Raw genomic sequence first — 56,357 nt, forward strand, 5'->3', positions numbered from 1 at the left:
GGGCGCTCCATCGCTTTGTTGCCGCGACGATGGTGCCATGGCCTCGCCGCTCGGCCCATAGCATCTAAACCGCTCGCCCTTGGAGGCTTTCGGACGCCGGCCGCCGAATACGCCGCGCCGTCCCTCAAGCGGCCGGCATCCGAAATCCTTCACATGTGCAGACTCATGCAATGCAGCAAACAGCACCTTCTCACTCCATCAACTTGTCAGCGCGCGCCAACAAGACCTCGGGAACCGTCACACCCATCGCCTTAGCGGTCTTGAGGTTGATCACCAGTTCGAATTTCGTCGGCTGTTCGACCGGCAGATCGGCAGGCATCGTGCCGCGCAAAAGGCTCGCCGCAAATCGGGCAGTAAGGTCTGCTAAGTGATCCTCGGATGGGCCGTAGCCGATAAAGCCACCGTTCTCGGCCCAGCTGGCCCACATATAGATGGTTGGAAGGCGCAGTGCTGCAACTCGTTCTATAATCAGCGGAGTATTGCCGTCGAGCATCCCGGAATTAAGAATATTCAGCGCCGAAGCCCCCGATGTGCGTGCCTTGTCGATAGTCGCTGCGATCTCCTCAGCTCTGGTGATGCGATAGATTGAAAGCTCGACGTTTTTTGCGCGCGCCGCATCTTGCAGAGTGCGAGCCATCGCCTCAGTTGGGTTGCTGGGATCGGCGAGAGCCGCCATGCGGCGAATTCCAGGCATGGCTTCGATCAGGATGTCTTGCCGCACGCCGTCAAGCTCAGGGGCAAAAATGCTGATCCCCGTGATATTGCCATTGGGCCGGGCGAACGATTTCACCAATCCCTCCCCGACCATATCGCCTGTGATCCCAACGATGGGAATGCTCTTGGTTGCCTGCTGTACGGCGTTAACTGCCTCGGGTCCAGCAGCATAGATGACATCCGGTTGGGCTATGACCAGCTTCGCCACATGTTGCGAAATCAGATCGATATGAGGTGCAAAGGCGAGGTAATCAATCGTGAGGTTTTGGCCTTCAATGAAACCGGCGCGCCGTAGTTTGTCGAAAAAACGTACGTTAAAGGGTATGTCGCGAGGATGCGGAGACAAGCAACCCAGGCGATAGGTCCGTCCCGCTTTCTGGGCCTGCGCTGAGAGCGGCAACGCCGCCACCGCACCGCCGACAAGCGTCATGAAATCGCGCCGTCGCATTTCGTCGCCCTCAAGGCCGAGCGACAGCCTAACATAGGCTTCAAAATCCTACGGGTATTGTGCATTGGAGCAATATGCGCGCTGATGTCGCAGATGGGTCATTTTCGACGGGATTCATCAGGGATTGTCGGCAGGTTGATGTCCGCTTCTGCTCGTAAGCGCCGAACCGGGGCCGAGCCGGAAGCGTTGCAACAGGATCAAACATGTCGTCGGGTGGCGACGCGCTATGACAGGCTTGCTGCCAACTACCTTGCCTTCGTTCAACTCGCGTCAATCAGGCTATGGCTGCGCCTTAATGAGTCCAGGGCGGCGATGTTTCATGGCGCTGGCTTTCGCCACGAAGCGGCAAGGAGCGTCCACTCGGTCTAGGTGCGATGATACAACAATACCCCTGATTTGCCCGATGCGTCAATCAATTTCGTAAAATCAGCAATGCGTCGCGCCATCAGCCGTTCTACTTTGCATGGGGTTGTTTTCGACATTTTAGTTTTGCCCCGGTCTCGCCCCACCCGGCGCCGGCGCTCCGCGCAGGCTGGCGAGCAGCTCCTGCGACGGCCAGCAATCGACGGTCAGGCCCGCGCGCTGCTGGTACTGTCCGATTGCCCGCCTTGTGACAGTACCAAGCCGGCCATCGATCGCATCGGAATAATAGCCGCCCTTGGCGAGCTGGGTCTGGATCGCCGCGACCTCGCTGTTGCGCAGCGGCTTGAGCTTGGCCCAGGGCTTTTCGAACGGGGCGCCGCCGGCGATGAGGTCGGCGAGATGCCCGACGAACAGCGCATAGACGTCGGATTGGTTGTAGCTGCGGATCGCCTGGAAGTTGGCGAAGACGAGGAAGGCCGGGCCGTAAACGCCAGCAGGCATGACCAGTTGCGCCTGGTCCTGCAGCATGCCGGTGGCGGTGCCGGCATCGCTCACCGGCGTGACGCCGAGCTTCAGCCAGGCTTCGAGCGGCCGCTTGATGTCGGGCGAGCTCTCCACACAGCTCACGGTCGGCGGCAGACGAACCTCGAACCCCCATCGCTTGCCGCGCTGCCAGCCATAGTCGCGAAGCTGCTTGGCGCCCGAGGCGAGCGCGTCGGGGATGGAGCGCTCGAGATCGATCTTGCCGTCGCCGTCGCCATCGGCCGCGAATTTTGGGAAGTCCGAGGGCTCGAACTGTGTCTGGCCCATCGCCCCCGTATAGGAGCCCTTCGCGTCCAGGCTGATGGTGCCCTGCTGGACCAGGTCGAGCGCGATCAGGAGCTCGGTCCGGAACAGGTCCTTGCGGCGGCCGAGATAGGCCTGCGTCACCAGCGCCTGGAACACGGGATGGCGCTGTACTTCAGTTCCGTAATCGGTCTCGCGGCCCCAGATCGCGATGACGACGTTGCCGGGGACGCCGTAGGCGGCCTCGATGCGCGCGAGCAGGTCGCGGTAGGTTTGGAAATGCCGCGCGCCGGTCCTGGCCAGCCCTGTGAGCTGTTGCCGGGGCAAATAGTCCGCCGGCAGCTTTACGAATTCGGCCTGCTCCTTCACGGGGCGGCCGGGGATGACGAGATCCGGCAGGCCAAGATCGAGCTGGACATCGGTCGCGCGGTCGAACACCGCCTGCTTCACGCCGCGTGCCTTGGCGTCCTGCCATAGCTGCGCGCGCCACGCGTCGAAGGCGGGGTCGGCGCGAGCCTCCAGCACCTGCATCAGCACGACGAGCGCGATTGTTCCAGAGATCGCCGTGCGTCGTAAAAGGTCCATGAGGCGAGGGTGTCTCACGCGACCACCAGTCCGACCGCCAGCGCCAGCCCGCAGAGATAGGTGAACAATGCGCCGGCAAAGCGCGCCGGATTGGGCCGGTTGAGCGACTTGCCCCACAGCAGCCCGGCGGCAAGGGAAAAGCGCGCGATCGTCGCCACCACGATCGTCACGATGATCCAGCCTGGGGCCGGGCGCGTTGCGAACCAGAGAAACATCGCCGCGAAGAACGGCGCGTATTCGGCCGTGTTGGCATGCGCCCGCACCGCGCGGTGAATGGGGTCGGTGGGGCCGAGGTCATGGCCGATGCTCCGCCTGAACCTGCCGCGCAGGATCGAAACGTAAAGCCCGAGGCCGAACAGCAGCAGGCCGAGCAAGGCGGTGCAGATGATGGCGACGTTCATCGCAGTCTCCCCCCAAGAATCGAGGCGGAAGCAGATCAGATTGCGCCGTTCTGGGAAAGTCCGGCCGGCGGATCCCGACGCCCGTCGGCGCGACAAAGCTTCTTTTCCGCGGAGCCGATGTCCGCTACCCTTGCCGCTAGCCACCGGGTTAGGTGGCGTAGCCGCGTCAATTTCAGCATTGATTGATTGGGGCGGCTCATCTGCCGCGAGACTGTCCTTGGAAAAACGGGGCGGAGCCATGATCAACCGAGATTCGGCAGCTCTCTTGTCGCCGATCGAGCGCGATCTGCGACTCGATCTCTTCCGCGGCATCGGCTTGTGGATGATCTTCCTCGATCACATCCCGCACGACGTCGTGTCGTGGCTGACCTTGCGCAACTACGGATTCAGCGACGCCGCCGAGTTCTTCGTCTTCATCTCCGGCTATCTCGTCGGCTGGATCTACGCGCCGATCGTGCGGGGCGGCTTCTTCCTCGCCGCACTCAAGCGTCTGTGGAAGCGCACGGCCGAACTGTATGTCGCCCACATCATGCTGTTCCTGCTGTTCACGGCCCAGATCGCGCGCACCGCGCGGCGGTTCGACAACCCGATGTATGAGCACGAGTTCAACGTGTTCAATTTCCTGGCGCATCCGGACGAGCTGATCGGCCAGGCGATCCTGCTGAAATACAAGCCGGTCAATCTCGACGTCCTGCCGCTCTACATCACGCTGGTGTTCGCCTCGCCCTTCATCGTGTGGTGCCTGGTGCGGCGCCCGAACCTCACGCTGGCTGCATCCGCAGTGCTCTACGTGCTGTCGCGCTGGTTCGACTGGAATGTCGCGTCCTATCCGCCCGGCACGACCTGGTACTTCAATCCGTTCTGCTGGCAGCTGATGTTCGTGTTCGCGGCCTGGTGCGGCTCCGGCGCGGTGGACCAGATCGCGAAATGGGTATGGTCGAAGCCTGTGATGGGACTAGCGGCCGCCTGGATCGCCTTTGCGTTCCTGATCGTGATGACCTGGCACGTTCATACCCTCGAGGCGTTGATCCCCAAGTGGATGATCAAGGCGATCTACCCGATCGACAAGACCGACCTCGACATGCTGCGCTTCACGCACTTCCTGGCGCTGGCGGTCTGGGTGACGCAGCTCGTGCCGCGCCACTGGAAGGCGCTTCACACCAAATGGCTGCGCCCGGTCATCCTGTGCGGGCAGCACTCGCTGCCGATCTTCTGTCTCGGCGTGTTCCTGTCGTTCTCCGCACACTGGATCCTGACCCAATATACCAAGGGCACGTGGGAGCAACTCGCTGTCTCCTTCGCCGGCATTGCGGTCATGATCGTCGTTGCGTGGCTGTTCGACCGGGCGAAACAAATTCCGGACCTGTTCGTGGACGTGCTCGAGGAGGAAGAGGAGCCCGAGCCGGTGCCCGATCGCGACAAGACAGCCCCTGTCGTCGCGGCCGGTGCCGGCAGCTGAGAGGCGATTGCGGCGCTCGAATTTTGGCGAATTCTCATGGAGAGGTTCATGTCGAGAGGCTGGTTGACGATCGCGGGCACCTTGCTGTTCCTCACCTGCACCGCAGCCGCGCAGGCGCCGTCGCCCGAGGCGATGAGCGCGGCGCGCAAGCTCGTGATCACCATGAAGACGGCGGAGCAATATCGCGCGCTGCTGCCGCAGCTCCTGCTCAAGCTGCGCCCCGTCCTGGCCCAGGACAGGCCCGAGATCGAGCGCGACTTCGACGCCATGACGGCGACGAGCTCGGATATCTACGCGCCGTTCGTCGACCAGATGATCGAGCAGATCGCAGCGGTCTATGCCGCCACCTTCACGGTGGACGAGCTGCGCCAGATCGAGGCCTTCTACGCCCAGCCGGCGGGGCGGAAGCTGCTGGAGAAATCGGACGCGCTGACGCAGGCGAGCGCGCAGATCGCCCAGGATGTCAGCCGCAAGGCCGCCGACGAATTGAAGCAGCGCCTGACCGAGGCGCTGCGGCAAAAGGGGCACAAGCTCTGAGCCTGCCGTGGAGGCGCGACAAAAGCCCACGAGCAAGCACACGAGAATGACTTGCGTTAAGGCGTCAGGATGGCCCCGCAATGCTCGTTGCGCGCAGGTCCACTCAAATTGACCGGCAACGCCGTTGAAATTATAGCTTCCCTCAACGCCAAACGAAAAACACGACGGGGGAAGCCAGCATGACCGATATCTCGGCCACCATCTCGAAGGCCCGCGAGCATTCGATCGGCGATCTCCTGCGCCGCTCGGCAGCCCGCGAACCGAACAAGCCCGCTGTTTCCTGCGGCAGCGTGAAGTGGACCTTTGCCGAGCTCGACAGGATCTGCAATCGCCTGGCGCGCGGCCTCGATGACCTCGGCGTCCGCAAGGGCGATCGTCTGGCGGTGCTTTCGCGCAATTCCCACGCGTTCGCAGCGCTGCGCTTTGCCGTGGCGCGGGTCGGCGCGGTGCTGGTCCCGATCAACTTCATGCTCAATCCGGACGAGATCAATTTCATCCTGAAGAATTCCGGTGCGAAGGTGCTGGCGACCGGTCCCGATTTCGTCGAGCCCGCGCGCGCCGCAAGCGCCAAGGACTGCGCGGTGGAGAAGCTGATCTGGCTGCCTGGCGAGGATCCGGCGTCGCCGCCCGTAGGGCTCACCAATTTCGGCGATCTCCTGCATTCCGACGGTTCGTTCTTCGAGGCATCCGTCGATGCCCGCGACCTCGCCCAGATCATCTACACCAGCGGCACGGAATCGCTGCCCAAGGGCGCGATGCTGACCCATGAAGCGGTGATGTGGCAGTATGTGAGCTGCATCATCGACGGCGGCATGAGTGCGCATGACAACGTGCTGCACGCGCTGCCGCTCTACCATTGCGCCCAGCTCGACGTGTTCCTGGGGCCGCAAATCTATCTCGGTGCGTCCGGCGTGATCACGGGCAAGCCCACCGCCGACAACATCCTGGCGCTGATCGCGTCTCACCGGATCACCGCCTTCTTCGCGCCGCCGACGATCTGGATCGCGATGCTGCGCTCGCCCCATTTCGACAAGACCGATCTGTCCAGCCTGCAAAAGGGGTATTACGGCGCCTCGATCATGCCGGTGGAGGTGCTGCTCGAATTGCAGCGTCGCCTGCCGAACGTCAAATTCTGGAATTTCTACGGGCAGACCGAGATCGCGCCGCTCGCCACCGTGCTCCAGCCCGAGGACCAGCTCCGCAAGGCCGGCTCGGCCGGCAAGCCGACGATCAACGTCGAGACGCGCGTGGTCAACACGGCGATGGAGGACGTCGGGGTCGGTGAGGTCGGCGAGATCGTGCACCGTTCGCCGCATCTTCTGTCCGGCTATTACAACGACCCGGCGAAGACCGCAGCGGCATTTTCCGGCGGTTGGTTTCATTCCGGCGATCTCGCCACCGTCGATGCCGAGGGCTACATCACTGTTGTCGACCGCGTGAAGGACATGATCAAGACCGGCGGCGAGAACGTCGCGAGCCGCGAGGTCGAGGAGATGGTCTACCGCATTCCCGCGGTGTCGGAGGTCGCGGTGGTCGGGCTGCCCGATCCGCGCTGGATCGAGGCGGTCACCGCGATCATCGTGGTCAAGTCCGGCGAGACGCTGGACGAGGAGAGCGTCATCAAGCATTGTGCGGGGCAGATGGCGCATTTCAAGGTGCCCAAGCGCGTGGTGTTCGTCGACAGCCTGCCGAAGAATCCGAGCGGCAAGCTGCTCAAGCGCGAACTGCGCCAGCGCTTCGTCGGCAGCGACACGCTCGACAAGGCGATCCAGAAGAATTTCGGGACGTGAGAGCTCAATACTTCTTCATCGCCGCGCCGAAGGCGAGCCACAGCACCGTCGAGGCCAGCCCGAAGCCACCGAGCAGCAGGAAGGTCGGGCCGTAGCCGATCCATTCTGCGATCCAGCCGCCGAGCGCGGGGCTGAGGCTTGCCCCGACGCCCTGCACGGTGATGACGGCGCCCTGGCCGAGATTGATGCGGCCGGTACCGTTGAGCGAGCGCGCGACCACGCCGGGCACGGCGACCGTCTGCAATCCCGTGCCGATGCCGTCGAGCACCTGCACCGGTACCACGCCCCACCATCCCGTGAGGAAGTAGGCGAGCACGCCGCGGATCGGCAGGAACATGAAGGAGACCAGGATCACCGGCCAGTAATTGCGCTTGCTCGCGACCTTCATGGCGATCAGAGACGTCGCGACCATCACGCCTTGCGCAACTACTACCGTCGTGGCGACGAAGCTCGGCCCGTTGGCCTGGCCCTCGGCGACCGCCGCGAGCCCGTAAAGTGGCACGATCGCGGCGTTGCCGAGATGGAAGATGGCGAGCGCCAGTGCCAGCACCAGCAGCGGCTTGTGCCTCAGCAGCATCTTCATCGCATCCGGCGGAGCTTTGGAGTCGTCCTCCTTGCTGCCGCGTGCGACGCGGTCGTCGATCGATTTCGCCGGGATCATCAGCACGCAGGCGATCGCGATGGCGCCGAATGCCGCGGCCAGCATGAACACCGAGACATAGCCGTATCTGTAGCCGAGGTAGCCCGACAGCGCCGCGCCGACCATGTTGCCGGCGTGGTTGAATGCCTGGTTGCGGCCGTTCAGCGCATTGAAGCCCTTCTGCTTGGCGATGCCGAGCGTGATGCCGGTCACCGCCGGCACGATCGCGGCGCTCGCCAGCGACTGCGCCACTTGCGAGAACGTCACCGCCCAGAAGTTCTGCGAGATCAGGATGATTACGGAGGCGAGAACGACGCAGACGCCGGGGATCACCACCCACAAGCGCTTGTTGCGGCTGGCGTCGATGAAGCCGCCGATCGGCGTCGTGATCAGCATGCCCGCGACGTTGCCGATGGTCATGGCGGTGCCGATCAACCCGCTCGCCCAGCCGCGCTCCTGGAGGAACACGCCGACGAACGGCCCGATGCCCGACTGCATGTCGGCCATGAAGAAATTGAGCGCGAAGAGGGGCCAGAGACGAGGCGAGGAGGGGGACCGCGATGTCATCGATACGTCAAGCGTGGCCTCAACCGAAACCGGTGCTGGCGGGTTGCCTTGATCTTGCGTGGACCAAAACGTAACGGATGGTGATCCCATTGGTTCCAGCCGCTCTTGCGGAGGAGCGGTCCGGCCGTCACATCTTGATCATTGTTGATCGATGTCCTTCCTGGAGTACGCCATGCCACTCTGGACCTGCGAGACCTGCGGCGCGCAATTCCCGTCGAACGAGAAGCTGCCGGAATCTTGTCCAATCTGCGAGGACGAACGGCAATTCGTGAACTGGAAGGGGCAGACGTTTCTGTCCCGCGAGACCCTCACCGAGCGCTGCCGCGTGGCGTGGCGGGATGATCGCGGCCTCACCGGTCTTGCGCTCGAGCCGAGCTTTGCCATCGGCCAGCGGGCGCTGCTCATTCCGGACGGCGGTGCTTTCGTGATGTGGGACTGCGTTCCGCTGGCGACCCGCGAGGCGATCGAGCATGTCAGATCGCTCGGCGGGTTGAAGGCGATCGCGATCTCGCATCCGCATTTCTATGGCGCGCTTGCCGACTGGAGCGAAGCCTTCAGCGCGCCCGTTTATCTCCATGCCGACGATCGCCAATGGGTGACGCGGCCACATCGCGCAATCGAACACTGGACCGGCGACAGTCGCCGGCTCTCGGACGGCATCACCCTGTTGCGCAGCGGTGGCCATTTTGCCGGCGCCACCTACTGGACGCGCGGCGTGGACGGCAAGGGTGCGCTGCTCACCGGCGACATCGCGCAGGTGACGATGGACCGCCGCTTCGTCAGCTTCATGTATTCATATCCGAACTACACGCCGCTGAACGCGGCTGCGGTACGGCGGATTGCGGAAACCGTCGCGCCGCTCGCCTTCGATCGCATCTACGGCGCCTGGTGGGGCCGTAACATCGCAGACGGTGCCAAGGCGGCGTTCGACGCGTCCGTTGCGCGCTATCTCGCCGCGATCGCCTGACCGTTGTTGTTTGAGCAGATCTTTCCGAGAAGCGCTCCACACTTTTCCGGATCATGCTCTAGGCCCGCTGCCGCAAGGCGGCGGGCAGGTCCTGCCGCCTGGACCAGGAGATGTAGTAGGCCACGGCCGCGATGGCCGCGAGGCCCGAAAGGCTGACCAGGATCTGCATCGCCACGAGATTGGGTCCCGTGATCAGGATCAAGTGCGCGGCGAAGGACAGGAACACGCTGACGCAGAACACCGCGAGCCATTCCTCACCGCTCCGGATCACCGGTTGCAGTGATTTCCACAGCAAGGCCGGATGATCGGCCGGCACCAGATACGTGGCGAGGAAGGCAAGCGCGAGGAAATGCAGCACGCGATGCGGCGCGAGGTTTTCCTTGTCGGGGGTGAAGATGCCGAGCACGGCATCCGGCAGATAGGCGGAAAGCGCCGGTGAATGCCGCGCCAGGGTGACCGCCATCGCGAACACGAGATAGGCGCCCGCGAGCGCGCGCAGCCAGGACATGCCGTGCAGCGCCCGGGCAGGCGCGCCGGTCACCGCGAACCAACCGCCCAGCACCATCAGCATCTGCCAGCAGAACGGATTGAAGGTCCATTCGCTGTCCGGAGAGATCCGGAACGTCCAGCCGAAATACCTCGCCGCGAAGTACACCGCGATCGATGCGAGTAGCGTCAGGTTTGGATGCCGGAACAGGCCCCACAGCGCCAGCGGAAAGAACGCCATCAGCGGGATCATCAATTGCAGCAGGTCGAGGTTGAGCGGCTCTTCCTGGAGCACCAGCCCGCGCACCAGGATGCGAAGGGGATGTTCGAGAATCCCGGAGATGTTGTACTCGTGGATGATCTCCGGCGCGGTCGATTGCGAGGCGACGTACGCGATGGCGTCGATATAGATCACGAACAGCACGACGTAGGCCGCATAGAGCCGCCAGACGCGACCGAAGATACGGGTTGCCGCGACCACGAAGCCACGCTCCAGCGCCATCTTGCCGTGGATGATGGTGACGCCATAGCCCACCACGAACACGAACAGGTCGGCGGCCCCGCTGAAGCCGAAATTGCGCAAGGTCAGCAGATTGACGACGTTGTTCGGCACGTGGTCGAGGAAGATCGACCAGTTGGCAATCCCGAGCGTGAGATAAAGCCTGGCATCGTGGCTATGTGCGGCGAGAGTCGCCTTAATGGACGGTTTCATTGCAAAAGAAATGGGAATCAGGGGCGACGCTTTTAACGATAACCATCGCACGATCCGAGTAGCGATTCCGTGAACGGGGACTGTCTTTCCCCTCTCTCGGAAGAAGGCAGGGCTGTCGCATTTGCGAAACGCGTGGGTTCGGCATGCCGGCGCCACAAGCTCGTCATGCCCGGGCTTGTCCCGGGCATCCACGTACTTCGTGCTGCGGGAAAGGCCGTGGATGGCCGGGACAAGCCCGGCCATGACGACGTGGAGGGGCCGTTCGCAACGTCATTGCGATGGCCCTGCACAAGAGCGGGAGAAGAATGCTCATCACAACCTCTTGATCTGCCGCGCCCGTGCGCTATATCCCGGGTTTCCTCATCCAGTTTCGATCGGATAAACGCATGACGACGTCAGATACGGCTGTGCATTCGCAGCCTTTCCAGGCCGAGGTGTCCGAGCTCCTGCACCTGATGGTGCACTCCGTCTACTCCGAGACCGACATCTTCCTGCGCGAGCTGATTTCGAACGCGTCGGATGCCTGCGACAAGCTCCGCTACGAGGCGATCGCGACCCCGGCGTTGCTCGGCGATGGCGACGCGCCCAAGATCCGCATCGTCCCCAACAAGCAGGCCGGCACGCTGACCATCGCCGACAACGGCATCGGCATGGAGCGGCAGGAGCTGATCGACCATCTCGGCACCATCGCCCGCTCGGGCACCAAGGCTTTCGTGGCGAAGCTGAAGGAGGCCAAGGACGGCCTCGGGCTGATCGGCCAGTTCGGCGTCGGTTTCTATTCCGCCTTCATGGTTGCGGACAGGATCCTCGTCATCAGCCGTAGGGCCGGCGAGAGCGACGTCTGGACCTGGACCTCGTCGGGCGGCTCCGGTTTCGAGATCGCGCGCGCGAGCGACGAAGACGCCGCGCGCGTGAGCCGTGGCACCGAGATCGTGCTGCACTTGAAGGAGGATGCGAAGAAATATCTGGAAGACTACGAGATCCAGCGCGTCGTCTCCGCCTATTCCGACAACATCCTCTTTCCCATCGAGCTGGTGCCGGCAGAAGGCGAGCCGCGGCAGATCAATTCGGCGAGCGCGCTGTGGCAGCGCTCGAAATCGGAACTTTCGGCCGACGACTACAAGAAGGCCTATCAGCAGATCGCTACCGCCTTCGATGATCCCGCGATGACGCTGCATTATCGCGCCGAGGGCCGTTATTCCTATGCCGTGCTCCTGTTCGCCCCGTCGACGAAGCCGTTCGACCTGTTCGAGCCGTCGCGCAAGGGAAGGGTCAAGCTTTATGTCCGGCGCGTCTTCATCACCGACGATGCCGATCTGTTGCCGGGGTACTTGCGCTTCATCCGCGGCGTCGTCGACAGCGAGGACCTGCCGCTCAACATTTCCCGCGAGATGCTGCAGAACAACCCGCAGCTCACACAGATCCGCAAAGCGGTCGCCACCCGCGTCGTCTCTGAGCTCGAAAGCCTCGCCGAAAAAGACGCGGAGAATTTTGCGAAGATCTGGGACGCTTTTGGCGCGGTGTTGAAGGAGGGTATCTACGAGGACTTCGAGCGCCGCGAGAAGCTCTTGGCGCTGTCGCGTTTCACGACGACCTCGGACGAGAAGCGCTCGCTGAAGGACGTCGTCGCCAACTTCAAGCCGAACCAGACCGAAATCTATTACCTCGTCGGCGACAGCATCGAGCGGCTGAAGTCCAGTCCACGTCTGGAGGCGGCGGCTGCGCGCGGCATCGAGGTGCTGCTGCTCACCGATCCCGTCGATGCCTTCTGGACCTCGATGCCGATGTCGTTCGACGGCAAGCCGCTGAAGTCGCTGGGCCAGGGCGATCTCAACCTCGACCTGATCCCCCGCGTCGACGACGAGTCGAAGGACGAGCCAGCGGCTGATGAAGCCGCCACCATCGCGCTGATCAAGGGCTCCCTCAACGAGCGCGTCAGCGACGTGAAGGCCTCGACGCGTCTCACGAGCTCCGCATCCTGCCTCGTCGCCGATAGCCATGGTCCAAGCCGCGAGCTAGAGCGCCTTCTCGCGCAGCAGAACCGCGGCGAGCGCTCCAGGCCAATCCTCGAGGTCAATCTGCGCCATCCCCTGGTCACCGCAATCACCAGGGCGCCGGCCGGCTCTACGGTAGTCGATGATCTCTGCCTGCTGCTGCTGGAGCAGGCTCAGATCCTCGATGGCGAATTGCCGGAAGACCCGTCCGCCTTCGCCGCCAGGCTGAACCGCCTGGTACTAAAAGGGTTGGGTGGATAGGCGGAACGCGCTGTTCCCCAAGGCTCGTCATTGCGAGGAGCCACCCGGTCCTGCCTTCGGCGGGCCGGATGACAGGCTCCGCGACGAAGCAATCCAGATTTGCTCCGCGGAGACGGTCCTGGATTGCTTCGCTGCGCTCGCAATGACGGAGACTGTGGCGTCGTCGCTCACTCCGCCGCGTCCTTCCGCTCGTCGCGCGCGGCCTCTGCCTGCGGTTTCGGCTTCTTTGCCATCCAGCGCGAGAGCAGATTGGAGAAGCGGTCGAGATAGAGATAGACGACCGGTGTCGTGAACAGCGTGAGGGCCTGGCTGACCAGGAGGCCGCCGACCATGGCATAGCCAAGCGGCTGGCGGATCTCCGCGCCGGTGCCGGTTCCGAGCATCAAGGGCACGCCGCCGAGCAGCGCCGCCATCGTCGTCATCATGATGGGACGAAAGCGCAGCAGCGCGGCCTGGCGGATCGACTGCTCCGGCGACAGATGCTGCTCGCGTTCGGCGACGATCGCGAAATCCACCATCATGATGCCGTTCTTCTTGACGATGCCGATCAGGAGAATGATGCCGATCAAGGCGATCAGGCTGAAGTCGAAGCCGAAGATCATCAGGATGGCGATCGCGCCGACGCCGGCGGAAGGCAGCGTTGAGAGAATGGTGAGGGGGTGGATGTAGCTCTCGTAGAGCACGCCCAGGATCAGGTAGACCACGACGAGCGCGGCGAGGATCAGCAGCGGCACGGTGCCGAGCGATTGCTGGAATGCCTGGGCAGTGCCCTGGAAGCTCGTTGCCAGCGTCGGCGGCGCGCGCATCTCGCTGACGGTTTGCGAGACCGCGTCGGTCGCCTGCCCGAGTGCCACGTCCTCGGCGAGGTTGAAGCTGATCGTCACCGCCGGAAATTGGCCCTGATGCGCGATCGCGAGCGGCCGCACCGGCACATTGGTCCAGCTGCAGAAGACCGAAAGCGGCACCTGCTCGCCCGTCAGCGGCGACCGGATGTAGAGCTTGTCGAGCGTATTTAGCTTGCCCTGGAGCTCCGGGGTGATCTCGAGGATCACGTGATAGCTGTTGGTCTGGGTGAAATACTGCGTGACCTGGCGCTGGCCGAAGGCATCATAGAGCGTATCGTCGATCAGCTGCGGCTGGATGCCGTAGCGTGCGGCGGCGTCGCGGTTGATGGTGAGTTGAAGCGTCGTGCCTTCGGTTTGCTGGTCGGTCGCGACATCGCGAAGCTGCGGCAGCGTCTTCATCGCCTCCAGGATCTTTGGCGCCCATGCGTTCAGCTCGGCGAGATTGGCGTCCTGGAGCGTGAACTCGAACTGGGTGCGCGTGGCGCGGCCGCCGAGGCGGACGTCCTGCGAGGCCTGCATATAGAGGCGGGCGCCCTCGACCTCCGCGAGCTTCGGCCGCAATCGCGCGATGATCTGCTGCGCGCTGACGTCACGCTCTTCCCGTGGCTTCAAGGTGATGTACATGCGCCCGGAATTCAGCGCGGTGCCGCCGCCGCCGATGAACATCGCGATCGAATCGACGGCGGGATCGGCCTGCACGATCGCGTTGAGCTCCTCCTGGCGCCGCTTCATCTCCGTAAACGAGATGTCCTGCGGCATCTCGGAGACTGCAGTCAGGAAGCCGTTGTCCTGCTGCGGGAAGAATCCCTTCGGGATCAGGATGAAGAGGTAGACCGACAACGCGATGGTTGCAAAGAAGATGCAGAGCGTGATGAAGCTGTGTTTGAGCGCGATGTCGAGCCCGCGCTCATAGGTGCCGAGCAGGCGCTCGAACATCCGCTCGCTCCACTGATAGGCGCGGCCATGCCGCGCCTCGTGACCGGCGCGCAGGAAGCGCGAGGCCATCATTGGCGTCAGCGTCAGCGAGACCACCAGCGAGACGAAGATCGCCATGGCCAGCGTCACGGCGAACTCGCGGAACAGCCGGCCGATGATCCCGCCCATGAGCAGCAGGGGAATCAGCACGGCGATCAGCGAGATGCTGATCGAGACGATGGTGAAGCCGATCTCCGCCGCCCCCTTGTAAGCCGCGGCAAGCGGTCGCTCGCCATGCTCGACGTAGCGGGTGATGTTCTCGAGCATCACGATCGCATCATCGACCACGAACCCGACCGCGATCGTCAGCGCCATCAGGGAGAGGTTGTCCAGCGAATAGCCGAACACCCACATCAGCGAGCAGGCGCCTAGCAGTGCCAGCGGAACGGTCACGGTCGGGATGATCGTGGCCCAGAAGCTGCGCAGGAAGAGAAAGATCACCATCACCACCAGCGCAATGGTGATCAGGAGCGTGATCTGCACGTCCTCGACCGCGTCGCGGATCGTGATGGTGCGATCGCTGATGATCTTGATGGCGATCGCCGGCGGGATCGCCGCCACCAGCCGCGGCAGTTGCGCCTTGATGCGGTCGATGGTGTCGATGACATTGGCGCCGGGCTGCTTGAAGATGACGAGGAATACGCCCCGCTTGCCGTCGGCCCACGCCGCGGTCTTCATGTCCTCGGGGCCGGCCATCGCCTCGCCGATGTCGCGGACGCGCAAGGGAGCGCCATTGCGATAGGCGATGATGACGTCCTGCCATGCCGCGGCTTCGAGCAGCTGGTCGTTGGCGTAGATGGTGTAGGCGCGCCGCGTGCCGTCGATGTTTCCCTTCGGACTGTCGGTGGTGGTGATCGCGATCTGGCTGCGCACGTCCTCCAGCGACAGGCCCTTGGCGACGAGCTTTGCCGGATCGACCTGGATGCGCACCGACGGTTTCTGCTGTCCGCCGACGAAGACCTGCGCAACCCCGGAGATCTGGCTGATCTGCTGGGCAAGCTGGGCGTCGGTGCGGTCGCTGACTGTGGTCAGCGGCAGCGTGTCCGACGTTGCCGACAGGATCATGATCGGCGAATCCGCCGGGTTGACCTTGCGATAGGTAGGGGGTGAGGGCAGGTTTTTCGGCAATTGGCCGCTCGCCGCGTTGATCGCGGCCTGAACGTCGTTGGCGGCGGCGTCGATCTGGCGGTTGAGATCGAACTGGATGGTGATCGAGGCCGAACCGAGCGAGCTCGTCGATGTCATCTGCGCGATGCCGGGGATCTGCGCGAGCTGCCGCTCGAGCGGCTGCGCCACCGAGGAGGCCATCGTTTCCGGGCTGCCGCCGGGGAGTGATGCGGAAAGCTGGATGGTCGGAAAGTCGACCTGCGGCAGCGGTGCAACCGGCAGCAGCGGATAGGCCACGAGGCCGACGAACAGGATACCCGCCATCAGCAGCGAGGTGCCGATCGGGTAACGGATGAACAGAGACGAGAAGCTCTCTTGCATGCCCTGAAACCATCGACTGGCCAGCGCATCTTCTCCTCGCAAAAAGCGGAGTCGCGCCCGAGAGCCCGAGCGCGAATGTGCGTTTCCTTCAGCCTAAAGCTTGTTGATTGCCCTGAGCCATCGGCGGTTCGGGGCCGGCGTTGTGACAGCAAGATTAGTCCCTTCGCGCCGGCTTGCGAACGGAATCCTGCGGGGGATGATTGCGACCTTTGTCGAACGGGGGTGGCCCGCAGATATGCGCTTTCTGCAGGTCAAAAGACGTCAGCTCGCCTCCTCTTTCGAACGTGCGTCGCAAGCGGGAGAGGTATGTTGCGGAGCGGTCGCCTCCGCCGCCGCGTTATGCCATATCGGAACCGTGCGACGCCCGCCGTCGCTGCCGATTCGAGGAATTTCCGATGCGCATACCGCTCCTGACCATCATCGCCATCGCCGCGCTCCAGGCTGCGACGCCTGCCAGCGCCCAGCGCTACGACCCGCGCTATCCGGTGTGCATGCACGTCTACACGGGAGGGATGCGCAGTGGTGGCAGCGACTGGTTCGACTGCTCGTTCACGTCGCTGGAGCAGTGCCGCGCCACGGCCTCAGGCCTGTCCGCGTCATGCGATGTCAATCCCTACTACAACTACGATCAGCCACAGCCGCGGCGTCGTCCCAAGCGGGTCGACTAGCGCGCCAGCGCTTGCCCGTCAGCGCTCGCCAGGCCACCATTCCGAGCGCGGATCGCGCACGGAGATCCTCGTGGTGCGCAGCGCCACGAGATGGCTGCGCTTGTAGGGAAACCCTGACAGCTCCGAGCATTGCCGGCAGCGCATGTAACGTTCCAGCTCGTGGATCGGCGTCGACTTCTTGCGCCTGATGATATCGAGCGCGACGGTCTGGTGCGTCTCGCAGCCGAGGCACTTCACCTCGAGATAGCGGTAGCCGGCGTTCAGCGCGTCGCCCAGCGTCGGCGACGGCTGCGCCGGCCCCTGAAAGGACAGCATCCGCTTGTTCCAGGCCTCGCAGGCCAGGCGGTCGGCCTCTTTCCGTGCCGCTGCCGCCCGTTCCGCCGCCGCGCGAACGGATGCGCCGTAGATTCGCTCGCGAGATTTGTTGCCCATGGCGCAAGACAATGCGCGCGCAGGAGAGGCGAGGGCAAGCCGCTAGGGATTGCGGGTGTGGATGCTGCGGACGCAAGCCGCGTTGCGCGTGGGTGTACGCCACGGCAGTACATCGTTCCCGTCGGCTTGGTAAAGGAATGACTAGAGTTAATCGCGGACTAACCGCGTTTTACCTTGTCTCTTAACGCCTGGTCAGGGGCTCGCGGTCTATAGCTACCGTGACAGACGAGTGGCCAGCCGAAAGACATCAACAACATGAACACCGGCGTCATCGAGCAGGCGACATCGACGCGCACGCCCTCGGCCTCGAAAATCTGGCTGAAGGCGATCGAGCTCACCGCGCGCATCGAGACGCTGCCGGGCCGGCTGTTCGCCGATGTCGTCGAGGATTGGGCGAGGCGTCAGCCGGATCGCGCGGCGCTCGTCACGGACGACGAAACGATCAGTTACGATCAGCTCGCAAAACGCATCAACCGCTACGCGCGCTGGGCGCGCTCGGTCGGTCTTGTGAAGGGCGACACTGTCGGTATGATCATGCCGAATGGCGTCGACTATGTCGCCGCCTGGCTCGGTATCAGTCGCATCGGCGCCGTCGTCGCGCTGATCAACACCAAGCTGGTCGGGCAGTCGCTCGCGCATTGCATCGATGTCGCAAAACCGTCCCACCTCATCGTCGCGCATGATCTCATCGAGGCGCTTGCCGATGCCACGCCGCACCTGACTTCGGCTGCGAAGATCTGGACCCATGGCGATGCGCGCAGCGAGCGCTCCATCGATGTGGCGCTGGCCGCGCTCGATGACGGCCCGCTCGCGCCGGACGAGCACGGCGACGTGACCATCAATGACCGCGCGCTACTGATCTACACTTCCGGCACGACGGGCCTGCCGAAGGCCGCCAGCATCAGCCATCGCCGCATCCTCAACTGGGGCTTTTGGTTCGCTGGTCTCACCGGTGCCACGCCACAGGACCGGCTCTACGACTGCCTGCCGCTGTTTCATTCCGTCGGCGGAATCGTCGCGCCCTGCAGCATGCTTGCCGCCGGCGGCTCGGTGGTGATCGTGGACAAATTCTCGGCGACGAATTTCTGGCCCGACATCGTCCGGCATGACTGCACGCTGTTCCAGTATATCGGCGAACTCTGCCGCTATCTCCTGAAGGCGCCGCCGTCGGAATACGAAAATCGTCATCGCCTGCGGCTCGTCTGCGGCAACGGCCTGCGCGGCGACATCTGGGAGGATTTCCAGGCGCGCTTTGCGCTTCCCCGCATCCTCGAATTCTATGCGGCGACCGAGGGCAATTTCTCGCTGTTCAACGTCGAGGGCAGGCCGGGCGCGATCGGTCGTATCCCGCCGCTGCTCGCGCATCGTTTTCCGGCGACGATCGTCAAGCTCGATCCTGATGCCGGCATGCCCTTGCGCAATGCCGACGGCCTTTGCATTGCCTGCGCACGCGGCGAGGCCGGCGAAGCCATCGGCCGCATCGGCACTGCCGATGAAGGCGGAGGCCGTTTCGAGGGCTATACCGACGCCGGCGAGACAGAGAAGAAGATTTTGCGCGACGTCTTCGTTCACGGCGATGCCTGGTTCCGCACCGGCGACCTGATGCAGCTCGACGACAAGGGCTTTTTCCACTTCGTCGACCGCATCGGCGACACCTTCCGCTGGAAAGGCGAGAACGTCGCGACGTCGGAGGTCAACGACGCCGTGCGTGATTGCACCGGCGTGGTCGACGCAACGACCTACGGCGTCGGCATTCCCGGCACCGACGGCCGCGCCGGCATGAGCACGATCGTGGTCAACGAGGGCTTTGATCTCACCGCGCTCGCGGGTCATCTCGCCGCGCGCCTGCCTCATTACGCCCGTCCGGTCTTCATCCGTATCTCGACCGAGCTCGATGCGACCGAGACTTTCAAGCAGAAGAAGAGCCAGCTTGCGCGCGAGGGATTTGATCCCCGTGCGATCGCCGATCCGCTGTACGTGATGGAGCCGAAGTCCGGCGCCTATGTCGCAGTTGACCAGGAGACATATGCGCAAATTGTTGACGGTTCTATCAGGCTCTAATGGACTACAAAAACAGAGATAGGTCCAATTTTATCCGAATTGTCCAAGAAGCCATTTACCTCTGTCCGGTAAACCACGGAGCAATGGGAAGCAGGCACTCCGGAAGACGACCAAGCAACAGCAAACACGAAGCGAGCGCAGCAATGTCGATAAGGTTAAAGGTCACTGAAGCGATCAGGCAGATTGCCAAGGAGCAGCACGTCACGCTGCCGGAGCTGACGGACGACCTGTCGCTGCATGAGACGGGCTTCGATTCGCTCGCCTTCGCGATCCTGGTCGCGCGCCTCGAGGACGAGATCGGCGTCGATCCCTTCACGATTTCCGAGGACGCTGCCTTCCCCGCGACCGTCGGCGATTTCGTGCGGGCCTACGAAAATGTCCCCGCGTGAGATCTTTGCACTCCGCGACTATCTCGGCGCGGAGCTGAAGGGACGCACGCTGTCGGACGCGCACGATCTGGTGTCGCTGACTGATGTCCTGTCGCAGACGGTCCTGGGCGGCCGTCTCGGCGAGTTGGCCGGCCGATCGGTGCTGCTGAAACTGTCGGACCAGCTCAAGTCCGGCCTTGCCATGATCGAGCTCGACGGCATCGCCCGGCGCATGCTGTTGTGCCCGCCGGATCTCAATCCGGCGCACCTCGGCGCGCTGATTGCCGACGCGGAGATCGATGCCGTCGTTACCGACGAGCCGGAATTCTGGAGAGACAGCGCGCTTCCGCTCGTCGTGATCGCGCAACTGCCGCTCACCGCGACTACGCCCGGCAAATCCGAGCGCGCCACCGAATGGCTGATGCTGACCTCGGGCACCTCAGGCGTGCCGAAGATCGCAGCGCATACGCTGGAAGCGCTGACCGGCGCGATCCGGGCCGAGGCGCCCGCGCGCGGCCCCGCGCCGGTCTGGGCAACTTTCTACGACATCCGCCGCTATGGTGGCCTTCAGATATTCTTGCGCGCGATCCTTTCCGGCGGCTCGATGGTGCTGTCGGACGCGCATGAGGTTCTCGCGGACCATGTCGCGCGGCTGAACGCGCGCGGTGTCTCGCACATTTCCGGTACGCCCTCGCATTGGCGCAAGCTCCTGATGAGCGGCTCAGCCGCGCAATTTGCGCCACGCTATGTCCGCCTCTCCGGCGAGATCGCAGACCAGGCCGTGCTCGAGGGCCTGAAGGCGGCATTCCCCAACGCCTCGATCGGCCATGCCTATGCCTCGACGGAAGCCGGCGTCGGCTTTGCCGTCAACGATGGGCTCGAAGGTTTCCCCGCCGACTATATCGGCGTGAACGCCAGTGGCGTCGAGATGAAGATCGTCGACGGCTCGCTGCGCATCAGGTCGAAGCGCACCGCGCATGCCTATATCGGCCGCAATGCCGGCAAGCTCGCCGAGGACGACGGCTTCGTCGACACCGGTGACATGATAGAGCTGCGCGGCGACCGCTACCATTTCGTCGGCCGCCGCGGCGGCATCATCAATATCGGCGGGCTGAAGGTTCATCCCGAGGAGATCGAGGCGGTCATCAACCGTCATCCGGGCGTGCGGATGTCGCGCGCGAAATCGCGCAAGAGCCCGATCACCGGCGGCATCGTCGTGGCCGACGTGATCCTTGCCGACGGCACCGATCCGGCGCAGGCGAAGGATATCCGCGAGCAGATCCTGGACCGGTGCCGGGTGCAGCTCGCCTCGCACAAGGTGCCGGCGGTGATCCGCTTCGTCCAGACGCTCGACGTCACCCCGGCCGGAAAGCTGGCGCGCACCGATGCATAACGTCCTCATCACCGGCGGCAGCCGCGGCATTGGCCTTGCGATCGCGACGCGCCTGGTGGGCGCCGGCTATAACGTGATCGCGGTGGCGCGGCGCGAGACCGAGGAGCTCGCGGCAGCGGTGCGCGCATCGGAGAAGCGCCTGCATTTCCGCGCTTGCGACCTCGCTGTGATCGACGCGATCCCGGCCTTCGCAAAGCTGGTGCGCGACGAGTTCGGTCCGATCTATGGCCTCGTCAACAATGCCGGCCTCGGCACCGAGGGTCTGCTTGCGACCATGCACAATTCCGAGATCGAGGCGCTGGTGCAGCTCAACGTGTTGTCGCCGATCATCCTCACCAAATATATCGCGCGGCAAATGATGGCCGACGGCGCAGGCCGCATCATCAACATCTCCTCGATCATCGCCACGACCGGCTACAACGGTCTGTCGGTCTATGGCGCGACCAAGGCTGCCGCGACCGGCTTCACGAAATCGCTGGCGCGCGAGGTCGGTAAGCTCGGCATCACCGTGAATGCGATCGCGCCCGGCTTCATCGATACCGAGCTGACGCAGAATCTCTCCGATGAAGGCCGCAAGCGGATCGCTGGCCGCAGTGCGCTGCGCCGGTTGCCCGAGACCGACGACGTCGCGCGGATGGTCGAGTATCTGCTCGGTGAAGGCGGACGCAACGTCACGGGTACGGTGTTCACAATCGATGCGGGAAATACCGCTTAGATCACGATCCGGACCCGAAGGGCCGCGTTAGCGCAAAGTGTGCAGCGGTTTTCGCTGGCGACAAACGCGGAACGCGTTTGCATTGCTCAAACAGTAACGGGGAACCGCAGCGCTACAAATTGAATTGACCGGGCTCAATTTCATTTCAGCGCGTTTGGTTCTAAGATGCTCCGCAATCGGTTGGCTTACGTCAATCGATCTGCCCTAATCGACAGGGAGCAGTGCATGACCGCTTCGAACCTTCCCCGGGTGTCAGCGCAGTCATCTCAAGCGAGAGAGAGCATCAGCAACTGCAAGCCGATGTCGCATCAGAATTCCGGCGATCATGGCTACGAGATGTATCCACAGCAATTCGTGCGGCTGATCGGCTGCCATGACGTGCACGCGCCCTCGGTGGCGGAGAACGAGAAGCTGCACTAGCGCTGCTTCCACGACATCGCGCAAAAGACCCAATCCGTTTTGCTTGCCGATCGCGTCCGCTGGCGCGACGCGAACGATGCTCTTGTTGTCCGGACCTGTTTCCGCCAATTATTACCAATCCCTCCAGGGTGAGCCGACCGGCGAACCCAATCGATTCCTGCCCCGTATCTTGATTGTGCGATACACATCGGTCCCAGGCGATGACACCAGGCGTCTCCTTCTACAGCAGCATCGCTGTCTTCCGCGGCTTCACCAGCCTGATGGATCCCTCCCTCTATTCGCCGTTGCCGGATGATTGGACCATCGGGGTGGCCGACATCGTCGATTCGACCAAGGCGATTGCCGCGCAGCGCTACAAGGCGGTCAACATGGCCGGTGCTGCGGTGATCGCAGCCGTCACCAACGCGCTGGAGGGACGGGAATTCCCCTTCGTGTTCGGCGGCGACGGCGCGAGCTTTGCGGTCGGGCCCGGCGATCTCGATCGTGCCCGTGAGGCGCTGGCCGCGACGGCGACCTGGGTCAGGCAGGATCTCGATCTGAAGATGCGCGTCGCGCTGGTGCCGGTCAGCGCGATCCGCGCGCAAGGGCTGGACGTGCGCGTCGCACGCTTCGGGCCGTCGGCCAACCTGTCCTATGCGATGTTCTCCGGCGGGGGATTGGGGTGGGCTGAAGCCGCGATGAAGCGCGGCGAGTTCGCGGTTCTGGACGCGCCCGACGACACGCAGCCTGATCTGTCCGGCCTGTCCTGCCGGTTCGAGGAGATCCCGGCCTCGCGCGGGCTCATCCTGTCGGTGCTGGTGGTGCCGGCGCGCGGTGCCGATCCGCCTGCCTTCCGCAAAGTGATCGAGGATGTGATCCATCTCGTCGAGCGCAGTCCGGATGCGGGCCGGCCGGTGCCGCCGCAGGGCCCGCCGCTGAAATGGCCGCCGCAGGGGCTCGACTTCGAGGCGCGCGCCAGGCGCGGCGGCTCGCTCCTCAAGCGCCGCGTCAGCGTGCTGGCCTATACACTGTTCGCCTACATGATCGTGCGCTTTGACATCAAGGTCGGCGGCTTCGTGCCGAAGACCTATACGCGGCAGGTCGTCGAGAACTCGGACTTCCGCAAATATGACGACGGGCTGCGCATGATCCTCGACTGCACGCCTGAGCTCGAGCGCAACTTGAGCGATCGACTCGCAGCCGCGGCGAAGAGCGGTGTCGTGCGCTACGGCCTGCACCGGCAGGATGCGGCAATGATGACCTGCTTCACGCCCTCAGCGCTGCGCAGCGACCACGTCCACTTCATCGACGGAGCCCGGGGCGGCTACGCATCGGCGGCGACGGCGCTGAAGGCGATGGTGGCGTGACGCCATTCCAGAAGCGGATTGTGGCTTCACCTCTCCCCGCTGGGGAGATGTGAGCAGTCAGCGTCCGACGCGCGTCCAGGTTTCGCCGCCGCAGAGCGCGCCGACGCAGCCTTCGACGCGGAGCGTATCAGTGCCGGTGACGGAGATGTTGCTCGCATAGGCATTGCCGTCATCGGCGTTGTAGATCTGCCCCGACCATTTGTTCGCTCCTGAAGGCTGCATGCCGCTGAACAACGGCAATCCGATCAGCGGGCGCCTGGCGAGCGCGGGATTTGCATTCTTGCTGTCGCTGGCGGGCTGACCGGTCGCGGTGTCGTAGGGCTCCTTCAGCCAGACGATGACGCCGCAGATGCCGCCGCCGCATTTGCTGACCTTCACCCGTGCATCGCCCGCCTGGGTCAGCCAGGTCCCGCTCGCATCGGCGCTCTGCGCACGTGCGGCAGGCGCGCCGAACAGCGCAGCGAGACAGGCGACGAGAACAGCGAATCTGCGGATCATGGAGAGCCCCGGAAAATGGAGGCGTCTCCATAGCAGCAAATCAGGATCATGCAACGCGCGGCTGCAATCACATTCCTGCGTTCATTTGCCCCAGCGCGCGAGGGCAACGGACGTTGCCGTGGACAGCCCGAACACCGCCATGGCGCCGCCGATCAGAGCGAACAGTGTCCAGGCCGGCGCCTGAGCAGTCGTGAGCGCGGCACCGCCGACGGCAACGATCAGGAGCCGCGCAGTGGACGCAAGCACCGGACCTCCGACGCGCGCGGCACCTTGCGATGAGAAATAAAGCGACACGCCGACGCCGAAGAAGACGAAGGCCGGCCCCGCCCAGTGGAAATAGCTGTGTGCAGCGGCGGTGACGCCGGCGTCGCGCGTGAACAGCGAGACCCACAGCGCCGGATCGAGCGCGACGACGAGGCCGATCAGGCCGACGATGAGGCCTGCCGCTGCCGCCGCCGTCCAGGCGACACGCCGCGCGCGCTGCAACTGGCCGGCGCCAATCGCCATGCCGACCATCGGCACCGAGGCGATGCCGAAGGCGAAGGTGATCGGGATCAGCAGGAATTCCAGCCGCGAGCCGATGCCGTAGCCGGCGAGCATCTCGGTACCGAAGCTTGCGAGAATTTTCGTGAAGATCAGGATGGTGAGCACGGTCTGCAGCGGTGACAGGCAGGCCACCGCGCCGACCTTGAGGATGTCGAGGAACATGCCGCGCTCGAACCGGAACGCCTTGAAATTCAGCGCCAGGCTGCTGCGGCCGGCGAGCAGATACCAGACGAAGAAGACTGCCGCGAGCGTGAAGGCGATGAGTTGGCCGGAGGCGACGCCGCGCATGCCGAGTTGCGGCACGCCGAACAGGCCGAGCCCGAGCGTACCGCCGACCGCGACCTGCACCAGGCTGGCGCCGATCAGTGTCATCGAGGGCAGGCGCATGTCGCCGGTGCCGCGGATCACCGAGGCAAGCGTGTTGACCAGCCAGATCGCGATCGCGCCGGAGAACAGCACCTGCGAATAGTTGCAGGCTTCTTCCAGGACATTGCCGCGGCCGCCGAGCAGCGTGAAGAAGCTGCGGCCGAACAGCAGCATCATCACGGTGAAGAACAGCCCGCCGCAAATGCCGATGATGGCGGCGTGCAGCGCCAGCGTCGCGGCGCGATTTCGATCGCCCGCGCCGAGCGCCCGGCTGATCGCGGACGACACGCCGCCGCCCATCGCGCCCGCGCTCATCATTTGCGTCAGCATGGCGAAGGGAAACACCAGCGCGATCGCGGCCAGCGCAATAGTGCCGAGCCGGCCGATATAGGAGGTCTCGGCGATCGCGACCAGCGTGCTGCCGACCATCGCGATCATGTTGGGGATCGCCAACCTGAGCAGCGTCGGCAGGATCGGCGCGATCAAAAGGCTGGCGATGGGCGACGTCACCGGGGCACGCGAGGCGGCCGGGGCACGCGAGGCGGCCGGGGCACGTGACGGTGCGGCGTCTATGGGGGCGTCTATCGTCATGTGTCACCGGGCGAAATTAGATGATGGACGACATATTATAATGCAGACATCGTCAGCGCCAGCCCTCCATTCAAGCAGGGCTCACCACGGCAGGCCGCATAGGTCGATGGTGCCCAGGCGCGGCGCGCGGACGACATCGAAGACGAACGGTGCGCTACAATCGAAGCGGATCCGCCCCTCCGGCTGCTCGCAATAGACATCGCCGGTGAAAGGATGCCAGTTACGGGCCTGGTAGAATGCGAAATTATGCGGCTCGCAGAACAGGAGCGCGAAGCGGACGGCCTCGTTGGCGCGAATTGTGTGAACAGCGGCATCGATAGCAAGCGTCGCGTAGCCGCGCCCACGGCAATCCTCGCGCGTGCAGACACCGCCGATGCCGCCAACATGAACCTTGCGGCCGTTCCAGGTGATGGTGCGGAAGTAGATGCCTACATGACAGGCAAGCCCGCCCTCAGGCGCCTCGATCAACACGCGAAGCTCGGTATCGGCCCACTTGATGTGGCTCCAGGGCCGCTTCTCGACGGCATCACGCGGCCAGACTGCCTTGAACAGCGGCTCGGCGATTTGCCATGAGGCGTCGCCGTTCAAGATGTCGATCTCGATGCTCATGGGGCCGCTCTTCCTGTTTTCCCGCGCAACGGCGCATTCGTTCTCTCTTAAACGCTTCAAAGGCAATGATATTTTGCATCAGCCCCCGCGAAGCTTTTGTTCTGAGCTGAATTTGAGCATTCAGGCCATGCCGACCGCGCCATGCGGTTTCGCAAATTCTAAGGTATTTAACGGCGCAGGAACCTTCTATAAGGGGTGACCGTTAGAACACGTTCCCCACCCAGTTGCGGACAACAAGCCATGACCTTTACGCTCCCCCCACTCCCTTACGCCTATGACGCCCTCGGCCAGTATATGTCGAAGGAAACGCTGGAATATCACCACGACAAGCATCATCAGGCCTACGTCACCAACGGCAATAACGCGCTGAAGGGGACCGAATGGGAAGGCAAGTCCCTCGAGGAGATCGTGAAGGGCTCCTTCGGGAAGAACCCCGCGGTCTTCAACAATGCGGGCCAGCACTACAATCACATCCACTTCTGGAGCTGGATGAAGCCCAATGGCGGCGGCACCAAGCTGCCGGGCAAGCTCGAGAAGAAGATCAATGAAGACCTCGGCGGCTTCGAGAAGTTCAAGACGGACTTCCAGGCGGCGGGCGTCGGCCAGTTCGGCTCCGGTTGGGCTTGGCTGTCCGTGAAGAACGGCAAGCTCGAGATCTCCAAGACGGCGAACGGCGAGAATCCGCTGGTGCACGGCGCCACCCCGATCCTCGGCGTGGACGTCTGGGAGCACTCCTACTACATCGACTATCGCAACCGCCGTCCGGATTATCTGAAGGCGTTCGTCGAGAACCTCGTGAACTGGGAATACGTGGAGTCGCTGTTCGACAAGGCATGAGGCTTCACGTCACCTGACAAGCGAGAAGGCGGTCGCTGTGTGACCGCCTTTTTTGCTGTGCGGAATTCGCGCGCACAGACATTTCCACATCGTCATGGTCGGGCATAGCCGTCCGAAGGACGGCGTCGTTTCCGCTCCGCCTATGTCCCGCGGCCATCCGCGACCTTTCCCGCGGGACGAAGAACGTGGATGCCCGGGACAAGCCCGGGCATGACGAGATTGTGGAGCGAGCGTGCCGAAGGAAGGCGATCCGCCATGCGATTGCTGTTGCTCGGCATAGCCCTGCGCGAGGCGCGCATCGCTCCCGCCATCACTGTGTTTGCATCGCGTCAGTGGCACCCTTAAGCAGAACGGATATCCCCTCGATCCGACCCGAGCCGTTGTCAGAACCTTCCCCGAACAATCCGACGCCTGCCGAGGACGCGGAGTCCGAGCCGCGGCCGGGGCGCATCCGCAAGCCGATCGGCTGGTCGACGATCATCATCGCAGGTCTGGTGGCGGTAAGCGCGGCGCTGGTCTGGCGGCGAGACGGCGCCGACGGCGTCCTCGACATTCTCACCCACGATCTCTCGCTATTCGGCGGCATCCTGCCGCGCGTGCTCGCCGGCTGCCTGCTCGGGGCCTTCATCTCGGAGATCCTGCCGCACGAGAAGGTGTCGCGCTCGCTCGGGCCGAACTCCGGCCTGATGGGCCTTCTGATCGGTACCGCCTTTGGCGCGATCCTGCCGGGCGGGCCCTTCACCGCCTATCCGGTGGCAAGCGCGCTGCTCGCGGTCGGCGCCGATTTCGGCGCCACCATTGCCATGGTCGTGAGCTGGACCCTGATCGGCTATGGCCGGGCGGTCGCCTGGGAAATCCCGATCATGGGCACCGATTTCACGCTGTGGCGGATCGTGATCTCGCTGCCGCTGCCGGTGCTCGCGGGGGCGCTCGGCCGTTTCGTCTATGTCCGGCTCTATCCGAAGCGTGACGCAGGGGACGACGAGACGTGAGCGCAGCACTCCTCATCGATATCCTGTTGTGGGGCTCGGTGCTCGGCGTCGGCCTGATCGCCTTTCGCCGCGGCAAGCCGGTGTTCAAGGCCTCGCTGCGCGAGGGGGCGATGGATTTCGTCAACATCGTGCCGCGGATCGCGCTGGGGGTGATCGGCTCCGGCTACATCGCCGCGATCATCCCGCAGGAGGTGATCACCGGCTGGCTCGGCCCCGATAGCGGCTGGCTTGGGGTGGTCACCGCCGTGGTCGCTGGGGCTGCCACGCCAGGCGGTCCCGTGATCGGATTCTCCATCGGCGCGGTGGCGTTGAAGTCCGGCGGCGGCGTCCCCCAGGTGGTCGCCTATGTCGTCGCCTGGGCGCTGTTCGCCTTCCAGCGGGTGATCCTGTGGGGAAATCCCGTTCATGCCGGCCCGTTTCGTCTGGTTCCGCTGCGCCGTCTCGGTGCCGTTTCCGTTCGTGGCGGCGGCCATCGCCATGGTGATCGGCAAGCCCTGAGAGGCTGCAAATGTTGGCGTCATTCCGGGTTCGATACTTCGCATCGCCCGGAATGACGGGTAAGGTCGGCGTGGACAGGGGTAATGTTATAATATAACATTCCCAAATGGTTCCCGCCGCGTCCCACGTCCACCATCACGACCATTCCCAGGGCCACTCTCATGACCACGCCCATGCCCATGGGCACGACCACACGCACGCCCATGTCCACGACCCCTCGGCGCCGCATCCCGCCCAGGCCGCGCCCTGGTCGATCCTGCGCATGACCATGGTGGGCCGCTTAGCCGCGGCACTGGCCGTCTGCGTGGTGCTCTGGGGCGTGGTCTTTCTGGCGATGAGGTGACCATGGCGGCGCTCGGTTTCCACAATGTCACCCTGGGTTATGACCGCCACCCGGCGGTGCACCACCTCAAGGGCGAGATCGCGCGTGGGGCGCTGGTCGCGGTGATCGGGCCGAACGGCGCGGGCAAGTCGACGCTGCTCCGCGGCATCGTCGGCATCCTCAAGCCGCTGGCAGGCAGCATCCAACTCGGGGGACTCGATCCGCGCGATATCGCCTATCTGCCACAGACCGCCGACATCGACCGCAGCTTCCCGATCTCGGTGTTCGATTTCGTCGGCACGGGGCTGTGGCGTGGGATCGGCCTGTTCGGCGGCATCGGCAAGGCCGCACGCGAGAAGATCCTGGGCGCGATCGCCGCCGTGGGGCTGAACGGCTTCGAGAATCGCCCGATCGGCACGCTGTCCGGCGGGCAGATGCAGCGTGTGCTGTTCGCGCGCGTGCTGCTCCAGGATGCGCGCCTGATCGTGCTGGACGAGCCCTTCAACGCCATCGACAGCAAGACCACGGCCGATCTGCTCGCGCTGGTGACGCGCTGGCATGGCGAGGGCCGCACCGTGCTCGCCGCTCTGCACGATATGGAGATGGTGCGGGCGCACTTCCCGCAAACGCTGTTGCTTGCGCGCGGCCCGGTGGCCTGGGGCGCGACCGCCGAGGTGCTGACGGCGGAGAACCTGATGGTCGCGATGCGGATGTGCGAAGCCTTCGACGACAGCGCGGCGGCCTGCGCCGACGATGACGAGCGCTCGCAGGCGGCATGACGCACGATGTATGACGCGCTGATCGGCCCCTTCACCGAATTCGAGTTCATGCGGCGCGCGCTCGCTGCCGTGGTCGCGCTGTCGCTCGCGGGCGCGCCGATCGGCGTGTTCCTGATGCTGCGGCGGATGAGCCTCGTCGGTGACGCCATGGCACATGCGATCCTCCCTGGTGCCGCGATCGGCTTCCTGCTCTCCGGCCTCAATCTGTTCGCGATGACCGCAGGCGGCCTGATTGCGGGATTTGCGGTCGCTATCCTCGCCGGCGTGGTCGCGCGCTCGACCGGTTTGAAGGAGGACGCCTCGCTTGCGACCTTTTATCTGGCCTCGCTGGCGCTAGGCGTCACCATCGTCTCGATCAAGGGCACCAATATCGATCTGTTGCATGTGCTGTTCGGCAACATCCTCGCCATGGACGACCAGACACTGCTGGTGGTCGCCTTCAACGCCACGATCACGCTGCTCGTGCTCGCGGTGATCTACCGTCCGCTGGTGATCGAGAGCGTCGACCCGCTGTTCCTGCGCACCGTCAGTCGCGCCGGGGGACCGGCGCACCTTGCCTTTCTCGCGCTCGTCGTCATCAATCTCGTCAACGGTTTTCAGGCGCTCGGCACGCTGCTTGCGGTCGGATTGATGATCATGCCTGCCGGCATCGCCCGGTTCTGGTCGCGCGACCTCACCGCGATGATCTCTATCGCGGTCATCGCCGCAGGGGTCTCGGGCTATGCCGGGCTCGTGCTGTCGTTCCAGACGCGGATTCCCTCAGGGCCGGCGATCATCCTGGTGGCGACCGTGTTCTACGTCCTCTCCGTGCTGTTCGGCAGCGTCGGCGGGCTGGTCCGGCAGATGTTTCCGGGCCGGCATCTGGAGGCTTGATTTCAGCGATGCGCCGCCTCCTGCTCCTCGCCGTTGCGCTCCTGCTGTTCGCCTCGCCGCTTCAAGCGGCGGAGCGGCTCAACGTGGTCGCGAGCTTCTCCATCCTCGCCGATTTCGTTCGCAACGTCGGCGGCGATCGCATCAACCTCACCACGCTGGTCGGTGCCGACAGCGACGTCCATGTCTACACGCCGGCGCCGGGTGATGCGAAGCGCATCGCGGATGCAAGGCTCGTCATCGTCAACGGGCTTGGCCTGGAGGGCTGGCTGCCGCGGCTCGTACAATCCTCAGGCAGCAAGGCGACCGTGGTGACGGCGAGCGCCGGCATCGCTCCGCTCAAGCTCGGTTCGGAGTCCGATCCGCATGCCTGGCAATCGATCCCCAACGCGAAAGCCTACGTGACCAACATCGCCGCCGCGCTGGCCGCGGCCGCGCCTGAGGATGCGGACGTTTTCCGTAGGCAAGCCAAAGCCTATCTGGAAAAGCTCGAAGCGCTCGACCGCGAGGTGCGCGAGGCAATCGCAAAAATCCCGCCGGAGCGGCGCAAGGTGATCTCCACCCACGATGCCTTCGGCTATTTCGCCGCCGAATACGGCATCCAGTTCATCGCTCCGCTCGGCGTCTCCACCGAAACCGAGCCCAGCGCCCGCGATATCGCAGGGATCATCAGCCAGATCCGAGCCCAAAAAATCCCGGCTGTGTTCCTCGAAAATATCAGCGACGACCGGCTGATCCGGCGGATCGCGGCGGAGACCGGCTCAAAGGTCGGCGGGACCCTGATTTCGGACGGTTTGACGGGCGAAAAGGGGCCTGCCCCCACTTACATTGACATGGTCAGGCACAATATAAAGGCCCTGACCAGCGCGCTTGACCATTAGGGCACGATCCGGAAAAGTGTGCAGCGGTTTTCCGAAAAGATCGTGCTCAAGCAAGGGCTAAAGCGCGATGACGATTCAACTTAGATTCATCGCGCTTTAGGGCAGGGGCCACCCCGCCTCGCGTCGCGCGACAAGCCCGACCCCGGAGTTGTTATGTCTGAAGCGACCGCCCCCAAGATTCTTGAAAAGATTCCCGTGACCGTGCTGACCGGCTATCTCGGGGCCGGCAAGACCACGCTTTTGAATCGCATCCTGTCGGAAAATCACGGCAAGAAGTACGCCGTCATCGTCAACGAATTCGGCGAGATCGGCATCGACAACGACCTCATCATCGGCGCCGATGAGGAAGTGTTCGAGATGAACAATGGCTGCATCTGCTGCACCGTGCGCGGCGATCTCGTGCGCATCATGGACGGGCTGATGAAGCGCAAGGGCAAGTTCGACGCCATCATCGTCGAGACGACGGGTCTTGCCGATCCGGCGCCCGTCGCCCAGACCTTCTTCGTCGACGAGGACGTGCAGAAGAACGCGCGGCTCGATGCGGTCGTGACGGTTGCGGATGCCAAATGGCTCTCCGACCGTCTGAAGGACGCGCCCGAGGCCAAGAACCAGATCGCGTTTGCCGACGTGATCGTGCTGAACAAGACCGACCTCGTCTCCAAGGGAGAGCTCGCCGAGGTCGAGGCCCGCATCCGCGGCATCAACCCCTATGCGAAGCTGCACCGCACCGAGCGCTGCTCGGTGGCGTTGGCTGACGTGCTCGACCGCGGCGCCTTCGACCTCGACCGCATCCTCGACATCGAGCCGGACTTTCTGGAGGCCGATGATCATGACCACGACCATGATCATCACCACCATCACGGACATGACCATCACCACCACCATGATCACGGCCACGGCCTGAAGCACTATCACGACGAGGAGATGCAGTCGCTCTCGCTCAAGACCGACAAGCCGCTCGATCCCAACGTGTTCATGCCCTGGCTCCAGAACCTCGTGCAGGTGGAGGGCCAGAAGATCCTGCGCTCCAAGGGCATCCTCGCCTTCCACAATGATGACGACCGCTATGTCTTCCAGGGCGTGCACATGATGCTCGAGGGCAATCACCAGCGGAAGTGGAAGGAGGGCGAGCCGCGCGAGAGCCGTCTCGTCTTCATCGGTCGCGAATTGCCGGAACAGGCCATTCGCGAAGGCTTCGAGAGCTGCATCGTCTCGTGATGAAAGAGTTTACGCCGGCTCCCGATTCACCCTCGATCGTCTCCGTCACCGACCGCGTCAAGCCGGTCGCGCTGGGGATGGCCGTGACGTCTGTGCATTTCCTGGCCGACTGCGCCGCCTTCGTCGGCGGCGAGGAGAATGTTGCGCTGGTGGATAGCCAGGGCGAGATCAGCACCGTCGCCGTCCATAGTGGCGGCATTCTTTCGACCGCGAGCGACGGCAAGCGCCTCGTGATGGGCGGCGACGACGGCAAGGTCACAGCGCTCGACGCCAAGGGCGACGTGACGTTGCTCGCGACCGATCCCAAGCGGCGCTGGATCGATGCGGTGGCGCTGCATGCCGACGGCGCCTTCGCCTGGTCGGCCGGCAAGTTTGCCTTCGTCAAGAGCGGCAAGAACGAAGAGAAGTCGATCGAGGTGCCCTCGACCGTCGGCGGGCTCGCCTTTGCGCCGAAGGGTCTGCGGCTTGCGATCGCGCATTACAACGGCGCGACGCTGTGGTTTCCCAACATGGCGGGGAGTGCCGAATTCCTGCCCTGGGCCGGCTCGCATCTCGCCGTCACCTTCAGCCCGGACAACAAATTCCTGGTCACCGCGATGCACGAGCCGGCGCTGCATGGCTGGCGGCTCGCCGATAACAGGCACATGCGCATGACCGGCTATCCCGGCCGCGTCCGCTCGATGTCCTGGAGCGCGGGCGGCAAGGCGCTGGCGACCTCGGGCGCCGACACCGTGATCCTGTGGCCGTTCGCAAGCAAGGACGGTCCGATGGGCAAGGAGCCCGCGATGCTCGCGCCCTTGCAGGCGCGCGCGTCGGTGGTCGCCTGCCATCCGAAGAACGACATCTTCGCTGCCGGCTATAGCGATGGCACCGTGTTGATGGTGCGTCTGGAGGACGGCGCGGAGATCCTGGTCCGCCGCAACGGCACACCGGCCGTGGCCGCGCTCGCCTGGAACGCCAAGGGGACGCTCTTGGCATTCGCCGACGAAAATGGGGACGGCGGCGTTCTGGAGCTTTAATTCTTCATCGTTCCGGCCGTAGTGTGGGCAAAGGTGCCCTTGCGCCGTGCCCACCATCGCTCCGCGAGACAAAAGTGGTGGGCACGTCGCGCGAACAGCGCGCCTTTGCCCACCCTACCGCATCTCTCAAACGGCGGCGCGAACCCATGCGGTTTCTGACGACCTTCCAGCTTGCAGACTTCCTCGATACGCTGGTCAGCCTTTTCACGGCCTTCGTGCTGGGAACGCTGATCGGCGCCGAGCGGCAATATCGCCAGCGCACCGCGGGCCTGCGCACCAATGTGCTGGTCGCTGTCGGCGCCGCCGCCTTCGTCGATCTCGCCATGCATCTGACAGGGGCCGACGGCGCGGTCCGCGTGATCTCCTACGTCGTCTCCGGCATCGGCTTCCTTGGCGCCGGCGTCATCATGAAGCAGGGCATGGACGTGCGCGGGTTGAACACTGCGGCGACGCTCTGGGCCTCGGCCGCCGTCGGCTCCTGCGCCGGCGCCGACCTGGTCGCGCAGGCTGTCGCACTCACGGTGTTCATCATCGCGGGCAACACGCTGCTGCGTCCCCTGGTGAACGCAATCAACCGCATCCCGCTGAACGAGAAGGCGCTGGAGGCGACCTACTACTTCAAGGTCGCGGTCACGACGGAAGCCTTGCCCGACATGCGCGACCGCCTCGTCGACAAGCTCGAGAGCGCGAAATATCCCGTGGCGGATGTCGAGGTTGTCGAGATCGGCGACGACATCCTGGAGATCGTTGCGAAGCTGGTCGCGACCGCGGTCGATCCGAACGAACTGAACGCCGTGGCCGTCGACATGCAGCGCCACTCCGGCGTGCGCCACGCCACCTGGGAAGTCAGCACGACGGACTGAACGCAGCGTTTCGGCGGGGTTCCCTGCGGCGACATCCCCGCGGAACTGCGGTCCGGCCATTTCGTTGATACTGCGGACGAATTCGCGGGGTAGCTGAGATGGCCGGTAAGCAAGACAAGCTCAGATTTCACCGGGATCTGCTGATCGCCTGTGTCCTGTTCGGGGCGGGCGTCCTGATCTCCGGCCTGTCGCTGGCGCAGATCCGGGCCGAGAGCCGGCAACACATGGCTCAAGCCACGCAGCCGCTGCAAGGCACGCCGACGCCGGATGATCAGAGCAAGACGCCCGCGGAGTCAAAGCCAGGCGGCGACCGCCCCACCACCCCAGCACCCGAGCCCGCGCGGCCCGATCCGCAGACTCAAGGTGCGGCGAAGCCGGTGCTGCCACAAGCGCCCGCCGAGAAGATCGCCCCGCCGATCAAGGAGCCGTCGATCAAGGAGAAGTAGCCCCCAACCGTCATTCCGGGGCGCGACGAAGTCGCGAGCCCGGAATCCATCTATCCGCTAACTCTGCGGCAGGATGGATTCCGGGCTCGACGCTGTCGCGTCGCCCCGGAATGAGGGTGGAGATCGTGGCGTCATCCCGGCTGATTTGCCCGACGCGCCAGTGGTTTCGCAGAACCCGCAACGCCCCACGCCAGCCGTCGCCGGCTACTGTGCATGGGGTTGTTTTCGACATTTTGATGCCCCGCCTTGGCAGGGCATAACGCAGGCGTGTCGTCAGCGCACCAAAATATTCCGGAACTGCCAGGGATCGCTGGTATCGATATCCTCCGGAAACAGTCCCGGACGATCCGTCAGCGGCGTCCAGTCGGTGTAGAAACCCTTCACCGGGCCGAGATACGGCATCTGGATTTCCAGCAGACGATCGAAATCCATCTCGTCGGCCTCGACGATGCCTTCGTTCGGGTTTTCCAGCGCCCACACCATGCCGCCGAGCACGGCGGAGGTCACCTGCAGGCCGGTGGCGTTCTGATAGGGCGCGAGTTTGCGGGTCTCCTCGATGGAGAGCTGCGAGCCATACCAGTAGGCATTGTTGTCGTGGCCGAACAGCAGCACGCCGAGCTCGTCGATACCATCGACGATTTCGTTCTCATCGAGAATGTGGTGCTTTTCCTGCATCTTCGCGGCGCGGCCGAACATTTCATGCAGCGACAGCACGGCATCGTCAGCCGGATGATAGGCATAGTGGCAGGTCGGTCGATAGATCGCCGTGCCCGATGCGTCGCGCACCGTGAAGTAATCGGAGATCGAGATCGACTCGTTGTGCGTGACGAGGAAGCCATACTGCGCGCCGCGGGTCGGGCACCAGGTGCGCACGCGCGTGTTGGCGCCGGGCTGCATCAGATAGATGGCAGCGCCGCAGCCAGCTTCGTGGGTCCGCGCATTCTCGGGCATCCATTTCTCATGGGTGCCCCAACCGAGCTCGGACGGCTGCACGCCTTCCGACAGGAAACCTTCCACCGACCAGGTGTTGACGAAGACATCAGGCTCTTTCGGCTTCTTGGAGCGCTGGGTGTCGCGTTCGGCGATGTGGATGCCCTTGACACCGGCCTGCCGCATCAAGTCCGCCCATTCGGCCTTGGTCTTCGGCTTGGGGGCATTGAGCTTCAGGTCGGCGGCGACATTGAGAAGTGCCTGCTTGACGAAAAAGGAGACCATGCCGGGATTGGCGCCGCAGCAGGAGACGGCCGTCGTCGAGCCCTTGGGCCGCGCCTTCTTGGCGGCCAGCGTCACCTCGCGAAGGGCGTAGTTGGAGCGCGCTTCCGGGCCCTTCGACGCATCGAAATAGAAGCCGAGCCAGGGCTCGTTGACGGTGTCGATGTAGAGAGCGCCGAGCTCGTTGCAGAGCTCCATGATGTCGGTCGAGCCGGTGTCGACCGAGAGATTGACGCAAAAACCCTGGCCACCGCCTTCGGTGAGCAGCGGGGTCAGCAACTCGCGATAATTGTCCCTGGTTACGGCCTTCTGGATGAAGCGCACATTCTGCTTCTCGCAATGTGCCTTGCGGCCCTCGTCCTTGGGATCGATCACGGTGACGCGCGACTTGTCGTAGTCGAGATGCCGCTCGATCATCGGCAACGTGCCTTTGCCGATGGAGCCGAAGCCGACCATGACGATGGGACCGGTGATCTTCGCGTAGATCTGCGAGGGAGGGCTCATGGGATGGTTTCTCCGGAACGTGCTGGCAGACAAAGGGTGAGGGGTGGATCAGGCGCTGCGGCGCTTGGCGGTGACTTCGATCTCGACCTTCATCTCGGGCTTATAGAGCGCTGAGACGACGAGAAGCGTTGCGGCCGGGCGGATGTCGCCGAGGACTTCGCCGCAGACGGCGAAATGCGCGTCGGCCTCGCTGCCGTCGGTGAGGTAGTAGGTCACGCGGACGATGTCGGCCATGTCGAATCCGCCCTCCTTCAGGGCGGCCTCGATGGTCTTGAAGCAGTTACGTGACTGGCTCGTGACATCGGCCGGCATCGTCATCGTCGCATAGTCGTAGCCGGTGGTTCCGGAGACGAAGGCGAAGTCGCCGTCGATCACGGCGCGGCTGTAGCCGGCGGTCTTCTCGAAGGGAGAGCCGGTGGAAATCAGGCGACGGGACATCTGTTCGACCTCGACTGAAGGGGTGTTTCGCGGGGTTAAAGGGCCTTTCGGGGCCCTGCGCAACCCCCGAAACGGCAGTGAAAGGAGCTCAGCGGGAGTGCTGTGTCGTACCTTGCGACGGCGGCGGCGAGCCGCTCCACCGTCGCACCAGGATGTCCCTGACGATCATGACCGCGATCAGGACGAACAGCACCGATGTGATCAGGCTGCGCAGGCGCGGACGGGCATCACCGCTGGATGCGGCCGGGGTCTTCGCCATGATGGACGTCGCCCTTTAGGCCGCGTGCGCGTGCGGGCGCGCCGCCCGCCGTTTGGGCAGCGCAGCGCCGGTCGGGATGATCATGCCGCAGGCGTCATCCAGGCTACCGGCCTCGAATTCGAGGCCGAGCAGCCGTTCGCGCTCGAACGGCCCCGGCAGTGAAAGCGCGCCGGTCTTCTCCGCCGAGAAGCCGAAGCGGGCGTAGTAGGGGGCGTCGCCGAGCAGGATCACGGCGGCATGCCCGCGCGCCCGGGCGGCGGCCAGCGCTTGATGCATCAGCGCGGCGCCGATCCCGAACTCGCGGCAGGCAGGATCGACCGCGAGCGGTCCGAGGACCAGAGCAGCCCTGCCTCCGGCGCTGACGTGCCACAGCCGCACGGTTCCCACGAGCTTCCCCTCGCGCAACGCCGACAGGGCAAGGCCTGCGGCGGGTGCACGTCCGTCGCGCAGGCGCTGGCAGGTGCGGCCATGGCGGTTCTCGCCAAAGCAGGCATCGAGCAGCGCTTCACGCATCGCAACGTCGGCAGCACGCTCCGCACGGATCGCGAACGGAGCGGCTTTCGAGGTGAGGGCGACCTGTGGCTTCCGAAGAGCAGTCATGACACGTCAGTCCTCGCTTGAACTTGCGGACAAGCGTCCGCGCGCACAAGCGTCGTCAGAAATCGAAAATGTCAGGGAGGAGCCGGCATCGCCGGCTCCCGGTTCATCAAGCCTCGACGTCGAGGCGGATCAGATGTGATACGTCTTCAGCGGCGGGATGCCGTTGAACGCCACCGACGAGTAGGTCGACGTATAGGCCCCGGTCCCTTCGATCAGCACCTTGTCGCCGATCTCGAGCGTCACCGGGAGCGGATACGGGCTCTTCTCGTACAGGACGTCGGCGGAATCGCAGGTGGGCCCAGCGAGCACGCACGGCGTCATGTCCGCGCCGTCATGCGGGGTGCGGATCGCGTAGCGAATCGACTCGTCCATGGTCTCGGCGAGACCGCCGAACTTGCCGATGTCGAGATACACCCAGCGCACCTCGTCCTCGTCGCTCTTCTTCGAGATGAGCACGACCTCGGACTCGATCACCCCGGCGTTGCCCACCATGCCGCGGCCCGGCTCGATGATGGTCTCGGGGATCTGGTTGCCGAAGTGCTTGCGCAGCGCACGGAAGATCGACCGGCCGTAGGTGACCACCGGCGGCACGTCCTTCAGGTACTTGGTCGGGAAGCCCCCGCCCATGTTGACCATCGAGAGGTTGATGCCGCGTTCGGCGCAGTCGCGGAACACCTGCGAGGCCATCGCCAGCGCACGATCCCACGCTTTCACCTTGCGCTGCTGCGAGCCGACATGGAAGGAGATGCCGCACGGCTCCAGGCCCAGACGCTTGGCGAGGTCGAGCACCTCGACCGCCATCTCCGGGTCGCAGCCGAACTTGCGCGACAGCGGCCACTCGGCGCCGGCGCAGTCGTAGAGGATGCGGCAGAACACCTTCGCAGCCGGCGCGGCACGGGCGACCTTCTCCACCTCGGCGGCGCAATCCACCGCGAACAGCCGAATGCCGAGCGCGAAGGCGCGCGCGATGTCGCGCTCCTTCTTGATCGTGTTGCCGAAGGAGATGCGGTCAGGTGTCGCACCGGCGGCCAGCGCCATCTCGATCTCGGCGACGGTTGCGGTGTCGAAGCAGGAGCCCATGGAGGCGAGCAGCGCCAGCACTTCCGGCGCCGGGTTCGCCTTGACGGCATAGAACACGCGGCTGTCGGGCAGCGCCTTGGCAAAGCTCTGGTAATTGTCGCGCACGACCTCGAGGTCGACGACGAGGCACGGCTCGGTATCGAGACCTTCAGTGCGGCGGTTGCGCAGAAATTCCCTGATGCGATCGGTCATAGCACCCTCCAAACGGCCCCAGCGACGGAGCCCGTTCAAAATGTTCTCGGACAGGGGTGCTTTGGCGCTGCCGCACGATGGAGACGCGACAGGGCCGAGAACCCGAGACCGAATTGTGCTGCCGTGGATTGGTTGGGAATTTTCCCGCCCGCTCACCTGGCAATGAAGGACAAGCCTTTTCAGTAGCCCGCGCCGGCGTTGGAATGCCGGTAGAGACCAAAAAAGCCCGATCCGTCGTTGCTTTAAGTCGCGTCCCCCGTTGAGAACGAGGTGCGCCGGTTCGCCTCCGGCTGCCAGTCACGGTTGCAAAGAGCAAAGTCACCTTCGACTAGGCATCTCTTTGAGAGAGATGCTGGACACTCCGGGCTTGCTTCAGTCTTCCGACTTCGGCACTTCCGAAGAGCCCCTCGGCTTCTTCACCCCTTGGCGGCTGTCCGGCCTCTTGTCCGGATACCTACCGACTGACACACGACCACAGGCACGTGCGAAATTGGGCAAGACCGCACATAAGCGTTTTGACTCTGCTTCGCAAGAATTTTTTTATGCTGAGAGCAGAATTGCCTAACGGCTGCTTGCGCTGTGGTGCGCGAGCGACGCTGAAGATGAACGGCTGTTAAGTTTGCGCGAGCTTGCGCGCGCCTCTTGCTCGCGCGCGGCGCCTCACGCGCGCTTCGTGAACGGCTCGACGCGCTGAGCAGCGCGGATGAACGCGGTCATGACGAAGACGCCGAGCGCGAACAGCACGGCCTGCACGATGTGCGCGCCGGTGTCGTCGAGCCCGAACAGAATCGCGAGCGCCCAGCCGCCGGCAAACGCCGCGCCGAACACCTCGGCGCCGATCAGGATGGCGGCGCTGATGACGGTGATGACGCTCGGCCAGACGATCTGGCGGGAGGAGGAGGCGGGTGCGTTCATGAGCTCTCGGTCCGTGGTCTTAGGGGCCGCAATCTCCCCGAAAAGGGGCCCGGGAGCAAGGCCAAATGGCGCAAAAAAGCCCCATCGCGTGCTATAGCTGGCTGCAACAAACCAGCGCAAAAAACGGGACAGGTCATGTCAGAACTCCGCGAAAATACCGGCGACGCGCCGGCCGAGACGAACCCGCTCCTGAAGGCCTGGGTGACGCCGTTCGCAACCCCGCCGTTCGACGAGATCAGCCCGGAGCACTTCCTGCCCGCCTTCGAGCAGGCCTTCGCCGACCACTCCGCGGAGATTGCGGCGATCGTCCATGATCCGGCGACGCCGGACTTCGCCAACACCATCACGGCGCTGGAGCGCTCCGGCAAGCTGCTCACCAAGGTCTCGGCCGTGTTCTACGACCTCGTCTCCGCGCACTCCAATCCGGCGATCCTGGAGATCGACAAGGACGTTTCTTTGCGGATGGCGCGGCACTGGAATCCGATCATGATGAACGCGGTGCTGTTTGGCCGCATCGCCCAGCTCCACGAGAACCGTGCCACGCTGAAGCTCAATCCGGAGCAGCTCCGCCTGCTCGAGCGCACCTACACCCGCTTCCACCGCGCCGGCGCCGGGCTCACCGAGGAGGCCAAGGCGCGGATGGCCGAGATCAACGAGAAGCTCGCCCAGCTCGGCACCACCTTCAGCCATCATCTGCTCGGTGACGAGCAGGAGTGGTTCATGGAGCTCGGCGAGGACGACCTCGAGGGACTGCCGGGGAGCTTCGTCGCGGCCGCCAAGGCTGCGGCAGAAGATCGCGGGCTGGCCGGCAAGGCCATCATCACGCTGTCGCGCTCTTCGGTCGAGCCGTTCCTGAAGGGCTCGGCGCGGCGCGACCTGCGCGAGAAGGTCTACAAGGCCTTCACCGCGCGGGGCGACAATGGCAACGCCAACGACAACAACGAGACCATCGTCGAGATCCTGAAGCTGCGCGAGGAGAGCGCCAATCTCCTGGGCTATCCGACCTTCGCCGCCTACCGGCTCGAGGATTCGATGGCCAAGACGCCGGATGCGGTGCGGGGCCTCCTGGAGCGGGTCTGGAAGCCTGCGCGGGCGCGCGCGCTCGCCGATCGCGACGAAATGCAGGAGCTGATCACGACCGAAGGCGGCAATTTCCAGCTCGCGCCCTGGGACTGGCGCTACTACGCCGAAAAGCTGCGCCTCCAGCGCGCCAATTTCGACGATGCCGCGATCAAGCCGTATCTGACGCTCGACCACATGATCGCGGCGGCCTTCGACTGCGCCACGCGGCTGTTCGGCATCACCTTCGAGGAGCGCAAGGATGTCCCGGCCTGGCACGCGGATGTCCGCGTCTGGGAGGTGAAGGACCGGGACGGCAAGCACAAGGCGCTGTTCTATGGCGACTACTATGCCCGGCCGTCAAAGCGCTCGGGTGCCTGGATGACCTCGCTGCGCGAGCAGCAGAAGCTCGACGGCGAGACCGCGCCGCTCGTCATCAATGTCTGCAACTTCGCCAAGGGCGCCGGCGGCGAGCCCTCGCTGCTGTCGCCCGACGACGCCCGCACGCTGTTCCATGAGTTCGGCCACGGCCTGCACGGCATGCTTTCCAACGTGACCTATCCGTCGCTATCGGGCACCTCGGTGTTCACCGACTTCGTCGAGCTGCCCTCCCAGCTCTATGAGCACTGGCAGGAGCGGCCCGAGGTGCTGCAGCAGTTCGCCCGCCACTATCAGACCGGCGAGCCGCTGCCCGACGACCTGCTCCAGCGCTTCCTCGCGGCACGCAAGTTCAACCAGGGCTTTGCCACCGTCGAGTTCGTCTCCTCGGCGCTGGTCGATCTCGAATTCCACACCCAGCCGGCCGATACCGCGACGGACGTGCGCGCGTTCGAGAAGGCGGAGCTCGAGAAGATTGGCATGCCCGAGGAGATCGCGATGCGGCACCGGCCCACGCAATTCGGCCACATCTTCTCCGGCGACCACTACGCTGCCGGCTATTACAGCTATATGTGGTCGGAGGTGATGGATGCCGACGCCTTCGGCGCCTTCGAGGAAGCCGGCAACATCTTCGATCCCGATGTCGCCAAACGCCTGCACGATGACATCTACTCCACCGGCGGATCGGTCGATCCGGAAGCCGCCTACGAGGCCTTCCGAGGCCGGCCGCCGGAGCCGGATGCGCTCTTGCGCCGCCGCGGCCTGCTCGACGAAGCGAAGGCGGCCTGATGGGCATGCGCGGCCTGTTCGGATGGTTGCTCGCCGCCGGCCTGTCGCTTGCGGCGGGGATGGCGCAGGCCCATCCGCATGTCTGGATCACCGCGACCAGCGAGCTGATCTACGCGCCCGACGGTTCGATCACCGGCGTCCGCCACGCCTGGACCTTCGACGACATGTTCTCGGCCTATGCGACCCAGGGGCTCGAGGGCAAGACCAAGGGCAGCTACACGCGCGAGGAGCTGGCCCCGCTCGCCCAGACCAATGTCGAGTCGCTGAAGGAATATGCCTACTTCACCTTCGCCAAGGCCGACGGAAAGAGGGAGCGCTTCAACGAGCCGGTCGACTATTTCCTCGACTACAAGGACACCGTGCTGACCCTGCACTTCACGCTGCCGCTGAAGACGCCGCTGAAGCCGAAGCAACTCGTGCTTGAGGTGTTCGACCGCTCCTTCTTCATCGACTTCCAGATGGCCAAGGACAACCCGGTCAAGCTGGTCGGCGCACCAGCCGGCTGCCAGATCAAGCTGGAGCGGCCGAATGACGGCACCGCGAGCGCCCAGAAGCTCAACGAGCAGACCTTTGTGGACGGCGAGAACTCGAACTTCGGCATGATGTTCGCCAACAAGATCACCGTGGATTGCCCGTGACTTCTCTCCTTCGCTCTCCGCTTGCCCATTCGCTTGCAACCGGCGCGGCCGTTCTTGTCGCCGTCTTGGCCGTCGATGCGGCGCTTCACGATCTCTTCGCGCAAAACCCCTTCGGCGGCCCGCGCCCCGCGCCCGAGCCGGAGGCCGGCGGCATCATCGGTTGGCTGCTGGCGAAGCAATCGGAATTTTACCGCGAGATGTCGGCGACCATCCGCGCCGCGAAATCCGACGGCTCGGCGGTGTGGACGCTGCTCGCCATCTCGTTTGCCTACGGCATCTTCCATGCCGCCGGCCCCGGCCATGGCAAGGCTGTGATCTCGTCCTACCTCGTCGCCAACCAGGAAACGGCACGGCGTGGCATCGTGTTGTCCTTTGCCTCGGCGCTGATGCAGTCGCTGGTCGCAGTCCTCATCGTCGGCGTCGCGGCCTGGGCGCTGAATGCGACGGCCAGGACCATGTGCAGCGCCGAGAAGGTGATCGAGATCGCCAGCTACGCTCTGATCGCAGCGTTCGGGCTGCGCCTCGTCTGGGTCAAGGGCGGCGCCTTCATCCGCGCGCTCCAGGCCTCCCAGCCGGTGCCTGCGATCGCCGGCGTGCCGCATCATCACGATCACGGCCACCATCACCATCATCATGACGCGCATGATCATGGTCACAGTAATCACCACCATGGCCAAGCCCACACCCACGCCCATGCCCACGACCATGTCCATGACGAGCATTGCGGCCATTCCCACGGCCCGACGCCAGGCGAGCTTGCCGGCCCCGGTGGCTGGCGGCGCGGGCTCGCGGCAATCCTCACCGTCGGCATCCGCCCCTGCTCAGGCGCGATCCTGGTCCTGGTGTTCGCACTCGCCCAGGGCCTGTTCTGGGCCGGCATCGCCGCGACCTTCCTGATGGGGCTCGGCACCGCCATCACGGTTGCTACCATCGCGGTCATCGCCGTCTCCGCCAAGGACATCGCCCGGCGCCTGAGCGCCGGCCGCGACGGCGGCGGCGCACTCTTTATGCGCGGCATCGAATTTGCGGCTGCCGGCCTCGTGCTCCTGTTCGGCACTGGCCTCTTGTTCGGCTACCTCGCCGCCGAACGAACGACGTGTTTTTGATGAGAATTCTCGTGCCCCGGACGCAGCTCAGCGTCTCTTCGACGATGCGCCGCAGAGGGCCCATCTCTCCGCGCAGTGGGCGTGGCTTTCTGGGTCCCGGCTCTGCGGTGCAGCGCCAAGGCGCTGCACCGCGTCCGGGACACGTCAGAGAGAACTTCACACCGGCAGAAATCGCTTCAAGGCGGGCATGAAGAAGATCGCGACGTTGATCGCAAAACCGATGCTCCAGAGGATCGAGCGCAGCGTCGGGCGGTTGCCAAGATAGGTGAAGACGTATGCGATCCGCACGATCAGGAAGAGCGCGGCGAGCTCGTCGACCAGGCGCTGCGGCGAATCGCGGAATTCAGCGAGCAGCACGGCAATCGCGAAGAACGGGAAGGTCTCGATGCCGTTCTGGTGCGCGCCCAGCGCGCGCTGGGAGATGGCATCCTCATAGAAGGCCGGGTCGCGCGGCTTCGAATTGTCGAAGCGACCGAACCTGATCCATTTGATCGAGGCGATCGTCGCAAGATAGAGCAGCAACGCCCCAAACACGCACCATTCCGCGAGCGTCATGGTTCCTTCCCCCTGCGCATGGTCCGGAAAAGTGGGCACCGGTTTTCCGAGGAGACCATGCTCCGCCAAAAGGTCGAGCGCGATGGAAACCCACCGCGCTCGGGTCGAAACCCTAGCGAACTCGGCCCAATCTTGACAAGTTCGGCCCAACGCGCGAACCCGTTGGGCCATGACGCGCGTTCTCCCGATCGACACATCGAAGGCCACCGCGGCTGCGGCCGCCTCGCGTGTCGGCGTGCTGCTCGTCAATCTCGGGACCCCCGACACCGCGGATGCTCCGGGCGTGCGCGTCTACCTCAAGGAATTCCTGAGCGATCCCCGCGTCATCGAGGACCAGGGCCTGGTCTGGCAGTTCGTGCTGAACGGCATCATCCTGCGCAAGCGCCCCCGCACCAAGGCGATCGACTATCAGAAGATCTGGAACACCGAGAAGAACGAGTCGCCGCTCAAGACCATCACGCGCTCGCAGGCCGACAAGCTCGCGGCCGCACTCGCCGACCGCGCGCATGTCGTGGTCGACTGGGCGATGCGCTACGGCAACCCGTCGATCAAGTCCGGCATCGACGCGCTGATCGCGCAGGGTTGCGACCGGATCCTCACCGTGCCGCTCTATCCGCAATATTCGGCTTCGACCTCGGCGACCGTCTGCGACGAGGTGTTTCGCGTGCTCGCCCGCCTGCGCGCACAACCGACGCTGCGGGTGAGCCCGCCTTACTACGAGGACGAATCCTATATCGAGGCGCTCGCGACCTCGATCGAGGCGAGCCTGGCGAGCCTGCCGTTCAAGCCGGAGCTGATCGTCGCCTCCTTCCACGGCATGCCGATATCCTATGTCGAGAAGGGCGATCCCTATCAGGGCCACTGCGTGGCAACCACCGAGGCGCTGCGCCGCCGGCTGAAGCTCGACGCGTCAAAGCTGCTACTCACCTTCCAATCGCGGTTCGGCAATGAGGAATGGCTCCAGCCCTATACGGATGCGACCATGAAGCGCCTGGCGCAGGAAGGCGTGCGCCGCATCGCGGTGGTGACGCCGGGCTTTGCTGCCGACTGCCTGGAGACGCTGGAGGAGATCGCACAGGAGAATGCCGAGATATTCAGGCACAATGGCGGCGAGGCGTTTGCCGCGATCCCCTGCCTCAACGACAGCGAGCCCGGCATGGACGTGATCCGCACCCTGGTGCTGCGCGAGCTGCAAGGCTGGATCTAATGTGCCTGGATCTGAGGGACGCCTCATGAAGCGGCGCGAGGTTCTGGCACTTCTCGGCGGCGCCGCGCTGCTGCCGCTGCCGGCGGCAGCGCAGCCGGCGCCGGTCGCGATGCGCCGGCTCGGCGTGCTCACGGTGACGGCAGCCGATGACGCCATCGCGCAGATGCGCGCGACGATCCTGGTCGATGCGCTCGCGACGCTTGGCTGGAAAGAACAGGACAATTTACGGATCGACTGGCGTAGTGGCGGCGGCGACCGGGCGCTGATCGCCCGGCAGGCGGGCGAGCTGGTTACGCTCAATCCCGATATCCTGCTCGCGGTCGGCACGCCCTGCGTCGAGGAATTGCGCAAGCGTACCTCGACAATGCCGATCGTATTCGCGGTGGTCACCGACCCCGTCGGTCAAGGATTTGTGGAAGCGCTCGCCCATCCCGGCGGCAACATCACCGGCTTTACCGATTATGACGGGCCGATGGCCGGCAAATGGCTGCACATGCTGACGCAGATCGCGCCGCCGGTGCGCCGCGTGGCGGTGATCTACAATCCCGCCACCGCGCCGTTCGCCGGCCTGATGCTGCGCGCAATTGAGGACTCCGCGCGCGCGCTCGGGGTCGTCGTCGAGCCGGCGCCGGTCCATGACGAGGCCTCGATCGCAGCCCTTGCATCCCGCAAGGACGAGGGCCTGCTGGTGCTGCCGGATTTCTTCACCCTGGCAAACCGCGCGCGCCTCCAGGCCGCGATCAGCAAGGCCCGTCTGCCCGCTGTCTATTGGAGCCGCACCTTCGTCGACGAGGGCGGCCTGATGTCCTACAGCACTGACAGCGCCGAGCAGCTCCGCCGCGCCGCTGCCTATATCGACCGCATCCTGAAAGGCGAGAAGCCGGCCGATCTTCCCGTGCAAAATCCCACCAAGTTCGAGCTTACGGTCAACCTGCGCACCGCCGGGGTGCTCGGCGTGGCGATCCCGCCGGCATTGCTCGCAACGGCCGATGAGGTCATCGAATGAGGCGCGCTAGGTTGCCGCCGCCGCGTTTCAAGAGCCTCCCCGCCAATACTTAATGGCCGTCGTTCCGGCTTCGTGCGTCTTGTGAAATGATCGCGAGAGGCCGACGTAAAGTGTGCCGCTGAACCGGTCGGGACGCGAATCCGACCAATGAACGGCGCGGGAAAAGCCTTTTCCCGCCTTGGAGGAGCTATGAGTGGTTTCGATATTTTTGCAATTGCACTGGTGTTTCTCGTCATCGTCACGCTGCTTGCCGGCGTGAAAACGGTGCCGCAGGGTTATGACTGGACCATCGAGCGGTTCGGCAAATACACCCAGACGCTATCGCCGGGACTCAACCTGATCGTGCCCTATTTCGATCGCGTCGGGCGCAAGATGAACATGATGGAGCAGGTGATCGACATTCCCGAGCAGGAGGTGATCACCAAGGACAACGCGACGGTGAGCGTGGACGGCGTCGCCTTCTACCAGGTGTTTGATGCTGCGAAGGCGAGCTACGAGGTCGCCAACCTCAACAACGCAATCACCGTCCTGACCATGACCAACATCCGCTCGGTGATGGGCTCGATGGATCTAGACCAGGTGCTGTCGCATCGCGACGAGATCAACGAGCGCCTGCTCCGCGTCGTCGATGCCGCGGTTTCGCCCTGGGGCGTCAAGGTCAACCGCATCGAGATCAAGGACATCGTGCCGCCGGCCGATCTCGTCGAGGCCATGGGCCGGCAGATGAAGGCCGAGCGCGTCAAGCGCGCCGACATTCTGGCCGCCGAAGGCCAGCGGCAGTCCGAAATCCTGCGCGCCGAGGGCGCCAAGCAGGGCCAGATCCTCCAGGCGGAAGGCCGCCGCGAAGCCGCCTTCCGCGACGCCGAAGCACGCGAGCGTCTGGCGGAGGCCGAGGCCAAGGCAACGCAGATGGTGTCTGAGGCAATTGCCAAGGGCGACGTCGCCTCGTTGAACTATTTCATCGCCGACAAATATATCAAGGCGTTCGGACAGTTTGCGGAGGCGCCAAACCAGAAGATCATCATGCTGCCGATGGAAGCCGTGAGCCTGCTCAGTTCGCTCGCCGGCATCGGCGAAATTGCCAAGGCGACGTTCGGCGAAAGCGCGGCCTCCGCAACCGCCGCCGCCCGTCGCGGCTCGGTGCCGCCGGCCGGTAGCGCGCCGCCGGCCGTGCCGCCGCAACAATGAGGTAACCCAGAGGTCGTGTCATGACCGATATGTTCGTCACCCTCGGCACGTGGAACTGGCTGATCTTCGGCTTCATCCTGATGGCGCTGGAGGTGTTCGCGCCGGGCGTGTTCCTGTTCTGGCTCGGGCTTGCCGCGCTGCTGGTCGGATTGGTGTCCTTCGTCGCTCATCCCGCCTGGCAGGCACAGCTCGTGATGTTCGCGCTGTTCGCCGCCGCCGCAGTCCCGGTATGGCGGCGCCTCGCGCGCGGCAGGATCGACACGAGCGCGAGCCCGCATCTGAACAAGCGCACCGAGGCGCTTCTGGGCCGCGAGTTCACGCTGGAGAAGCCGATCATCGATGGAAGCGGCACCGTGCGCATCGGCGACACCGTCTGGCGCGTCGCCGGCCCCGATACACCAGCCGGCACGCGGGTGAAGGTGGTGCAGGTGGATGGCGCCAACCTGACGGTGGCCGCGGCGTAGCTCTCTTGCCCTCTCCCCTTGCGGGAGAAGGGAAGGCATTGAGCAAGGCGCTACGCTTTGCTCAATTCTTTCGCCACTTTTCCGCAAACCGGTGCAGCGGCATGAAGGTCTCGCACAATTCCCGCCCGAGCGGCGTCAGGCTGTAGCCGCCGGCCTCCCCAAGTTCTACGAAACCCGCCTCGCGCAATTCCGTCAGCCGCGCCTGCAGCACCGTGGGGGATGCCTCGTCGCAGGCGCTGCGTAGCGCGCGAGAGGTGAGGGGGGCGCCGCGCAATTCCCACAGGATCCGCAACGACCAGCGTTTCCCCAAGAGGTCCAGCAGCGCCATGATCGGCCGGCCCGTGCGTGAGCCGCGTACGCTGCGTTGCCCGACCTGCCTCACCATGTCTGCCTCTTGCATGTTGCTACATATAGTGTAGCGTACGTTGCTACAGTTATTGTAGCATAGAGGTTGGCCATGTCACCTGCCGCACCGCGCATCGCACCGCTGGATCCGCCATACCCGTCCGAGATCGATGAGCAGTTCAACCGCATCATGCGCGGTGCGCCGCCCTTGATGCTGTTCCGGGTAATGGCAGGACACAAGCGCGCCTGGGACAAGTTTCGCGCCAGCAGCCTCCTGGACCCGGGGCCACTGTCCTTGCGTGCGCGCGAGATCGTCATCGACCGCACCTGCGCACTGAACACATGCGAATATGAATGGGGCGTGCACGTCGCGATCTTCGCGGGAGCTGCGGGTCTCACGGATGAACAGGTCCGCGCCACCGCTCATGGCGATGCGACTTCAACCTGCTGGTCTGCGACTGAGCGGGCGCTGATCGCGGCCGTCGATGCCCTGCATCATCGCGCGACGCTTGATGATGCGGAGTTCGCGGCGCTCGCAGCGCATTACGACGACGCGCAGATCTTGGAGATCATGATGCTCTGCGGGGTCTACCGCACGGTGTCGTATCTGGCGAACGGGCTGAGATTGCCGCTGGAGGAGAAGGCGGCGCGGTTTCCAGCGCTCTAAGCGTCGTCATTGCGAGGAGCGACTTGTCCGCCGTAGCTCGAAGAGCGAAGGCGGAAGCAACGAAGCAATCCAGAACCTCCGCGGTCGCATTCTGGATTGCATCGCTGCGCTCGTAATGACGGAGAGGAGGCAGCAGTCGGACTAAGCCACGCCCGCCCGCAAGAGATCGTGCAGGTGCACGATGCCAACCGGCTTGCTTGCTTCGGCCACGATCAGCGTCGTGATCTTGCTCGTGTTCAGCACCTCCAGCATCTCGGTCGCGAGCATGGAGGGCGGCACCGTCTTCGGCTGCTTCGTCATGATGTCGTCGACGGTCGCGGTCAGGAGGTCGGGCCGCATGTGGCGGCGCAAATCGCCGTCGGTGATGATGCCGGCGATCTCGCCCGCGTCGCTTACGATGCAGACGCAGCCGAGGCCCTTGGCCGACATCTCGACCACCGCGTCCGACATCTTCGTGCCGAGCGGCTTGACGGGAATCTCCGCGCCGGTGCGCATGTAGTCGCGCACGAATTTCAGCATCGCGCCGAGTTTTCCTCCGGGGTGGAAATGCGCGAACTCCAGCGCCGTGAAGCCGCGCCCCTCCAGCAGGGCGATCGCGATGGCATCGCCGATCGCGGCCTGCATCAGGGTCGAGGTGGTCGGCGCCAGATTGTGCGGGCAGGCCTCGCGCGCCTTGGGCAGCTCGATCACGATATCGGCGGCCTGTCCGAGCGCGGAGCCTGCGTTCGACGTCACCGCGATCATGGGAATCGCGAAGCGCGCCGAATAATTCACGAGGTTCTTCATCTCCGGCTGCTCGCCGGACCAGGACAGCGCCATGATGACGTCGTCGGTGGTGATCATGCCGAGATCGCCATGGCCGGCTTCGGCAGCGTGGACGAAGAAGGCGGGCGTGCCGGTCGAGGCCAGGGTCGCTGCGATCTTGCGCGCCATGTGGCCGGACTTGCCGAGCCCGGTGACGACGACGCGCCCCTTGGCGTTGCGGATCTTGTCGATCGCCGCCGTGAAGCTCGCCCCTAGCGGTCCCTTCAGCGCGCTGGCGAGTGCGCCGATGCCGCCGCTCTCTGTCTCCAGCGTGCGCAGCGCGGATTCGATGTCGGGAGAAGCGGGGCCGGATGATGCGGTCATCAGCGGTTTCGAGCTCGGCATGCTTTGATCCAGGGAAGAGGTCGGCAAACCCTGTTTGCCCGTGGCCGTCTGCTTAGCACGGTCGTGGCAGGGAGGCGACGCGCGTACCTCCGTCCTCAACGGCTCATTAACCATAATTGTTTTAACTCCTTTAACGATGGTACCCGCGTCCTCCGCGGAAGCCATTGCTGAAGTGTCTGAAGTCGTTGGAGTTTTTTCCATCGTGGGGTCGTCTCCAGGCAGGAGCCGGAGCAAACGCGCGCACGTCTTGCGCGCCGCCTTGTCATGCCTTGCGCTGACCGTGCTGGAGAGTGCGCCCGCTGTCGCCCAGAGCCTCACGCCAGACCTCTTCAATCCGAATCGCGGCGGCTTCGTCTCGCCTGACACGCTGCCGACGCGGCGGACGGCCACGACCACATTTGCGCAGCCGCCGTCGGACGCCTTGCCGGCGTTGCCCGATCCCAGCGCCGATCCACGCAAGAACAAGGACACACCGGCGCCATCGCGCGTCGGTCAGGTGCCGACTTATGGCCTGCCCGCGGCCAATGGCTCTGGCGCCTCGGGCTATGACTCACTCAATCGCAAGCGGCAGCAGCCCAAGCTCTATCCCGGACAGCCGAAGCCGAAGCGTGCGCCCGGCCCCGGTACCCCGGCCCCGACCGCGACGTCCACGCCCGGCATCGGCCAGCCGCGCATCGCGCCGCCGCCATCGGAGACCGCCAACAAGACGCCGGTGCCGGCGGCGATGGCAGGCACCGTGCCGGGCCAGCCGCTGCGCCGGCGCCTCAAGCTGGACGACGACCCGTTCGGTCCCGTCGGTGACTACGCCGGCAGCTTCCTGATCAAGGGTGCGCTCGAGCTCTCCGGCGGCTACGACACCAACCCGGCGCGGCTCAACAAGCCGATCGGCTCGCCGCTCTATGTCGTGGCGCCCGAGCTCGTCGTGATGTCCGACTGGGAGCGCCACGCGCTAGTCGCGGACCTGCGCGGCTCATTCACCGGTTATGGCAACCAGTTGCCTGCGACGATCGATGGCGTCGCCTCGCCGGCGCCCGTCGAGATCGATCGGCCGGATTTCACCGGCCATGTCGACGGCCGCATCGACGTCGATCGCGATCTCAAGCTGACCTCGCAGCTCCGCCTGCGCCTTGCCACCGACAATCCCGGCAGCCCGAACATCCAGGCCGGACTGCAGAAATATCCGATCTACGCCACCTACGGCACGACGCTCGGCGTCGACCAGACCTTCAATCGTTTCGAGGTCGCCGCCGGTGCCACGGTCGATCGCACCGCCTACACCAACTCGAAACTCACCGACGGCACGGTTTCCAGCAACGACGATCGCGACTTCAACCAGTACGGCGGCATCGGCCGCTTCTCCTACGATCTCAAGCCGGGTCTGAAGCCGTTCCTGGAGATCGAGGGCGACACCCGCGTTCACGACCAGGCCGCCGACCGCAACGGCTATTTGCGCGATTCAAACGGCGGCTATGCCAAGGTCGGCACGTCCTTCGAGTTCTCGCGCATCCTCACCGGCGAAATCTCGATCGGCTACGCCGCGCGCAACTATGTCGACCCGCGGCTCAGCCAGCTCAGCGGCTTCCTGACCACGGGCTCGCTAATCTGGAACGCCAGCGGGCTCACCACCGTGAAATTCTTCACCGATACGCAGCTCGCCGAGACCACGATCCCCGGCGCCTCCGGCGTGCTGGTGCGCACCTACACCGCCGAGGTCGACCACGACTTCCGCCGCTGGCTCACCGGCATCGGCAAGTTCACCTACGGCACGCTCGACTATCAGGGCCAGAACCGCAACGACAAGACCTACTCGATCGAAGGCGACATCATCTACAAGCTCAACCGCAACCTCTGGATCAAGGGCAGCCTGCGCCACGACATCCTGGATTCGAACGTCGTCGGCGCGGGTTCAGCGGGGACGGTGGTGATGCTGGGGGTGAGGATGCAGAATTGAGGGAGAGCAATTATGGCAGCTCGAATTACGTTAGACATCAACTCGGCTGGAGAATTCGAACTGTGGCTTAATCCTGAAGGCCGAGACCTTCTCGTCAAGGAACTGCTGGCCCTAAGTCAGACTAACGAGCATTTTCACTTGATGCCAATACCGTCGGACGTTGAAGTTTCGACGCGCGCCTATCGACCGAACGACAAGCTTCTCGAATACGGTAAGGTGCTGTTCCGACTCGACGAGTGGGATGCAAAGCACTTCCCGCACGTCCTGGGTTGAGGTCCGCTCGCTATCCCTTCACTCCGCCGTCATGCCCCGCGAAGGCGGGGCATCCAGTACGCCGTGGCTTCTCCGTATTCGTCACCGCCTCTGGAATACTGGATCGCCCGCTTTTCGCGGGCGATGACAGTGTGCGTGAAACTGGCGGCGGAGCGAAAAACTACCGCGGCAGGTCCGTCTTCCCCATCAGGAACGTGTCGATCGAGCGCGCGCACAGTCGCCCCTCGCGGATCGCCCACACCACCAGCGACTGGCCGCGGCGCATGTCGCCGGCGGAGAAGACGTTGGGGCGCGAGGTCTGGTAGTCGAGCGTGTTGGCCTTGACGTTGCCGCGCGGGTCGAGGTCGACCGACAGGAGCTTGAGCAGGCCCTCGTGCACGGGGTGCACGAAACCCATCGCGAGCAAGACCAGCTCGGCGTCGAGTTCGAACTCGGTGCCGGCCATCGGCTTGAACTTGTCGTCGACGCGCACGCAGTGCAGCTTCTTGACCTTGCCGTTCTCGCCAGAGAACTTTTGCGTCAGCACGGCGTATTCGCGGATCGCGCCTTCGGCCTGGCTCGACGACGTGCGCATCTTGAGCGGCCAGTTCGGCCAGGTCAGGCCCTTGTTCTCGCGCTCAGGCGGCGCCGGCATGATCTCGAGCTGGGTCACGGTCTTGGCGCCCTGGCGCAGCGAGGTGCCGATGCAGTCGCTCCCGGTGTCGCCGCCGCCGATGACGACGACGTGATTGCCGCCGGCGAGGATGTCGGTGACGCCGTTCAAAGGCTCCTCGGAATTGCGACGGTTCTGCTGCGGCAGGAAGTCCATCGCGTAATGGATGCCATCGAGGTCGCGGCCGGGGATCGGCAGGTCGCGCGGGGCTTCTGCGCCGCCCGTCAGCGCGATGGCGTCGTACTCGTTGAGCAGTTCGCGCGGATCGACGTTGCCGGCGGCGCCGACATGGCTGTTGTAGTGGAAGGTGACGCCCTCCGCCTCCATCTGTGCGATGCGGCGGTCGATGATACCCTTCTCCATCTTGAAGTCGGGGATGCCGTAGCGGAGCAGGCCGCCGGCCTTGGCGAACTTCTCGTAGACATGCACGTCATGACCGGCGCGTGCGAGCTGCTGCGCGCAGGCCATGCCGGCCGGACCCGAGCCGATCACGGCGACCTTCTTGCCGGTCTTCTCGGTGTTGATCTCGGGCCTCAGCCAGCCGTTCTCCCAGGCGCGGTCGACGATCGCGCATTCGATGGTCTTGATGGTGACCGGGTTGTCGTCGATGTTGAGCGTGCAGGAGGCTTCACACGGCGCAGGACAGATGCGGCCCGTGAACTCCGGGAAGTTGTTGGTCGAGTGCAGGTTGCGCGAAGCCTCTTCCCAATTGCCCTGATAGACGAGGTCATTGAAATCGGGAATCTGGTTGTTGACCGGGCAGCCGGGCGTGCCCGGCGCGACCGAGCCGGTGCCGTGGCAGTAGGGAATGCCGCAATTCATGCAGCGCGCGGCCTGGTCGCGCGTTTCCTTCTCCGAGAGCGGAACGACGAATTCGTTGAAATGCTTCAAGCGCTCGGCGACCGGGGTGTACTTGCGATCATACCGTTCGATTTCGAGAAAGCCCGTGATCTTGCCCATAAAACCCGAAGTCCCTGCCGCTTAATTCGTTTGTTTCTTCCTCATCGTCATTGCGAGGAGCGAAGCGACGAAGCAATCCAGGCTGTTTCCCGAGGAGAGATCTGGATTGCTTCGCTTCGCTCGCAATGACGAGCGTTGATACTTACGCCCCGATCGCGATTTTCGGCTCGGCGTCCGCGTTGGCCTGCATTTCGCGCAGTGCGCGCCGGTACTCGACCGGCATCACCTTGCGGAATTTGGGCAGCCATTCCTTCCAATTCGCGAGGATCTCGATCGCGCGCCTGGAGCCGGTCGCCTTTTCATGGCGCGAGATCAGGACGTGCAAGCGCTCGACGTCGGAATCGAGCAGGTTCTTGAACACGTCGACCCGGCCATGCGCCTCGAGATCACCGGAGTGGTTGTAGGTGCCGGCGTTGATCAGCTCTTCCGACAGCACCGGCTCGAGCTCGACCATGCTGAGGTTGCAGAGCTTGTCGAAGTCGCCAGCCTCGTCGAGTACATAGGCGATGCCGCCGGACATGCCGGCCGCAAAGTTGCGCCCAGTCTTGCCGAGCACGACCACGATGCCGCCGGTCATGTATTCGCAGCAATGATCGCCCGCGCCTTCGACGACCGCCACAGCACCGGAATTGCGCACCGCAAAACGTTCGCCGGCGATACCGCGGAAGTAGCACTCGCCCTCGATCGCGCCGTACATCACGGTGTTGCCGACGATGATGCTCTCTTCCGGCACGATGCCGCCGTTGCGCGGCGGCTTGACGATGATCTTGCCGCCCGACAGGCCCTTGCCGACGTAGTCGTTGCCTTCACCCTCGAGCTCGAAGGTGACGCCGTGGGCGAGCCACGCGCCAAAGGCCTGGCCGGCGGTGCCCTTGAGGCTGACATGGATCGTGTCATGCGGCAGCCCCGCGTGGCCGTAGATCTTGGCCACCGCGCCCGACAGCATCGCGCCGGCGGAACGATCGGTGTTGTTGATCTCGGCCTCGATCTTCACCGGCGCGCCGCGGTCGAGAGCTGGCGTCGCGTTCTCGATCAGCTTGCGGTCGAGGACGGCCTCCAGATGATGGTTCTGGCGCTCCGAGTGATAGATCTTCTGGCCCTTCTCTTCCTTCTGCTTGACGAACAGCTTCGAGAAATCGAGGCCCTTGGCCTTCCAGTGCGCGACCAGACGGGTCTGGTCGAGCATCTGGGTCTGGCCGACCATCTCGTTGAAGCTGCGGAAGCCGAGGTTCGCCATGATCTCGCGAACCTCTTCGGCGACGAAGAAGAAGTAGTTGATCACGTGCTCGGGCTGGCCGGTGAAGCGCTTGCGCAGGACGGGGTCCTGCGTGGCGACGCCGACCGGGCAGGTGTTGAGATGGCATTTGCGCATCATGATGCAGCCAGCCGCGATCAGCGGTGCAGTCGCAAAACCGAACTCGTCGGCCCCGAGCAGTGCACCGATCACGACGTCGCGCCCGGTGCGGAAGCCGCCGTCGACCTGGACCGCGATGCGGCTGCGCAGCCGTTCGCGCACCAGCGTCTGATGGGTTTCAGCGAGGCCGATCTCCCAGGGCGAGCCGGCGTGCTTGATCGAGGTCAGCGGCGATGCACCAGTGCCGCCCTCGAAGCCGGCGATGGTGACATGGTCGGCGCGCGCCTTGGCAACGCCGGCGGCCACCGTGCCGACGCCGATTTCGGAGACGAGCTTGACCGAGACGTCGCCCGTCGGATTGACGTTCTTGAGGTCGTAGATGAGCTGCGCCAAATCCTCGATCGAGTAGATGTCATGGTGCGGCGGCGGCGAGATCAGGCCGACGCCCGGCGTCGAATGCCGGACCTTGGCGATCGTCGCGTCGACCTTGTGGCCGGGCAACTGTCCGCCTTCGCCGGGCTTGGCGCCCTGCGCCATCTTGATCTGCATCATGTCGGAGTTGACGAGATATTCCGTCGTCACGCCGAAACGCCCCGAGGCGACCTGCTTGATCGCCGAGCGCATGCTGTCGCCGTTCGGCAGCGGCTTGAAGCGGTCGGC

54 protein-coding genes and 1 pseudogene (1 of these 55 running past the window's edge) are annotated in these 56,357 nt (G+C 64.4%); 33 read left to right on the top strand and 22 right to left on the bottom strand.

The window, feature by feature from the left end:
* From SO139_RS13730 to SO139_RS13745, 4 genes are all read right to left on the bottom strand, one after another.
* Positions 1-186 (bottom strand): hypothetical protein (locus tag SO139_RS13730; protein ID WP_449381448.1); only part of this gene is annotated, 186 nt, incomplete at its 3' end.
* Positions 187-190: 4 nt separating this feature from the next.
* Positions 191-1,144 carry an ABC transporter substrate-binding protein gene (locus SO139_RS13735; protein WP_449381447.1) on the bottom strand — a complete coding sequence of 318 codons (954 nt, stop codon included), beginning with the start codon at positions 1,142-1,144 and terminating at the stop codon, positions 191-193.
* Between the two features lie 501 nt (positions 1,145-1,645).
* On the bottom strand, positions 1,646-2,896 hold the full coding sequence (locus tag SO139_RS13740) for a lytic murein transglycosylase (protein ID WP_449381446.1): 1,251 nt from the start codon (positions 2,894-2,896) through the stop codon (positions 1,646-1,648).
* Positions 2,897-2,910: 14 nt separating this feature from the next.
* Positions 2,911-3,297 (bottom strand): MAPEG family protein, encoded by a 387-nt coding sequence (locus tag SO139_RS13745; RefSeq protein ID WP_449381445.1) that lies wholly within the window; start codon positions 3,295-3,297, stop codon positions 2,911-2,913.
* A gap of 238 nt (positions 3,298-3,535) precedes the next feature.
* Between SO139_RS13745 and SO139_RS13750 the strand changes: the two genes are divergently transcribed.
* The 3 genes from SO139_RS13750 (at position 3,536) to SO139_RS13760 (ending at position 7,083) form a co-directional block, all read left to right on the top strand.
* Positions 3,536-4,756 carry an OpgC domain-containing protein gene (locus SO139_RS13750; RefSeq protein ID WP_449381444.1) on the top strand — a complete coding sequence of 407 codons (1,221 nt, stop codon included), beginning with the start codon at positions 3,536-3,538 and terminating at the stop codon, positions 4,754-4,756.
* Positions 4,757-4,804: 48 nt separating this feature from the next.
* A complete protein-coding gene (locus SO139_RS13755) occupies positions 4,805-5,293 on the top strand; it encodes a DUF2059 domain-containing protein (protein ID WP_449381443.1) in 489 nt (162 codons plus the stop codon).
* A gap of 179 nt (positions 5,294-5,472) precedes the next feature.
* Positions 5,473-7,083, top strand: coding sequence for an acyl-CoA synthetase (locus SO139_RS13760; RefSeq protein WP_449381442.1), 1,611 nt, complete (start codon positions 5,473-5,475; stop codon positions 7,081-7,083).
* Positions 7,084-7,087: 4 nt separating this feature from the next.
* Here SO139_RS13760 and SO139_RS13765 read toward each other — a convergent pair whose 3' ends face one another.
* Complete coding sequence (locus tag SO139_RS13765; protein ID WP_449381441.1) at positions 7,088-8,290, bottom strand: MFS transporter; 1,203 nt, start codon at positions 8,288-8,290, stop codon at positions 7,088-7,090.
* 172 nt (positions 8,291-8,462) lie between these two features.
* On the opposite strand from SO139_RS13765, the gene SO139_RS13770 reads away from it, so the two are divergent.
* Positions 8,463-9,257, top strand: coding sequence for an MBL fold metallo-hydrolase (locus tag SO139_RS13770; protein ID WP_498540168.1), 795 nt, complete (start codon positions 8,463-8,465; stop codon positions 9,255-9,257).
* A gap of 58 nt (positions 9,258-9,315) precedes the next feature.
* On the opposite strand, the gene SO139_RS13775 is transcribed toward SO139_RS13770, so the two are convergent.
* Positions 9,316-10,455 (bottom strand): OpgC domain-containing protein, encoded by a 1,140-nt coding sequence (locus SO139_RS13775; RefSeq protein ID WP_449381439.1) that lies wholly within the window; start codon positions 10,453-10,455, stop codon positions 9,316-9,318.
* A gap of 386 nt (positions 10,456-10,841) precedes the next feature.
* On the opposite strand from SO139_RS13775, the gene htpG reads away from it, so the two are divergent.
* Entirely contained in the window at positions 10,842-12,710 is a 1,869-nt protein-coding gene (gene htpG / locus SO139_RS13780) for a molecular chaperone HtpG (protein WP_449381438.1), read from the top strand.
* A gap of 167 nt (positions 12,711-12,877) precedes the next feature.
* Here htpG and SO139_RS13785 read toward each other — a convergent pair whose 3' ends face one another.
* On the bottom strand, positions 12,878-16,018 hold the full coding sequence (locus SO139_RS13785; RefSeq protein WP_449381437.1) for a multidrug efflux RND transporter permease subunit: 3,141 nt from the start codon (positions 16,016-16,018) through the stop codon (positions 12,878-12,880).
* A gap of 395 nt (positions 16,019-16,413) precedes the next feature.
* Between SO139_RS13785 and SO139_RS13790 the strand changes: the two genes are divergently transcribed.
* Positions 16,414-16,686 (top strand): DUF3551 domain-containing protein, encoded by a 273-nt coding sequence (locus SO139_RS13790; RefSeq protein WP_449381436.1) that lies wholly within the window; start codon positions 16,414-16,416, stop codon positions 16,684-16,686.
* An 18-nt stretch (positions 16,687-16,704) separates the two neighbouring features.
* On the opposite strand, the gene SO139_RS13795 is transcribed toward SO139_RS13790, so the two are convergent.
* Entirely contained in the window at positions 16,705-17,118 is a 414-nt protein-coding gene (locus SO139_RS13795) for a hypothetical protein (protein ID WP_449381435.1), read from the bottom strand.
* 246 nt (positions 17,119-17,364) lie between these two features.
* Between SO139_RS13795 and SO139_RS13800 the strand changes: the two genes are divergently transcribed.
* The 6 genes from SO139_RS13800 to SO139_RS13825 all read left to right on the top strand — a co-directional run bounded on the left by SO139_RS13800 (position 17,365) and on the right by SO139_RS13825 (position 23,421).
* On the top strand, positions 17,365-19,179 hold the full coding sequence (locus SO139_RS13800) for a long-chain-acyl-CoA synthetase (RefSeq protein WP_498540173.1): 1,815 nt from the start codon (positions 17,365-17,367) through the stop codon (positions 19,177-19,179).
* Positions 19,180-19,322: 143 nt separating this feature from the next.
* The gene (locus tag SO139_RS13805; RefSeq protein ID WP_449381434.1) at positions 19,323-19,568 is read left to right on the top strand and encodes an acyl carrier protein; all 246 of its coding nucleotides are present in this window, start codon (positions 19,323-19,325) and stop codon (positions 19,566-19,568) included.
* Complete coding sequence (locus SO139_RS13810; RefSeq protein WP_474801258.1) at positions 19,555-20,940, top strand: class I adenylate-forming enzyme family protein; 1,386 nt, start codon at positions 19,555-19,557, stop codon at positions 20,938-20,940. The genes SO139_RS13805 and SO139_RS13810 overlap by 14 nt, the downstream gene beginning before the upstream one ends.
* Positions 20,933-21,655, top strand: coding sequence for an SDR family NAD(P)-dependent oxidoreductase (locus SO139_RS13815; protein WP_449381432.1), 723 nt, complete (start codon positions 20,933-20,935; stop codon positions 21,653-21,655). Before SO139_RS13810 ends, SO139_RS13815 begins: the two co-directional genes overlap by 8 nt.
* A gap of 225 nt (positions 21,656-21,880) precedes the next feature.
* Positions 21,881-22,075, top strand: a complete 195-nt coding sequence (locus SO139_RS13820) for a hypothetical protein (protein WP_449381431.1) — start codon at positions 21,881-21,883, stop codon at positions 22,073-22,075.
* Positions 22,076-22,275: 200 nt separating this feature from the next.
* Positions 22,276-23,421 carry a DUF3095 domain-containing protein gene (locus SO139_RS13825; protein ID WP_449381430.1) on the top strand — a complete coding sequence of 382 codons (1,146 nt, stop codon included), beginning with the start codon at positions 22,276-22,278 and terminating at the stop codon, positions 23,419-23,421.
* 57 nt (positions 23,422-23,478) lie between these two features.
* On the opposite strand, the gene SO139_RS13830 is transcribed toward SO139_RS13825, so the two are convergent.
* The 3 genes from SO139_RS13830 to SO139_RS13840 all read right to left on the bottom strand — a co-directional run bounded on the left by SO139_RS13830 (position 23,479) and on the right by SO139_RS13840 (position 26,031).
* A complete protein-coding gene (locus tag SO139_RS13830) occupies positions 23,479-23,919 on the bottom strand; it encodes a DUF2147 domain-containing protein (protein ID WP_449381429.1) in 441 nt (146 codons plus the stop codon).
* Positions 23,920-24,000: 81 nt separating this feature from the next.
* Positions 24,001-25,422, bottom strand: coding sequence for an MATE family efflux transporter (locus SO139_RS13835; protein ID WP_449381428.1), 1,422 nt, complete (start codon positions 25,420-25,422; stop codon positions 24,001-24,003).
* Between the two features lie 81 nt (positions 25,423-25,503).
* The gene (locus SO139_RS13840; RefSeq protein ID WP_449381427.1) at positions 25,504-26,031 is read right to left on the bottom strand and encodes a GNAT family N-acetyltransferase; all 528 of its coding nucleotides are present in this window, start codon (positions 26,029-26,031) and stop codon (positions 25,504-25,506) included.
* A 240-nt stretch (positions 26,032-26,271) separates the two neighbouring features.
* On the opposite strand from SO139_RS13840, the gene SO139_RS13845 reads away from it, so the two are divergent.
* From SO139_RS13845 to SO139_RS13895, 11 genes and pseudogenes are all read left to right on the top strand, one after another.
* A complete protein-coding gene (locus SO139_RS13845) occupies positions 26,272-26,868 on the top strand; it encodes a superoxide dismutase (RefSeq protein WP_449381426.1) in 597 nt (198 codons plus the stop codon).
* A gap of 380 nt (positions 26,869-27,248) precedes the next feature.
* Positions 27,249-27,860 carry a permease gene (locus tag SO139_RS13850; protein WP_449381425.1) on the top strand — a complete coding sequence of 204 codons (612 nt, stop codon included), beginning with the start codon at positions 27,249-27,251 and terminating at the stop codon, positions 27,858-27,860.
* Positions 27,857-28,358 (top strand): annotated as a pseudogene (locus tag SO139_RS13855) (hypothetical protein). The gene SO139_RS13850 and the pseudogene SO139_RS13855 overlap by 4 nt, the downstream one beginning before the upstream one ends.
* A 106-nt stretch (positions 28,359-28,464) precedes the next feature.
* Positions 28,465-28,701, top strand: coding sequence for a hypothetical protein (locus SO139_RS13860; RefSeq protein ID WP_449381424.1), 237 nt, complete (start codon positions 28,465-28,467; stop codon positions 28,699-28,701).
* A gap of 2 nt (positions 28,702-28,703) precedes the next feature.
* A complete protein-coding gene (locus SO139_RS13865) occupies positions 28,704-29,459 on the top strand; it encodes a metal ABC transporter ATP-binding protein (protein ID WP_449381423.1) in 756 nt (251 codons plus the stop codon).
* Between the two features lie 6 nt (positions 29,460-29,465).
* Positions 29,466-30,332, top strand: a complete 867-nt coding sequence (locus SO139_RS13870) for a metal ABC transporter permease (RefSeq protein WP_449381422.1) — start codon at positions 29,466-29,468, stop codon at positions 30,330-30,332.
* A gap of 8 nt (positions 30,333-30,340) precedes the next feature.
* On the top strand, positions 30,341-31,210 hold the full coding sequence (locus tag SO139_RS13875) for a metal ABC transporter substrate-binding protein (RefSeq protein ID WP_449381421.1): 870 nt from the start codon (positions 30,341-30,343) through the stop codon (positions 31,208-31,210).
* 153 nt (positions 31,211-31,363) lie between these two features.
* On the top strand, positions 31,364-32,428 hold the full coding sequence (locus tag SO139_RS13880; protein ID WP_449381420.1) for a CobW family GTP-binding protein: 1,065 nt from the start codon (positions 31,364-31,366) through the stop codon (positions 32,426-32,428).
* Entirely contained in the window at positions 32,428-33,447 is a 1,020-nt protein-coding gene (locus SO139_RS13885; RefSeq protein ID WP_449381419.1) for a WD40 repeat domain-containing protein, read from the top strand. The genes SO139_RS13880 and SO139_RS13885 overlap by 1 nt, the downstream gene beginning before the upstream one ends.
* 146 nt (positions 33,448-33,593) lie before the next feature.
* On the top strand, positions 33,594-34,310 hold the full coding sequence (locus SO139_RS13890) for an MgtC/SapB family protein (RefSeq protein WP_449381418.1): 717 nt from the start codon (positions 33,594-33,596) through the stop codon (positions 34,308-34,310).
* A gap of 98 nt (positions 34,311-34,408) precedes the next feature.
* The gene (locus tag SO139_RS13895; RefSeq protein WP_449381417.1) at positions 34,409-34,756 is read left to right on the top strand and encodes a hypothetical protein; all 348 of its coding nucleotides are present in this window, start codon (positions 34,409-34,411) and stop codon (positions 34,754-34,756) included.
* Positions 34,757-35,029: 273 nt separating this feature from the next.
* On the opposite strand, the gene SO139_RS13900 is transcribed toward SO139_RS13895, so the two are convergent.
* The 6 genes from SO139_RS13900 to SO139_RS13925 form a co-directional block, all read right to left on the bottom strand.
* Positions 35,030-36,472, bottom strand: a complete 1,443-nt coding sequence (locus SO139_RS13900) for a homospermidine synthase (RefSeq protein WP_449381416.1) — start codon at positions 36,470-36,472, stop codon at positions 35,030-35,032.
* A 48-nt stretch (positions 36,473-36,520) separates the two neighbouring features.
* The gene (locus SO139_RS13905) at positions 36,521-36,910 is read right to left on the bottom strand and encodes a RidA family protein (protein WP_449381415.1); all 390 of its coding nucleotides are present in this window, start codon (positions 36,908-36,910) and stop codon (positions 36,521-36,523) included.
* A gap of 88 nt (positions 36,911-36,998) precedes the next feature.
* Positions 36,999-37,169, bottom strand: coding sequence for a hypothetical protein (locus SO139_RS13910; RefSeq protein WP_449381414.1), 171 nt, complete (start codon positions 37,167-37,169; stop codon positions 36,999-37,001).
* A gap of 15 nt (positions 37,170-37,184) precedes the next feature.
* Entirely contained in the window at positions 37,185-37,769 is a 585-nt protein-coding gene (locus tag SO139_RS13915) for a GNAT family N-acetyltransferase (RefSeq protein WP_449381413.1), read from the bottom strand.
* Positions 37,770-37,898: 129 nt separating this feature from the next.
* A complete protein-coding gene (locus SO139_RS13920) occupies positions 37,899-39,041 on the bottom strand; it encodes a type III PLP-dependent enzyme (protein WP_449381412.1) in 1,143 nt (380 codons plus the stop codon).
* Positions 39,042-39,701: 660 nt separating this feature from the next.
* Entirely contained in the window at positions 39,702-39,956 is a 255-nt protein-coding gene (locus SO139_RS13925; RefSeq protein ID WP_449381411.1) for a hypothetical protein, read from the bottom strand.
* 135 nt (positions 39,957-40,091) lie between these two features.
* Between SO139_RS13925 and SO139_RS13930 the strand changes: the two genes are divergently transcribed.
* From SO139_RS13930 to SO139_RS13940, 3 genes are read left to right on the top strand one after another with little or no spacing between them, the layout of a single operon-like run.
* Positions 40,092-42,182: a M3 family metallopeptidase gene (locus SO139_RS13930; RefSeq protein ID WP_498540169.1), complete on the top strand. Its 2,091-nt coding sequence runs from the start codon at positions 40,092-40,094 to the stop codon at positions 42,180-42,182.
* The gene (locus SO139_RS13935) at positions 42,182-42,820 is read left to right on the top strand and encodes a DUF1007 family protein (RefSeq protein WP_449381409.1); all 639 of its coding nucleotides are present in this window, start codon (positions 42,182-42,184) and stop codon (positions 42,818-42,820) included. The genes SO139_RS13930 and SO139_RS13935 overlap by 1 nt, the downstream gene beginning before the upstream one ends.
* The gene (locus tag SO139_RS13940) at positions 42,811-43,926 is read left to right on the top strand and encodes a nickel/cobalt transporter (RefSeq protein WP_449381408.1); all 1,116 of its coding nucleotides are present in this window, start codon (positions 42,811-42,813) and stop codon (positions 43,924-43,926) included. The genes SO139_RS13935 and SO139_RS13940 overlap by 10 nt, the downstream gene beginning before the upstream one ends.
* Before the next feature lie 156 nt (positions 43,927-44,082).
* Here the strand turns inward: SO139_RS13940 and SO139_RS13945 are convergent, their stop codons facing one another.
* Positions 44,083-44,481 carry an MAPEG family protein gene (locus SO139_RS13945; protein ID WP_449381407.1) on the bottom strand — a complete coding sequence of 133 codons (399 nt, stop codon included), beginning with the start codon at positions 44,479-44,481 and terminating at the stop codon, positions 44,083-44,085.
* 169 nt (positions 44,482-44,650) lie between these two features.
* On the opposite strand from SO139_RS13945, the gene hemH reads away from it, so the two are divergent.
* The 4 genes from hemH to SO139_RS13965 all read left to right on the top strand — a co-directional run bounded on the left by hemH (position 44,651) and on the right by SO139_RS13965 (position 48,346).
* A complete protein-coding gene (gene hemH, locus SO139_RS13950) occupies positions 44,651-45,688 on the top strand; it encodes a ferrochelatase (RefSeq protein WP_449381406.1) in 1,038 nt (345 codons plus the stop codon).
* Positions 45,689-45,713: 25 nt separating this feature from the next.
* Complete coding sequence (locus tag SO139_RS13955) at positions 45,714-46,694, top strand: ABC transporter substrate-binding protein (protein WP_449381405.1); 981 nt, start codon at positions 45,714-45,716, stop codon at positions 46,692-46,694.
* Between the two features lie 189 nt (positions 46,695-46,883).
* Complete coding sequence (locus SO139_RS13960) at positions 46,884-47,882, top strand: SPFH domain-containing protein (RefSeq protein ID WP_449381404.1); 999 nt, start codon at positions 46,884-46,886, stop codon at positions 47,880-47,882.
* Between the two features lie 20 nt (positions 47,883-47,902).
* On the top strand, positions 47,903-48,346 hold the full coding sequence (locus SO139_RS13965; protein WP_449381403.1) for an NfeD family protein: 444 nt from the start codon (positions 47,903-47,905) through the stop codon (positions 48,344-48,346).
* A 61-nt stretch (positions 48,347-48,407) separates the two neighbouring features.
* Here SO139_RS13965 and SO139_RS13970 read toward each other — a convergent pair whose 3' ends face one another.
* Positions 48,408-48,731 (bottom strand): winged helix-turn-helix transcriptional regulator, encoded by a 324-nt coding sequence (locus tag SO139_RS13970; RefSeq protein ID WP_449377550.1) that lies wholly within the window; start codon positions 48,729-48,731, stop codon positions 48,408-48,410.
* Positions 48,732-48,803: 72 nt separating this feature from the next.
* Between SO139_RS13970 and SO139_RS13975 the strand changes: the two genes are divergently transcribed.
* Positions 48,804-49,358 (top strand): carboxymuconolactone decarboxylase family protein, encoded by a 555-nt coding sequence (locus tag SO139_RS13975; protein ID WP_449377549.1) that lies wholly within the window; start codon positions 48,804-48,806, stop codon positions 49,356-49,358.
* Between the two features lie 141 nt (positions 49,359-49,499).
* On the opposite strand, the gene SO139_RS13980 is transcribed toward SO139_RS13975, so the two are convergent.
* Positions 49,500-50,507 (bottom strand): KpsF/GutQ family sugar-phosphate isomerase, encoded by a 1,008-nt coding sequence (locus SO139_RS13980; RefSeq protein ID WP_449377548.1) that lies wholly within the window; start codon positions 50,505-50,507, stop codon positions 49,500-49,502.
* Between the two features lie 202 nt (positions 50,508-50,709).
* Between SO139_RS13980 and SO139_RS13985 the strand changes: the two genes are divergently transcribed.
* Positions 50,710-52,458 carry an outer membrane beta-barrel protein gene (locus SO139_RS13985; protein ID WP_449377547.1) on the top strand — a complete coding sequence of 583 codons (1,749 nt, stop codon included), beginning with the start codon at positions 50,710-50,712 and terminating at the stop codon, positions 52,456-52,458.
* A gap of 12 nt (positions 52,459-52,470) precedes the next feature.
* Complete coding sequence (locus SO139_RS13990) at positions 52,471-52,731, top strand: hypothetical protein (RefSeq protein WP_449377546.1); 261 nt, start codon at positions 52,471-52,473, stop codon at positions 52,729-52,731.
* A gap of 160 nt (positions 52,732-52,891) precedes the next feature.
* On the opposite strand, the gene SO139_RS13995 is transcribed toward SO139_RS13990, so the two are convergent.
* Together SO139_RS13995 and gltB are read right to left on the bottom strand one after the other, a co-directional pair.
* On the bottom strand, positions 52,892-54,343 hold the full coding sequence (locus tag SO139_RS13995; protein WP_449377545.1) for a glutamate synthase subunit beta: 1,452 nt from the start codon (positions 54,341-54,343) through the stop codon (positions 52,892-52,894).
* Positions 54,344-54,485: 142 nt separating this feature from the next.
* Positions 54,486-56,357, bottom strand: the end of a protein-coding gene (gene gltB / locus SO139_RS14000; RefSeq protein ID WP_449377544.1) for a glutamate synthase large subunit. It continues 2,856 nt past the right edge of the window; only the last 1,872 of its 4,728 coding nucleotides appear in the window; its start codon lies beyond the right edge, outside the window; the stop codon is at positions 54,486-54,488.

It is taken from the genome of Bradyrhizobium sp. UFLA05-89 (assembly GCF_059803475.1).

Excerpts from the sequence above, each read along its gene's own strand:
- SO139_RS13735 (WP_449381447.1), bottom strand. The coding sequence starts at position 1,144 with ATGACGCTTGTCGGCGGTGCGGTGGCGGCGTTGCCGCTCTCAGCGCAG.
- SO139_RS13740 (WP_449381446.1), bottom strand. The coding sequence starts at position 2,896 with ATGGACCTTTTACGACGCACGGCGATCTCTGGAACAATCGCGCTCGTC.
- SO139_RS13745 (WP_449381445.1), bottom strand. The coding sequence starts at position 3,297 with ATGAACGTCGCCATCATCTGCACCGCCTTGCTCGGCCTGCTGCTGTTC.
- SO139_RS13750 (WP_449381444.1), top strand. The coding sequence starts at position 3,536 with ATGATCAACCGAGATTCGGCAGCTCTCTTGTCGCCGATCGAGCGCGAT.
- SO139_RS13755 (WP_449381443.1), top strand. The coding sequence starts at position 4,805 with ATGTCGAGAGGCTGGTTGACGATCGCGGGCACCTTGCTGTTCCTCACC.
- SO139_RS13760 (WP_449381442.1), top strand. The coding sequence starts at position 5,473 with ATGACCGATATCTCGGCCACCATCTCGAAGGCCCGCGAGCATTCGATC.
- SO139_RS13765 (WP_449381441.1), bottom strand. The coding sequence starts at position 8,290 with ATGACATCGCGGTCCCCCTCCTCGCCTCGTCTCTGGCCCCTCTTCGCG.
- SO139_RS13770 (WP_498540168.1), top strand. The coding sequence starts at position 8,463 with ATGCCACTCTGGACCTGCGAGACCTGCGGCGCGCAATTCCCGTCGAAC.
- SO139_RS13775 (WP_449381439.1), bottom strand. The coding sequence starts at position 10,455 with ATGAAACCGTCCATTAAGGCGACTCTCGCCGCACATAGCCACGATGCC.
- htpG (WP_449381438.1), top strand. The coding sequence starts at position 10,842 with ATGACGACGTCAGATACGGCTGTGCATTCGCAGCCTTTCCAGGCCGAG.
- SO139_RS13785 (WP_449381437.1), bottom strand. The coding sequence starts at position 16,018 with ATGCAAGAGAGCTTCTCGTCTCTGTTCATCCGTTACCCGATCGGCACC.
- SO139_RS13790 (WP_449381436.1), top strand. The coding sequence starts at position 16,414 with ATGCGCATACCGCTCCTGACCATCATCGCCATCGCCGCGCTCCAGGCT.
- SO139_RS13795 (WP_449381435.1), bottom strand. The coding sequence starts at position 17,118 with ATGGGCAACAAATCTCGCGAGCGAATCTACGGCGCATCCGTTCGCGCG.
- SO139_RS13805 (WP_449381434.1), top strand. The coding sequence starts at position 19,323 with ATGTCGATAAGGTTAAAGGTCACTGAAGCGATCAGGCAGATTGCCAAG.
- SO139_RS13810 (WP_474801258.1), top strand. The coding sequence starts at position 19,555 with ATGTCCCCGCGTGAGATCTTTGCACTCCGCGACTATCTCGGCGCGGAG.
- SO139_RS13815 (WP_449381432.1), top strand. The coding sequence starts at position 20,933 with ATGCATAACGTCCTCATCACCGGCGGCAGCCGCGGCATTGGCCTTGCG.
- SO139_RS13820 (WP_449381431.1), top strand. The coding sequence starts at position 21,881 with ATGACCGCTTCGAACCTTCCCCGGGTGTCAGCGCAGTCATCTCAAGCG.
- SO139_RS13825 (WP_449381430.1), top strand. The coding sequence starts at position 22,276 with ATGACACCAGGCGTCTCCTTCTACAGCAGCATCGCTGTCTTCCGCGGC.
- SO139_RS13830 (WP_449381429.1), bottom strand. The coding sequence starts at position 23,919 with ATGATCCGCAGATTCGCTGTTCTCGTCGCCTGTCTCGCTGCGCTGTTC.
- SO139_RS13835 (WP_449381428.1), bottom strand. The coding sequence starts at position 25,422 with ATGACGATAGACGCCCCCATAGACGCCGCACCGTCACGTGCCCCGGCC.
- SO139_RS13840 (WP_449381427.1), bottom strand. The coding sequence starts at position 26,031 with ATGAGCATCGAGATCGACATCTTGAACGGCGACGCCTCATGGCAAATC.
- SO139_RS13845 (WP_449381426.1), top strand. The coding sequence starts at position 26,272 with ATGACCTTTACGCTCCCCCCACTCCCTTACGCCTATGACGCCCTCGGC.
- SO139_RS13860 (WP_449381424.1), top strand. The coding sequence starts at position 28,465 with ATGGTTCCCGCCGCGTCCCACGTCCACCATCACGACCATTCCCAGGGC.
- SO139_RS13865 (WP_449381423.1), top strand. The coding sequence starts at position 28,704 with ATGGCGGCGCTCGGTTTCCACAATGTCACCCTGGGTTATGACCGCCAC.
- SO139_RS13870 (WP_449381422.1), top strand. The coding sequence starts at position 29,466 with ATGTATGACGCGCTGATCGGCCCCTTCACCGAATTCGAGTTCATGCGG.
- SO139_RS13875 (WP_449381421.1), top strand. The coding sequence starts at position 30,341 with ATGCGCCGCCTCCTGCTCCTCGCCGTTGCGCTCCTGCTGTTCGCCTCG.
- SO139_RS13880 (WP_449381420.1), top strand. The coding sequence starts at position 31,364 with ATGTCTGAAGCGACCGCCCCCAAGATTCTTGAAAAGATTCCCGTGACC.
- SO139_RS13885 (WP_449381419.1), top strand. The coding sequence starts at position 32,428 with ATGAAAGAGTTTACGCCGGCTCCCGATTCACCCTCGATCGTCTCCGTC.
- SO139_RS13890 (WP_449381418.1), top strand. The coding sequence starts at position 33,594 with ATGCGGTTTCTGACGACCTTCCAGCTTGCAGACTTCCTCGATACGCTG.
- SO139_RS13895 (WP_449381417.1), top strand. The coding sequence starts at position 34,409 with ATGGCCGGTAAGCAAGACAAGCTCAGATTTCACCGGGATCTGCTGATC.
- SO139_RS13900 (WP_449381416.1), bottom strand. The coding sequence starts at position 36,472 with ATGAGCCCTCCCTCGCAGATCTACGCGAAGATCACCGGTCCCATCGTC.
- SO139_RS13905 (WP_449381415.1), bottom strand. The coding sequence starts at position 36,910 with ATGTCCCGTCGCCTGATTTCCACCGGCTCTCCCTTCGAGAAGACCGCC.
- SO139_RS13910 (WP_449381414.1), bottom strand. The coding sequence starts at position 37,169 with ATGGCGAAGACCCCGGCCGCATCCAGCGGTGATGCCCGTCCGCGCCTG.
- SO139_RS13915 (WP_449381413.1), bottom strand. The coding sequence starts at position 37,769 with ATGACTGCTCTTCGGAAGCCACAGGTCGCCCTCACCTCGAAAGCCGCT.
- SO139_RS13920 (WP_449381412.1), bottom strand. The coding sequence starts at position 39,041 with ATGACCGATCGCATCAGGGAATTTCTGCGCAACCGCCGCACTGAAGGT.
- SO139_RS13925 (WP_449381411.1), bottom strand. The coding sequence starts at position 39,956 with ATGAACGCACCCGCCTCCTCCTCCCGCCAGATCGTCTGGCCGAGCGTC.
- SO139_RS13930 (WP_498540169.1), top strand. The coding sequence starts at position 40,092 with ATGTCAGAACTCCGCGAAAATACCGGCGACGCGCCGGCCGAGACGAAC.
- SO139_RS13935 (WP_449381409.1), top strand. The coding sequence starts at position 42,182 with ATGGGCATGCGCGGCCTGTTCGGATGGTTGCTCGCCGCCGGCCTGTCG.
- SO139_RS13945 (WP_449381407.1), bottom strand. The coding sequence starts at position 44,481 with ATGACGCTCGCGGAATGGTGCGTGTTTGGGGCGTTGCTGCTCTATCTT.
- hemH (WP_449381406.1), top strand. The coding sequence starts at position 44,651 with ATGACGCGCGTTCTCCCGATCGACACATCGAAGGCCACCGCGGCTGCG.
- SO139_RS13955 (WP_449381405.1), top strand. The coding sequence starts at position 45,714 with ATGAAGCGGCGCGAGGTTCTGGCACTTCTCGGCGGCGCCGCGCTGCTG.
- SO139_RS13960 (WP_449381404.1), top strand. The coding sequence starts at position 46,884 with ATGAGTGGTTTCGATATTTTTGCAATTGCACTGGTGTTTCTCGTCATC.
- SO139_RS13965 (WP_449381403.1), top strand. The coding sequence starts at position 47,903 with ATGACCGATATGTTCGTCACCCTCGGCACGTGGAACTGGCTGATCTTC.
- SO139_RS13970 (WP_449377550.1), bottom strand. The coding sequence starts at position 48,731 with ATGGTGAGGCAGGTCGGGCAACGCAGCGTACGCGGCTCACGCACGGGC.
- SO139_RS13975 (WP_449377549.1), top strand. The coding sequence starts at position 48,804 with ATGTCACCTGCCGCACCGCGCATCGCACCGCTGGATCCGCCATACCCG.
- SO139_RS13980 (WP_449377548.1), bottom strand. The coding sequence starts at position 50,507 with ATGCCGAGCTCGAAACCGCTGATGACCGCATCATCCGGCCCCGCTTCT.
- SO139_RS13990 (WP_449377546.1), top strand. The coding sequence starts at position 52,471 with ATGGCAGCTCGAATTACGTTAGACATCAACTCGGCTGGAGAATTCGAA.
- SO139_RS13995 (WP_449377545.1), bottom strand. The coding sequence starts at position 54,343 with ATGGGCAAGATCACGGGCTTTCTCGAAATCGAACGGTATGATCGCAAG.